A 56,656-nucleotide genomic window follows, 5' to 3' on the forward strand; every position below is an offset into this window, starting at 1 on the left:
GACGAGCTGTGCGAGCCCGACCGGCACAGGTGCACCGGCGTCCAGCGCCGCGAGCATGGCCTCGTAGTACGACGCGAGTGCGAACGCGCCTCGCTTGCGCAGCACGAGAGCCGGGGACATGCGGAGAGTGTCGGCGGAGGAGCCGACGGGTTTGTCATGATCGGCGATGACGGTCAGTGGCTGCTTCAGCGCCGAGCTGGCCCACTGCCCGAGCAGTCCCGGGATGTCCGCGGACAGCGACGACGTGACGAGCTCGGCAAGGCTGCGATGGAGGGCTTTCGACCCCGCGCGGTCGAAGCCTTCGAGGTCGAGAAGGACCTGCACGTCTTCGAGACGCGGGCTGCTGGCGGGCGCGACGGTGACGATCAGATCGCCGGTCGAGTCCTCTCGGCTGATACTCGCCTGCTGAGTGATGAGGTGCGTAGCGATCCGCTGGCCGCCGACCGTGGCGTCGAGGTAGCCGGATGCGATGACGAGTTCGAGGGACTCGGGTTGGGTGCCGAGGTCGTGGAGCATGAGGTCGACGGAGCGGAAGAGCTCTGCGAACGGACGGCGTTCACGGTCCTCCAGGGACCATTCGGTCCAGGTGGGTAGCCACGCCTCGAACTGGGTCCTGGCGCCCGCGGGGGCCTGCTGCCTCAGCGCGGGTGGGGTGACGGTCTCGTCGACCCAGATCTCGAGCACCGCCGGAAGACCAGGCGGCTGTTCGATGCTCGTGCGCGGGATACGAACCGCCACATCCCCGGGGGCGACGTCGGTGTTGACGTCGAGGGACCTGGCGTCGTCGAACAGCCACTCCACGCGGGCCTCGCCGCCGTACTGGCGAATCGGCTTGGACTGAGCGCCCACAGTCTCGCGAAGAAACTCGAGCAGACGACGTACGCGTCCACGCAACTCGCCGTCATCCACTGCCGCCACCGGATCCTCACATCTCGAACTCACCTGAACAGCCCTCAACCTATAGGGGTTGGGTGACACGGTCCGATGGCGATTCGGCAGCGCGAGATTGCACAGAGTCGGATTGTGGGACGAAACAGCCTCTATCTGCGAATTTCTCGGGTATCAACAGCTCAGATCACAGACTTGACACCCACAAGTCCGTCAAAGTTCATTCGTTCGAATGAACAGTGGCGCGAGCCAGCCGGGCCTTGCCGTTGAACTGCTCCTCTGCCTCACCCCTCCGGCCCCGATAACCCAGCCCATCGCCTTACATCACAGCGAGTATCTCGAACGACTGGAAATCCGCAGGTCATCTGCAGTTACACCGATCATGTGTGGACCATGCAATGCCTTGCCCCTGCCCCGGTTGTGACCTCGATCCTGGAAGGTCAATACAAGAGCTTGGACTGTTCGGGGTCAACGATCATCGAGACTTTCAGTCGATTTTCCAGTCCAGGAGCTGTCGGCCTCACGACTCAACTGCCGCGCTGACGACCCCTCCCACAAGTAGTCTGAGACGGTCAGTTTCGGCACATCAGGAAGAGCGCAATGAAGCCACCCCCTGGATCCAGCTCCGTGAACCCTGAAACTGGCAGATACGAAGCGAATGGCTGCTACTGGGATGGCGAAACGTGGAAAAGCATAGTAGTACCTCCTGAAACGACCAAGCAAAGTACAAGGCCGTCGGCGAAACAACTTCGCTCCATGCCGGGGATGAATGTGACACCGCCTCCAGGGTCGCATGAAATCAACCCCGAGACGGGTCGGTACGAGGCCTCCGATTGCTACTGGGACGGCCAGAATTGGAAGCAGATTGTCAATCTCGAAATAGCGACCGGCGTCACATCACTGGCGACCAAGCCCCGGCTGATCGCGGCCGCCGTCGCCGTCGCCGCATGTGTGCTCGCGATAGGCATCGTGATCGGTGTCGTATTCACTCCCAACACTCCAGAACCGGCACAATCCCTTCCGTCGACGACGCGCCACAGCACGCCGGTCACCACAGCTTCGTTGAGTCCAGCCGAGCTCGAGGCAGCAAGTGCATCCGCGGCGGCTGCAGCGGCTTCCCAGACGCAAGCTACTGCCGCGGCCCGGGCCAGGGCCGCTGAAGTGGCGTTGGACCAGAACCGACGAGCAATGGAGGCTCAGCAGGCGGCGGCCGATGCACAAGCCGCAAAGTTCGATCGCAGTACCTACGCGATCCTCAACGAGCGTGACTACGGATTGCTTGCCAGGAATCCATCAGCTTCAAAGGGGCAGAAGATTGTCGTGTATGGGTATGTCACACAATTCGATTCGATTACCGGCTCATCCACCTTTCGCGCAGATACAGCAGCGACGCCAGGTTCGAACTGGTACGACTTCGATCTCAACACAATCGTGAACTTCGATCCGAAAATCGGCGCAAACGTCATTGCGAAAGACATAGTCGCACTATATGTCGAGGTCAGCGGAACGACCACCTATAAAACAACACTCGGCGCCAACGAGACCGCACCAGTTTTAACTGCGAATGTGATCGACGTTGTTGGATAGTTCGTCTCCACCCGAAGATACTGGCAGTCCACTGGATTCGAATCGCTGCAACCTGATCCCCGGGAGGTTCAACTCCGGTCGTTGTACATTGACCGCCTGAAGCGTCATCAGCTTCTGTCCTGGTGAACCCGGACCGAGAGTCGGGCCTTCGACCTCGTCCACCATCGTAGGCCGGATACGACCCGGCCAGGGCAAGGGGGATCATGTCGATGGAACTTCGTGCAATCCAGACGTGATGCGGGACGGAAACAAGGGGCCTTCGGACCCAGCCCGATATTTCATTCGCATGAATGAATTCCGGAGTTCAACAAGGACTTCACCTAGGAAGATGAGACAGCCAGCTGTACTGAGCACTGGACCGTAGAAAAGTCTCGGGCATAGTGAACACCGAGGCGTTCCGCGCCGAATCCATCGCCGCAGAGGAGCGCCGAACGAATGAGGGTTGTCTTTTTACATGGTCTCGGCGACGGGGATCCCGAACTCGGCTGGCTGGACGGCCTCAACAGTGGACTGACATCGGCCGGCTTTCCCTCGATCGATCGGGACAGCGTAATCGCCCCTCGATATCGCTCTCATTTCGAGACGGCTGGGATTTCGGCGAAGGTCCCTCCGGTCACATACAAGCCCAAAGACGATTCCGATGCGCGCCTCGCCTTCGAGCGTCGCCAAGCCGCAGTTCAGAGGTTTCTGGGATACGAGGCAGGGGTTGGAACGTTCGGCTATGCCCGGGTTCCCGACGCGCCCGTCACCTTCGTCCAGAATGCCGTCATCAATTCTGTACCCCTACTTGATCTCCCGCATGTCAAGCGGTACATGCTGGACGAGGGTCTGCGCGGCGCAATACTGAAATATGTCCTGGACCACCTTCCTGCCACCGGCGAGATCATCCTTATCGCGCACAGTCTCGGCAGTGTCGTGGCGATCGATCTTCTGGACAATCTCCACCCCGGCTTGCACGTCCGACGGTTCGTAACCATCGGCAGTCCGGCCAGTGCGAAAGCACTCCATGTCAATAGCGACCGCCTCTTGAAGCGCTTTCCGTACGGACGGGTAGACGATTGGTCGAACTTCCTCGACACGGGCGATCCGGTGACCGCAGGACGCGGACTCGCGTCCACCTTCCAGGGCGCTCAGGACTTCACCGTCGACATCGGACACAAGCACGACTCCAAGCTATACCTGGGCCACACCTCGATCGCGAAACTCATTGCTCAGACCCTGTATCCGACCAACTCCGTTGCGTTGCGTGGCGGAGACCTTACTGTGCGCTTGACCGACAACGAGGCCACGGTTCTGTTGTCCCTGCACTTCGCTCACGCAGTCCAGCGTCACATCAAGGACAAGGATGCAGCGGTACGCTACACGGGCGCATTGACCGCCCAGCAGGACGAGATAGTAGCCCAGGCCGAGAGGGACGCAGCCATTCGCGGCACCGGCGTCGCCCAGGAGATTGCACAACTCGCCGGTGACAATCTGCCGCGGCTTCCTCATCGGTGGAAGATGCACGATGCCGTAGGCGAACTCGTCGTTCTAGCACTCACCAATCTGGTCGAACCCTACGAGATCGAGGTCGAGCGCGCGCCCAGAGAGGCGTTGCCGGACATCGCCGTCGAACTCGGTTTCCAGCGATCTACCGGTACGAAGATCGGCAACTCGATCGAAGAGGTACAAACCCACATCGGCCGGAAGAGCGGCGTGCCGTGGGGTCGTGTGCTCACCGCTGCGGCAGGCGTCGCCATCATCGCAGCAGGACCTGTCGGACTTGCATTGGCAGCGCCAGTCGGAGTATTCGGCGCGGCAGCGTTGACTGGCGGACTCGCGGCGCTCGGGCCAGGCGGGATGGTGGGCGGGTTGGCGATGCTGGGCGGATTGGCAGGTACCGGTGCGGCAGTGACGACCTCCGCTGCCACCTTGAGTGGAGGGCCGGTCGAGCCTGTGGCCGACTCCAACGCGCTGGTACTCAGAGTGGCCGCGGAATACGCACGCAAGTCGCTCGATCTACCGTACGACAAAGGCCTCTGGTACAGCATCACCGAGTTGGAGTCGCAACTGTCGGCGCGCATCAACCGGCTTGCCGTGTACAGCGATCCCAAGTCATCCAAGCTGGAGACCCTGAGAGTCGGTCAGCGCACAGTGGCTCTACTGATGGACTTCATGCTCGAAAAGGAGCTCGGACCCACCGAATTCAGCTCGGCGGAAGGCGACACTGATCGTGCCATCGAGAAAGCGTTGAGAACGATGGACGAGAACGCTCGCATGGCGGCATGGAACAGGGACTAATGCGAGTCAGTCCGGAATAGCGGGCATCACGATGACTGATCCATCGTCATTTCGGACGATTTCGATTCGAAGACGAAGTCACGGTTTCTCAGGATCCAGCTGAGCATGCCCGATCGCCTGCTGCCACCGCCATGAACGAGAGGGGTGCGGCAACGGTCACGGCACCACTGGCTCACCTTCTTGTGTTTGGTATGCGATCGGCAAAGATCGACACGGACGGAACAGAACCGTCATCTACTGCGTCCAAGCAGTTGAGGCCTACTTCGACGTTGCAAAGGGATCGTATGGAAGACCTGGAAGTCGCGATTGACCGACTCACCGACACAAGCCAGGAACGACTGCGCCGCGCCTACTGACACGTCAGGTGCGACCTGCAACACCGGAGGAGATCCCATGACCGATGGGACTCTGGAATCCCTACTCACAGAAACGCGGTCAGCAGACTGGGCTACGCGAGAACAAGCCTGCACGGCGGTGGGTGATCTGCTGCCCAATGCCACAATCGAACTGCGTCTTGTGGAAATGCTGCGCGACGACAACCTCGCAGTTCAATCGGCGGCGGCAGAAGTGCTGGTCACTCGTGGGGGTGGACACGGACTGGAGGCGGTGCTACGCGATCTCGGCGAACGCGCGGAAGACCCCGATTCCGACTACATCGCGTACCTTCTGCAGGAATTCCAAGGCCTGCGGGACATGCCAATTCTTCCACAAGGCCGGGCGATAGTGGCCGAAGGTGCCGACAAGTCGGTGAGCGATGGCCTCGCCGGATTGGAGCAGCTATTCGGTCGCGACACATGAGCCCGCCCTGCGACGGTCACCAATCCGCGAGCAGACCGGCCAAATTCTCGCAGCGGTCGCACCGCCATCCATGGAAGCCGGCGTCATCGGGATCGACCACCTCGTAGGTTTGGATTCAAACCTTGAGAGATGTGCACCTGCGAGATTAAGCAGATCGCGTGCGACATGTCATCACGGTCTCGGCGCTTGTTGCGGCCACGAAACTGGCTTACCTCCCAACGGTTTCGGCCATCCGGGCCAGAGAGCACGGAAGCTGCGTGGCGTCGCCACATTCTCGGCGGCCGCGTACCACTCCTCAGCAGTCAGACTGAGCGCTCGGGTTGGGCGTTCGAGAGCTCGACGCGGACCCCTGAGTACATAGACTGCGCCGGCCGCGCAACCCAGCATCAGCGCTCCCCAATACGCGGATACACCCACGTCCCACGCCAACCCCACAAACCCGCATATGATTGTGGCGACGAGGATCGCCGCAACCATTCTGCTACGCAGTTGTATTCGTTGAAACCCACTGAGATGAAGCTGTGTTCGATGCAACTGAACACACCGGTTGTAGTCGGCCTGCAAACGAACGTGAGCTGCACTCATCACTTCGAATTCCTTCAACACCCGACGATGGATGTCACCGTCCACCACGTCACGTTTCTTCGCGTGCAGTGCCGGAGACTCCTTCGACGCTCGCTTGCTCTGTTCATGCTTCTTTCTGAGGGCCGCGGGTCGTGCGCACAGGACATTGCCGGCGCCGGTCGGAGTAACAAATGATGCGGCTGCAGCACGGTCTGCCAGAGTCATGTCTTTTGCATGCCCAATCGCGGTGAAGACCGGCACTGGAGACCGAAGAATCGCCGTTGCAAGCACCAGGTCGTGGAACGGTGACAATGCCGTCAACCTACCCCCACCTCGCGCGACCACTATGAGGTCAGCATCCGAATTCGCATGTCTCGCGATGGCCTTCACCAACGATTCAGCAGCGCCCCTTCCCTCGACACGCACATCGTTGTCCTCGACATAGCTGAAGTCACGGCAGGTATCGAGTTGACGAAGAAGGTCGTCTGCGCCGAACGATCCCCGCGAGGCGATGACGACGATCTTCGAAAGGGTGTCCGGCCACGGAATGTCGATGGCTGAATATCTCACGTGATGCTCGAGGTTGCTCGACATTCGATGTCGGCTTGCGCCCATGCGCGCAAGCTCCTCCCGCCGTGCCTCGTCGGCGCGCGAGAGATTGCCAACTTTCGCGAATTTCGGGCCCACTCGGTTGACGTCGAGAAATAGCTTTCCGGACAGCGGGTCCAGGCGAAGTGACCCTTCGACGGTCACTTCATGCCCTATCGAAATGTGGGTTTCCAAAGAACTGGCACACTGATTTTCGAGATAGTTGGAGATGCGCCTGGCCTGCTTGGGGTGTATTCGGGCCTCGACCGCGCCGGTGCCTGTGTGTTGGTCGGTGCAGAGCGTGAACCGGTACCCTCGACCAGCCTCGTACACATTCCTGCACTCTCCCCGGACGACTGTTCTCGAACTGAGAATGTTCGCGGCTGCAGACGATACCACTGTGGTCGGGTCGACGGCGGGACGCCCTAGAATGCCAGCATTCTCCTCGTGCAAGCGTGCAAGTGTTCGTACGTAGTCGTGTTTGATCCGACTTTCCATCAAGTGCTACCCCCCGGTTGCCGTCTTTCCGGAAAACTTAGCCGAAGCCTCTGACAGGTTGTTCGCTTGGGCGACGGGTGTGGCCGGACATGAGTTCTGCGGGCCAATCACCTGGCCACCCGCGACCGAAGTAGATGACATTGAAGAAACATTTTCAGCTTTGTTCGGTATCGAACAACACAGCCACCGCCTAGCTCACTCCCCTCGCGTCCGGCGGCGATCTGCCTCGGACAAGCCACGGGCCGGAGGCGCTCCGAAAATCTGCGCCCACGTACGACCCTGGTAGCTCGCCACCGAATCGAAGGCGGCCGTGACGCCGACCGTCGTCGACAGGTAGGTCATCGAGTTGTCCCTCGCGAACCCGAGGTCAGCACCGACCTCTACCGGATCCGAGGAACACGAAGTCCCACTCCCATCCGCTACAGTCAGTTGTATCGTGCCGAGCCACCAGGCCGCCCACTCCCCCTCGATCTTCAGGAGGACACCCATGACTATTTCCGACACGAGCACGATCATCGGCAACGGATTCCGGAACGCGGAACTACGCGACCTGGACGCCGCTAGCCTGGCACTCGCCGTGGAGCAGACGACCGGCGTCGACCAGAAGTTGCACGACGCACTGTCGCTTGCAGCACTGGCCCACCGACACCAGACCAGACCGGGCCGAAACGGCACCCTCGATCCATACATCACGCATCCGCTTCGAAACACGCTGCGGCTGGTCGGCTTCGGCTGCTCGGATACCACGGTACTGGCTGCGACTGCTCTGCATGACACGGTCGAAGACCAACCCGAACAACTCGTAGCGCTCCTCGGAGGAGACACATCGGCACCTGTCCGCGACGAGGCGCTACGGCAATTCGCGAGTCATTTCGGAGGGGCCGTCGCGTAGATCGTCGACGCAGTGAGCAACCCACCGAAGCCCGCGAACCTCAGCCCGGCGGAGAAGAACAAGCGCTACGCCGCGCACGGGACCGCAACGATCACCGATCCAGGGGTGTTTCTGGCGAAGGTGTCGGACTTCCTCGACAACGCCGGCAGCCTCGGTGATCTGCGCGACGCCGACAAGCGTAACCGGCTGCGAGGCAAATACGTGCCCCTCGTGCCCGCCTTCGCCGCCGCAGCCGATCGACACTAAACACCCGCCGCCTGACCGCGGACGGACATCACCGCCTGGTGGCGGAGTTACGCACCCTCGCAGACGATCTCGGATCCACTGATTGGGCGCAACGCTCACCGAGGGACAAGAAGGCCTACGTCCATCAACCCACAAGTTGATGTGCACTCAGGTTTTCCACGGAGGGTAATTGCCACTTCCCTGTTTCAATGGGTCCGACTCCCATGGATTCCCGTACAAGTCATAGGGATTGCCCAACAATGCGAGATGGGCAAGTCCCGCCGCGGTGATATCTGCACGAAAGACCTCCGTGAGCGAAAGCTCTCTGTCCGTCGCGTTCAGGACGCCGGGTTCGCCAAGGTACCCGTGAGCAATCCTCTCCATGGCTACGTCGTCGCCGACGTCCCACGGCTCCCAAGTCTTGGTTGTCATCGACCATCCACCGAATCGGAGGTACCCGTGCTCGGCCAGACCCGAGATGACATCGAGAACCGTGTCTCGCAGAAATTCGGTAGGCGAGATGCTGCGAATAAAGTACGCGAACTCCCCCACCGACATCCAGTCGTCGGCCATCGCGGAGAGCAGAAAGTGGTCCAGTCGCTTGTCGCTCATGCTGTGTGCACCTTTTCCTTGTCTCCGCTTGGGTAGTTTATGTCCATCGTCGGTCCGCCCGACCTGCTGCTCTCGCGCAATCTGACCTGAGTGCCGTCGGGAAGCTCAACCACCTGACCGGGGTATCTGGCGTCCTCCACAACCCGCCCCTCTGCCGTCAAGGTATCCCACAGGTCTCTGAGCTGTTGCTCGTTCTCGACCTGCCGAATCGGGGGATTTCGACCAGGTGACGTCGAATCCCCGATGCAGTCCTTGACACTGTTTTCGTCGACCGGTCCAGCGTCTTCGAAGAACGAACGCGGGATAGCACTGTCGATCGTGTCCCACGCGTCGACGCCGAACTCGTCGACGAGCGCAAACAGAATCGCACCTATCGACACGACGCCTGCAGCGATAAGCGCTGAGACTGCGGCATCGACGACGAGAGCCAACCCGATCGCTAGCGGGAGGAATGCCCGCGTGTCCTGCCCTGACTCGAAGCCTTCCAAAGCCCGCGCTACCGAGCGGGCAGCCTCGACATCGCACCGGTTCAACTCGACCACGCGGTGCTCGACTTCGCGACGATGGCGGTCTAGTAGTACTGGAGTTACAGCATCTCCTGAGATCGACCAGCTCTCGTCGACCACACATCCATCCGCCTCTGCAAGCATGACAGCTTGCGCCAGTTCGTCGCGCTTGGCCGTCAACCTCTGGATCTCGCGGAGTACGACCGACTGCAACGATCGCGTTGCACCCGCGGTCTGCTCAATTCGCTTGGATTCGGCATCGGCGCAGCTCAGGGCAGAAGATTGTGCATCACCCCTCCACCCGCCGGACTCATGGAGCGACTCGAGCGCCGTCCGCGGACCGGTTCCGCGTTTGTCCAGAACATCAGCCTGCTCGCGAAGTTCGCCGGCCTCGACTGCGACCGCTTCCGGTGCCCAACCGAGGATCACACTCTTGCCGAGGGTGCTCCTCACTCGTAGGGCTCCCGGAAGTCTCTGCCGAGATGTACGTATTCGTCTGCAGCCCACTCCGCGAGTTCAGCACCGTTGATGCCGCCGGGTCGGTGGTGACCAGGTCCCAGATTCCGTCTCGAACTGCGCGGCTGGCTCCGTGGCACCAACGCCCGAGGCAACCACACCAGCGTCTGCACCGCCGAAGACCCAGTCCCCGAAACTCCGACGGTGTCTTGACCGACTCACCCCTGGGTGTAACGAGCAACATTGCGACAGCGATCGATCGACCATCACCGGCCGAAGGAAGGACCTCAATGTCCACGCTCGCATCTTCTCCGCTAAAGAATGCATGTCGCGCCGCCGTAGTGGGACTCGCGGCCGTCGGAACAATGCTGGCGTCGACGACCGTCGCTGACGCCAGTACTGCTAATCTCACGCCCATCGTCACGCTGGGCCACGGCCTGTCCTCCGATCAGATCGCGCCGTGCATCGGATACATCGACGTTCAAGCCGCGTCCGACTACCCCGCCCCCTATCCGCCCAACTACGTCCGATTCACAACGCATTTCATCGGCATCGCTCAGGCCTGCTCCGTCAGCGGAACGATCGAGTGGCGCAACCTCGACACCGGCGAGTCGGGAAGCAGACAATGGGCGGTCAGCGGCTGGGACGGTCCGAGCGCTCCGACGTTCGCGTCAATCGAACCCGGCGCTGGCCGAGTGAGCCTGAACATCACCACAACCATGCCGCACATCCCAGGGCGCGGGCAGTTCACCGCAGCGTGAATTGTTTCCTGCCCACCAACAAGGTCAGAGCCGGGAATCGATTCGTCGTGAAGGACGACTCCCGACGCGATGCAAACGTCTCGACGGGCAGCAGCTTCCAATCTGTGCGCATCAAGCACTCTCTGTTGACACTGCAGCGGAAATGAGAGACGAAGAGGCTGTTGCAGATGAGTTCAGAACCTACCGGTCCCAGAAATTTAGGTGCGGCCAAGCAATGTACATGCCATTGTCTCAAACGATCACGCCTACCGAGGAACTCGACCGAAAGTGAACCCAAGTGACTGTCGACTACCAACGTTCGCGCGACGACGTGGTCACCTGGCCGACCGATCCGCGTGCCAGGCGAGCCTTGGAGGAATGGTTCAACAAGCTCGACGCTTCCCCGGCTGTACACCCGACTCTCGCGGCCGGTGAACTGGACTTCTCGGGAGCCGATCTTTCCGGGCTCGATATCGGTGATGCCGACTGGGTTTCGGCCACTCTACGAGACAACAGACTGCGTTGGAGACGATGTTCAATAGGTTGGGGAACCCCGCCGACGGCAACTCGCACAGAATCGCAGACGCATACGGACGGGTGATCCTGAAAGATGGCTAGAGCAACACGGTCAGCGGCGCTCGCAGCGGTAGCTGTGGTGCTGGTCGGCTGCGGCGGGCACGACCCCCACCAGACGCGGCCCCGGCGACACCGAATCTCGATCCACCGGTGCAGTACACGACGGAGTGGACCGCGCCCACCGGCATCGATCTGTTCGACCGGTCGGGTGAGCTCGTGCGAGCAGCCGTCGAGGCGGGCGACTACGCGATAGGTTTCGGCGTCGGCAAGTTCGCGGATTACCCGCCTTCCCGGGTACCTGGAGGCAATCGGGGCGCCATACGACGGCGACAGTCACTACACGCCGTACTACTACGCGCGCAGCCCGAAGGAGCCGGAATCCACCACGTGGGCCCAGTACTACCATCTGGCGCAGCTCGGTTCGGATGGCAAGACGGTAGATGCGACGGTATGCGGCTACGGGCTCGGCATCGATTCGACCGAGAATTACAACCTTTCGCCCATCAAGGATGCAATCCACGTGCAACTGTCGACTACCGCGGACAACGCCGAACTTCCTGGGATTCCCGACACCGACGCAATGTCACACGACCGTCGCGCACATTTTCTCCCGAGTTGGAACGTGTTCGGTGATTGGAAGATCGATGAGATGGTGCATGCGGCCTACACCGACGACGAGTCGATCGCGGCGCCGTGTCACGACTGGTGGGCGGCGCAGTTCCCCACCTTCGTTCACAAGGATGCGTCACCGTACCTGTACCCACCCGACGGGTATGTCTTTCCGACGGTCCCCGACAACCACCTGCAGTATCCCGAGTGGATCGGGCCGTCGAATCCGTCCTAGAGCGCGCCGGCCGCGTCGCTCGCTGCTGCCCACCCCCTGCCCTGCACGAGAATTTCGCCGACCGATTCGCCGGATAACTCCAAGATCGAAGCACTGACTCTCACCGATCCCAATAAGCAGGAACGTATTCCGTTGTTGGTGACCGGCGGAGTCCACGCTCGCGAGCGGCCACCACCGAACGCACTGATGGAGCTCGCCGAGAAATTGCTGATCGCACGCACCTCCGGCGTGGACATCGTCTGTCCCGCCTTCACCAGCGCAGGAGTGACCTACAGTGACCCGAACTAACGAATTTCGGCAGCCGAGGTCGCCGGGATTTTCGACAAGTTCGAACTGATTCTGCTGCCGTTGGTCAACCCGGACGGCCGTGACTTCAGCATCCTGGGGACAACACCCGACGATGCGCTGTGGCGCAAGAACCGCCGCGACGTCCGAGTTCCGGGCGACAATCTGCCACCCGACTGCGACGGCACCGATCTCAACCGCAGTTTTCCGATTGCCCTGCATCACAACAAGTTCTACCGGCCGGACGCCGCAGACCGGATGCGTGCCGAGATTCTCGCGTCGGCGGCAGCTGTGAGAGTCTACTGAGATCGAACTCAGGCACCGCGTGATCTGGACGAATCAAGCCTCCCGGATCAACCGCGGTCGTCGAACATGTCCATTTCTCTGGCTCTTCATCGGATGTTTCACTACGTAGGCTCGACACGAAAACTCACGAACCGGTCAGGGGTTCCAACGTGGAAATTTACCCTCTGCCCGGAGAGAGGGGTCCGTCTCCCAGGGATCGCCGTAGACTTCAAAAGGGTTGCCCAGTTCGGCAATTCGTCTCCTGCCAGCGGCAGTAATGCCAGCCTGAAAGACTTCGGTGTCGACGAGTTGCCTGTCAGTTCCGGCCAGTAGGCCAGGCTCACCGTCGAAACCGTTCGCGATCCGGTCCAACGCAACCTCGTTGCTTACCTTCCAAGGCTCCCAAGTTCCAGTGTCCCTCGACCAGCCGCCGTACTCGAGATAGCCCTTCGTTGCGAGTTCGGCGATTACGTCGAGTACCGCCGTGGAGGAGTATCCACTCGGAGTGATCTGCCGCATGAAGAACACGAACGCACCAACCGGCATCCAGTCATCTGAAAGGTCATACAGCAAGAAGTGTTCGAGTCTTTTGTCGATCATGCAGTATGCACCTTCACCCTTCCGCCACCTGGATATCTGATGTCCAGCGTGGCCCCACCCGACTGTCTAGTCCCGCGCATCCGAATCTTCGTCCCGTCAGGGAGTCCGACGACCCTACCTGGATAGTTGGGTTGCTCCACCACCCGCCCTTCCTCTGTCAGCGAGTCCCAGAGGTCACGAATCTGCTGGTCCGTGTCGACCTGCCGAACGTTGGAATTTCGACTCGGAACTGTTGCCGCTCGTATCACCTCTCGCACCCCAGGCTCATCCGCGGGACGCCGAAGGTCTGCGTCGATGCGATCGACGGCTAGGCAGAGGTGTACTCACCCGGCCTCGATGCTGGTGGACAACCGATCCAACTCCCCCTCGCCGAGCACCGCGAGACTCGGTCCAGCTTGGCGAGTCCACTGACCGCGGAACGACGCCGAGCAGCTGCCAGACGCCTGCAAGGACGATGACCGTCGCTGCGGGGGGATCTGTCCTCGGCTCGCCGTCTTCGATCGACGCAACGTCGCTCTGGATCTATTCCTCCTCGGGAACCAACCAGTCATCCGGTGCGTCAAACTCCTTGACAGGAACAAACGGACACTTTGGGGGGGATGACAATGTGGCCGAAAACAATCTGGGAGGCGCTGCAGCTTCCGGCAATTCGGTTACGACGGCATAGTCCGGGGCTGTCGAGGACAAGTAGCGCGAACTCCGCACGCTCACAGAGTGCGGTGTTCATCCCGTTGGTCCAAGACTTCGTCGAGAAGCGGGTCTCCGCGCAGGACTTCGAAACGCGATACTTCCGACTTGTAAGGGAATATCCCGGCAAGCTGGATGCGCGGGTGTCCAAGGCGGTCAACTACTTGTTCTGCGAGGTCGACGCACTCGTCCTCGACGAACGATTGAGCGACCCAGACGACCCAGACCAGATCGACGAGGCGACATTGTGGATGTGCGCGAAGCACGCATTGAGGTCGCTGATACGCGTCGGAGAGGCGGCCGATATCGACGACTCCGTCGAATCATTGTTCACAGCATCGCATTCGGAGGATTGGGACACCCGAGACCGAGCAGCGTTCTTGCTAGCCGCTTGGCTGCCACACCCCGACATCGAACAGCGACTGATCGAGATGCTGCACGACGTTAACATCGCCGTGCAAGTATCTGCGACTGAATCGCTGGTCACCCAAGGTGAACGGTCTGCGATACTGGCGGTGCTGAGAGATTTCGGTGAGCGAATCGACGACCCCGACACCTACAGCATGGCCACCAAGCTCCACGAACTACAAGGATGCGGGAGTGCACCGATCTTGCAACAGGCCAGGGCCATCCTGGCCGAAGGCACAACGCCGTCCGTGGAAGCCGGGATTCGTGAAGTCGAGCGACTCTTCGGCCATCTCCGCTAGTCGTTGGGCTCATCGATGCCGACCCAGCAGACGACAACACTCAAATGCTTCGGGGATCACAGCAGCTGAACAACAACACAAGTGACTAGGACTTCATGTTCGCAGGGCTCAACGGCAGCTTGCCTTGGTGTCGACCTCAGCTGAACACACAACCCACGACTGCGACAACAATGCAGACGAAGAAGATTTGTCCCTCGCGAACCCGAGGTCAGCACCGACCTCTACGGCATCGATGTTGGATCCGAGGAACACGAAGTCCCACTGATAGTTGTGCTCCTGCTTCGCGATCAGCTCGCGCACCGCGGTATTGGTCCACTCCTTGCTTGCGTTCTCGTGTCTGTCGGTCATCTTGAGCACGGTGACGGAACCGGGGCGATCCTCCTCGGCCAAGGCTGCCAGCTCGGCGCCGACCTCGGTGACAAGCCGACCGACGGCGTCGTACAGTCCCGTTCCCGCGAGGCTCCAGAACGAGCGCCGAAACGTCGACGATCGGCTTGGAACTGTAGACGAACTCGTATCGGTCGGCGAAGTGGGCGAGCGTGACGTTCGTTTCGCCGTCCGACTCACGCTCCTTGGCGATGAAGGAATCGAACCCGCCGCGGGTGCCTCGCGCCCGCCTTCGCCGCCGCAGCCGACCGACACGAGAACACCCACGGTCTGAATCCAGACGGGCGTCGCCGCCCGGTGGAGGAGTTGCACGCTCTGGCAGTCGATCTCGGATCCACTGCTTAGACGCAACGCTCACCAAAGGACAAGGAGACCTACATGCAACAGCCCGACAACGTTGCTTCACGTTGGCATTTCGCATCGACAATCATATCGACCTTCTTGGTGGAACCACCACCAGCCCTCTCTGCGTCCAACCGGTAGAAGGCTTGACATGGACAGCGACGCAGGAGGAGATCCGATGTTCATACGGACGGAGTTGATGCGCAGTGCGCTGCCCATATCCCGCTGATGCGAGACTTCGTCGATCACCGAATCTCCGCCTCCGACTTCGATACCCGCTACCTTCGGTTGGTCGAAAACTACCCGGGACTACTGGACCCGCGGGTATTCCGCTCGGTCGACCTCCTCTTTTATGAGGTCGACGCTCTGGTGCTGGATGAACGTCTTCGCGACCGGAATGACCGAAATGAAATCGATGAGTATCGGCTGCCGATTTCCGCGCGCGACACTCTCGCGAAACTGCAGGAAGTTCGACGACAGGCGACGAGATTCCGACCGATCAGCAGTTGTTGGGCTCGTCGAGCTTGACGACGGACAACACCGCGTCACCTTCCCCGATGGGAACTCCGACTCCGGGAGTCTGATCCACGACAATCCAATTCGAGTCATTGATCTGCGAACGCCCGGCACCCGTCGCGTCTTCGCTACGGGAGAAGAAGACTCCGGCATCTTGGATCAAATTCTGTGCTGCCTGAAGGTTCATACACACGACCGGTGGCATGAGCACGGGAGCCGCCACAGCTTCAGGAGTCACAACCGCCGGCGGAACGACAGCAGGCGCGGGAATTGCCGCCGGAGCAGCGGGCGCAGGCGTCACCGATGCGGTCGTTGTCGTCGCAGGTGCGACTACCGTCGTGGTCGACGACGTGGTGGAGGACTCGGCGACCGCCGTCGACTCCTCGCTCGAACTGCATGCTGCAGCCGTTCCCACGAGTGCCATCCCCGCAGCCGCCACGATGACGGACCGCATCACTCTGCCTCCCCTGCGGGATGTTGCAACGCTCGCGAGCTGGCTGTTCTTGGTCATTTCGGCACCCTTCTGATGTCCGCGCGTGATCGCAGCGGCATTAACGCGTTGTAGATCGAGGAAGGATGTCAATTGTTACAACAACGAACTACCACCGCGGCGCCCTCCGAAGGGTCGCCGCTCGCCGACATTTATCCCCAGAAGGTGCTTCGAACTGCGCCTTCTTGCTTCGTGCAGTTACTCAGAATCATGGCCGCACATCGTCGCGGCCCCCGAAGTTCATTCAGCCGAATGAACTCGACTCGGGTCCCATGCCTCAACTCTCGCAACAAGGGGGTGCGAACGCAGCAGCTTTCCGGACGCGCCTGGATCTGAGGTTATTACGTACGACGCGGTGGAGCCCTTCGGATCCTGGAGGACGCAGACTTCCACCTCATGTCAGTTCCAATGCGCACGCCTGGGAGCCAGCGCATTGATGCACAACGACTGTTGCTCGCTCAGACGACCTGAATGCCACGAATGAACAGCCGCACGATTGTCTGATTCCACGTCGGCGTCATCCCCAGTTCACGACCGATGGTTCATCGGCCAGCTAGCAGACGCCGCCGCGTGTAACCGCCTTCGCCGCCGAGGCCTCCGAAGCGTCGAGAACCCTTCAGTTCTGCACCGGTCGCCCCTTCACTGGTTCTTAGACGCATCTCGACTCCATTCGGTTCCCTCCGGCGGCGTAGTTCTCACAATTGGTAACTTCCGAGTTCTACTGTGGCGGAGTCTGATTCCTAATGTGCTCATCTGTCTGGCTCATGGTGTAACTTCGCTGCATGGGCGACGGGGGGACCCCTGGCGGGGTGTTGTCAGCAATTCCAGATCGGATTGTCGCGGTGGGGGCCGCGGCTGGACAACTCGAACAGACACTGCGCGGAGCACTCGACTCAGTCGACCAAGATGTGGACGCCGTCGCGTGGAGCGGTACGTCGGCGAACGCTTACCGCGAAGCGTGGCAGTTGTGCCGCGACGACGGTTCGCGACCTCCGATTCGAAGACTTCCCCGTGCTCGTAACGGTGCCAGATCTGGACAACGACCCGTACGCCGAACAGCACTGTCCTCTCACCATTGCGGCAGGTCTCGAAGTGCTCGGCTGCTACCAGTTGATGGTCGTTTTCGACCTGCAACGGGCCGTCTGGCGAAGCGCCTGAACCTTGTCTCACCGATTGGGATGTGTTCGGCCGACTCGTCGCTCAGGGTGCCGGTCTCGTTTCCGCGACCTTCACCCCCAAATGGGCTGGAAAGTAAGGAGGTCTTCATGATGGGGTTCAGCAAGTCTCGATCAGACGTGACGCAATGGCCGAACAATCGGGACGCACAAGCCTCACTGAACCAGTTCTTCGACGAAATCGATCCCAACGGCCATTACATCCCGACTCTGAACGGTGGCGGGCTCGATTTCACAGGCGCCGACCTTTCCTGCTTGGAGCTGGCCGGTGCCGAGTTGAGTTCCGCCCGACTCGTCGGTGTTCGCATGCGTGGAACCAGCTTGTACAGCGCATGGATTCTGCAAGCTGACCTCCAACGAGTTGATCTCTCTGGTGCAGACCTTCGGAAGGCCTTGATCACCCACTGCAACGCACAACACTCGGTCTTGACCGGCGCGACACTGTCGGACACAGATTTCACCGCATCAGATCTCCGCGGCGCTGATGTGCACGGGACGAAGCTGGACGACGCCTTCCTGCACGGTACCGATTTGCGCGGAGCAGACCTTCGAGAGTCGAGCTGGGGCAGCATTCCGCGTAACGCTGTTCTGACCAACGCCAGACTTGGCGGCGCGAAGGTTGCGGCGATGACCGGTGACGTCAGCGACATCGTGGACGTCGGCATCGACTCACCGATGCCGCTCGGTGGCAGTGAACTGCAACAATGGTTCGCAGACAACGGCGCACCGGATGTACGGGTAGCTGTACAGCCGGATAACGGCGCGTGACAGCTCAGACGGCCGGCCGTCGTCAGATTCGCCTCGATGGCTTGGAACACTCACGCGGTTTCGATCTACAGTCCGACACGAAAGTATGAGAACTGCATCGTGATCGAATACCGAACGAGCCGTACAGATGTCACCGTGTGGCCGATTGACGTTCACGCCGTCCGCGCCCTGGAGACGTTTTTCGACGAGGTGACACCTGGCAATATTCCTATCCTCGCGGGCGGAGGACTGGACTTCTCCGATGCAGACCTCTCCGGTTTGGATTTCGCCGGCGCAGAGTGGATATCCGCGATACTCGACCGCACGCGGTTGCGGGGAACGTACCTCACCCGAGCGTGGCTGATCGATGCGAGCCTGCGGGGTTCAGACTTCAGTGCGGCCAATCTGAGGAAAGCTGAGATGCGTGGGTGCGACGCTCGCGAATCCATCTTCGTTGGAGCGCAACTGAACCGGACCGATCTGTCCGACGCCAACCTCCGCGGCGCGGATCTTCACGATACGAACTTGAATCAAGCCTTCTTTCACTCAACCGATCTGCGCGGAGCAGATCTGCACGGATCGTCGTTGGGTGCGTATCCAGGGAACGCCAACCTAGCTGGCGCCAAAATAGGTGGCGCAGATGTGGAAAATGTGACGGGAGATGTGACCCATGCAGTCGACGTCGGAATCAGCGAACCTCGAATCCTTGTTGGAAGTGAATTGCAGCGGTGGTTCATCGACGCCGGCGCACCGGAAGTCGTTGTCCTCGATCGCACGTTGTGAACACGCCAAGAACGGCCGTCGACCTCAGGTGGCGGCAAATCAACAGGGAAGTAGGAATTGCGCGAATGAAGCACACGTGCCGCCAACAGCGCGTTGCCTTCACCCGGCAGAACTTATCGGTCGATTCCCGGAGTGAGTCGAGACAAAGTGATCGTAAATGAATACAGCAAGTCCGAGAGCGACGTTCGAAGCTGGCCCACGGATGCTGCTGCTCGACACGCTTTGCGATCGTTCTTCGTCGAGTTGGCAGCTCACGACAACTTTGTGCCCGAACTCGTCGGACGCGGACTCGACTTCAGGGGCGCAGACCTCTCAGGTCTCCAGCTTGCAGGCGTCGACTGGACGTCGGCGGATCTGAGCGGCGTCGAGATGAAGTCCAGTTCACTTGTCGATGCGTGGTTTCTGGGCGCCAGACTGATCGGCACTGACTTCACCGGATCGAACCTACGCAAAGCACAGTTCAGAGGTTGCAGCGCGCGTGACTCCATTCTGGTTGGTGCACAACTGAACAAGACGGATATGTCGGACTCCGATTTTCGCGGCGCAGATCTCCACAACACTGCATTGGATCAAGCCTTCATGTTTCACATCGACCTCCGCGGCGCCAACCTGGCCGGGTGTTCATTGGCGACCCAACCGTGGAACGCAGACTTGAGCCATGCCCGTCTCAACGGCGCGACTGTCAAGGGTATGCGGGGTGACGTCACGTATCCAATCGACATCGGCGCCGAAGAACCAAACATTCTCGAAGGACGGGCGCTTCAGCAATGGTTCGCAGACAACGGCGCACCGGAAGTCGTTGTCCTCGATCGCACGTCGTAAGCATCCCAAACGTCAAGCGACTCCGGCAGTAAGGTGGTCCTCGTCATCGAGTACAGCACAGCGCGCAGCGACGTCCGGCGATGGCCGCTTGACGATGAGGCCAAACGCGCTCTCGAGCATTTTTTCGACAGTGTCGATGCCGGTTCCGATACGCTGCCGATCCTTGCCGGCGACGGCCTCGATTTCACCGGCGCCGATCTGTCGGGACTCGACTTGGCCGCAGCAGCGCTGAATTCGGCGCTTTTGTCCGACACGACACTCCACGGCACCTGTCTGGTCAATGCGTGGATCCTGGATGCCAAGCTCGAGCGAGCCGATCTCTCGGGAGCCAATTTGAGGCGTGCGCGCCTGCGAAGGTGCGACTGTCGGGGTGCCACTCTAGTTGGTGCTCAGCTCAACAAGACTGACATATCCGACGGAGACTTTCGCGAAGTCGACCTGCACAGCACAGCACTCGACCAAGCCTTCATGCCGGGCATCGACTTGCGCGGCGCTGACCTGCGCTCCAGCAGTTGGGGCCTCGCGCCATCGAATGCCATCATCGACGAGGCTAAGTTAGTCGGTGCCAACCTATCTGGCATGACTGGTGACGTAACCGACGCAGTCGACGTCGGACTCCACGAACCCGAAATTCTCCGGGGCGCGAGACTTCAGCAATGGTTCGACAATCACGGCGCTCCACACGTGCGGGTGTCGACACACCATGAATAAGGAGGCGAGTTGAGCGCGCACCACCAATTGTTCGCGAGGACCACCAAGGGGCCCTCCGAGATCATCACGGACTTGTCCCGTGCCGCCGGAATCCGCGCCCTGGACAGGGTGGCGCCGCTCGATGCCTTCGACTCCTACCGTGGTGTCACCGCGAGCACGGTAATCGAGCTGGAGATAGGTCATTCCTACGAGGTAGATCGGGATCTTCGATTCGAGGACTATCCCGTCCTCGTAACGGTGCGCGATCTCGGCCGCGACTCGACATCCGAAGCCCGCACCGCACTGGGCATCTCCGTCGCTCTCGACAGTTTCGGCGGCTACGATCTGCTCCTAGTCTTCGACCTGCAGCGGCTGGTCTGGCGAAACAGAGGTGGAGATGGCCGAGTCACCACGTGACGACTCTGCACTGAATCAAAGGCGTCACCAGAAAAGTTTCGGCGGCAGTCGGAGCCGAAAATCAGGTGCGGTGAACCGGTGTTCATGCCAAGGTCGCAAACGATCACGAGCACCGTAGACCTAGACCGAAAGTTAACCCAAGTGACTGTCGACTACAAACGTTCGCGCGAGGACGTGGTCACGTGGCCGACCGATCCGCGTGCCAGGCGAGCGTTGGAGGAATGGTTCATCAAGCTCGACGCTTCCCCGGCTGTACACCCGACTCTCGCGGCCGGTGAACTGGACTTCTCGGGAGCCGATCTTTCCGGGCTCGATATCGGTGATGCCGACTGGGTTTCGGCCACTCTGTCCGGTGTCAAGCTGAGGTCTTGCTACCTGGGTTACGCATGGATACTCGATGCCAATCTGACCGAAACAGACTTCACCGGATCAGTCCTGCGGAAGGCGCTACTGCGCGGTTGCAACGCCCGAGGCGCGATACTCGTCGGAACACAGCTGCACAGGGCAGACCTGTCCGGCTCGGATTTCCGCGACGCAGACCTACACGACACCGATTTGTCGCAGGCGTTCATGCCCGGGATCGACCTGCGCGGAGCGAACCTCGCCGACAGCTTCTGGGGCGATACGCGATACAACGCGTGCATTCATGAAGCGCGACTGGGACACGCGAATGTGTCGGGCATGCGCGGCGTCGTCGACGAATCCGTCGACGTCGGACTCGACGAACCACACGTCATCGACGGTGAGGAACTGCAGCAGTGGTTTCGCGACCACGGTGCTCCAGAAGTCACCGTTGTTACACGGCCAGAACGACCCTCGACAAGCACTACGGACTGATACTGGGACCATGTCGATCCAGCAGATCCTGGCAGAATCACGGACCTCGGACGGCGTCCTCGAACTCGCACCCGCGCCGGGGAGCATCCCGAGATCTCGTGGGGCGATCATTCTTCTACTACGCGCCCGACGGCCGGGTTCCCGCGCACAGCCTCATCGGATCCCGTCACCGGCACTCCCCTGTCACGTCGAACGGTTTGCCTTCCGGACTCCACAGTTCCATACGGCACCCCGCTGGACTCCGGAGTGCGGCGCGCCTGTTTAGACTGACCTTTCATTGCAGATGGATGAGGGCTGGGGGGCCATCATGGGGGAACTGAAGGCAGATCTCGATCGGCTCGAGCAGCTGGGCGCGAGGCTCGGTTCTTTGGCACGTGAGGCCGCCGCCCTGCGAACGGGTCCGGCCGCAGGCCCTTACTCGTCGGTCCTCGGCGGAATGCCGACGTCGGTGCTCGAGGCGTCGAGCATCTCCGGTGACCTCATCGACTCGGCTCTGATCGACGCCATCGTCGAACGGCTGAGCGAGACCGGCGAGATCATGGTCGACGTGGCCCGCCAGTACCGCACCACCGACGACGCATCCGCGGCGGCAGTCGGGGCCGCATTCACCGACGCCACCGGCGACTGGACTCCGCAGTGAGCCTCACCCGCACTCAGATCCAGGCCTGGAACCCCTCGACCCTCACCGACATCGCGAACGCCTGGACCACACTCGGCAGCTCGGTCGAGTCGCTGTTCGACCGTTACGTCGACGCCGTCACCAAGTCCGGCGCCGACTACTGGGAAGGCGGCACCGCCGAAGCCGCACAAACACGTGCGTCGTCGGACCGCAAAGCCGCAGTCGAGGTGGTCGATCATGTGCAGGCCATCGCCGACCGTGCACGCCGAGGCTTCTACGAGATCGACGGCCCACTCCAACGCGTCCGCGCTGCCATCCTCGGCGCCGAAACGGAATGCCTGACGGTCAGCGATGCCCTCACCGTCGGCGGTGGATTCATCCTGGCCGACGAAGAACGAACCGCGCGAATCACATTGTGGCAGAGTGAAATCGATGACGCCGCGAGCGCGACCGAATCCGCCGACAAGACCGTGCGCGACGCACTGGCCTCCGCGAGGGAGGGCCTACGACTCTTCTTCACCTCGGCCGCGACTCTCGGCGGTGAGCAAGGAAAGTCCGACGCCTCCGCCCTGGTGAGCGACCCATCGGCGCTCACACCCGAGCAACAGCACCGACTCGTCGAGGCCGGCCGGCTGACCCCGGAGCAGCTCGACGCGCTGCGTACGGGCGAGACGGCCACGATCCCGGCGTCGCAGATGGAGTACTTGGAGCAACTCGCTCGCGCGATGGACGGCAAGAGCCCCCAGGAGATCGCGGACATCGTCGGACGGCTGCCCGAGGACGCCCGGGGTGGCGTCGCCGACGCACTTCAGATCCTGTCCAATGACAAGGTCACGGCCACCGTCGTCGGAGACTCGGATGTGCCGACGCACGGCGGGTTCGACCGACTGCCCGAGTCGATACGGGCGTCGTTGACCCGCGACGATCTGGTGGTCGAGGGGTACGAGCGAGTGGGATACACGGTCTTGCCGAGCATTGCCTTGAACGGGGTGGCCGACAACCAGGCCATCGCGTCCATCGTCGACGCCGGCAGCGATGAGTACAAGAACGGCAGCAGCCTCGACTCGCACCTGCTCGATGTGGGTCGGCAGTACCTCGACGCGCAGGTCCGGCACGAGCAGAACCCGGACCACACAACCGAGTTCTTCACCCTCGACGGATACGGAACCAAGGACACGCGGATCACCGAGGACATCTTCGCGGCGGTGGGATCGGACAAGATCGCGGTGCACGACGCGGTCACCGACGCCGATCGCGGCCAGGATTTCATTCGTGACACGCTGACGCACCACTGGTCCGACGACGGTCACGCGGTCTCGTCTCTGTTCGACTTCGACCCTGCAGATTCCGTGGTCGCGGATCCAAACAATGCAGAAGACGTCGCCACGGCCGAACGCACCGGCGGCATCATGTCGGCGGTGGGCAAAGCCATCGCCACCGACGAGTGGAGCCATCTGAGCGACGTGGCCGAAACGGACCGGCAGTCGGTCGGACAACTCAATCCCAAGCTGCTGAACACGTTGTCACACAGCATGAGTCCGTACATCGCCGATCTGGCCGGGTTGCCATCGGACGATCGGCCTGGTTTCGACAACAGCTGGGTCGATCCCTCGCACACAGGTAAGTACGCCGGCGCAACCCAGGTATTCGCGCTGATGAACACCGACCACGACGCCGGCACCTACTTCACCGAACATGCTCAGGCCGAAATCCTTGCCTCAGAGGGAAGGTACGCAGAAGATCCCCGTGATGCGTATGCCGGTCGACAACTGATGACGGTCGGGATTTTGCACGGATTGGTCGACGAGGGCATCACCACCGGATTGCAAGACGAATATTCGGACAAGGCAGAATTGGCCCAAGCTGCCTACGACCGAAAGTCTGCTGCCTTCGACGCGCTGTCCACACTCGGGACGGCCGGAATCGGCGAACTCCCCGGCGGTGGTTACGTCAACACGATGATCGATCTGGTGGGAGATCCGTTGAAGGACAGTCTCGTCGGTGTCGAGCCGGACGGGCCGCACGAAGCAACGCTGGCCGGATACGATCCGTTCCACGACTTCTACAACATCCTCTCCGCACGACCGGATCTTCCGCCGGACGTCACCAGAAAGTTCGAGGACATGTTCGACGAAGACGGCACGCTGCTTCCGTACGATCCGGCAGATTCGCGCGGACTGGACACTCGGCAGCAGACGGCACTGGAAACGATGTTCAATCGGTTGGGCAATGCTTCCGACGGTAATTCGCACAGAATAGCGGACGCATACGGACGGGTGATCTTGAAAGATGGCTAGAGCAACACGGTCAGCGGTGCTCGCATCGATAGCGGTGATGCTGGTCGGCTGCGGCGGACAGGGCTCCCCACCCGATGCGGCCCGTGCGACATCGAATCTCGATCCACCGGTGCAGTACACGACAGAGTGGACCGCGCCCGCCGGCACCGACTTGTTCGACAGGTCGGGTGAGCTCGTGCGAGCTGCCGTCGAGGCGGGCGACTATGCAATTGGTTTCGGCATCGGCAAGTTCGCGCACTACCCGCCTTTTCCCGGGTATCTGGAGGCAATCGGGGCGCCATACGACGGTGATGGCCGATACTCGCCGTACTACTATGCGCGCAGCACGAAGAAGCCCGATGCCGCTGTATGGGCGCAGTACTACAATCTGACGCAAGTCGATTCGGATGGCAAGACGGTAGATGCGACGGTATGCGGCTACGGGCTCGGCATCGATTCGACCGAGAATTTCAACCTCTCGCCCATCAAGGATGCGATCCACGTGCAGCTCTCGACTACCGCGGACAGCGCCGGACTTCCGGGGACTCGCGACGCCGACGCGTCGTCGCACGACCCTCGCGCTCACTTTCTCCCGAGCTGGAACGTATTCGGCGACTGGACGATCGACGGGATGGTGCATGCGGCCTACACCGACGACGAGTCGATCGCGGCGCCGTGCCACGACTGGTGGGCGGCGCAGTTCCCCACCTTCATTCACAAGGATGCGTCACCGTACCTGTACCCACCCGACGGGTATGTCTTCCCGACGGTCCCCGACAACCACCTGCAGTATCCCGAGTGGATCGGGCCGTCGGATCCGTCGTAGAGCGCGTCAGCCGCGCGCGTCACGGTATCGACCCACCGCATTCTCGACGTCCGCGGCTACCAGCTCGTCGAAGGAACGTGCCATGTCGCACCTCCCGCAGCTACCGCGCTCACGGATCGCGCACGTCCACAGATGTACCAACCGTGGCGGGAAAAACAAATGGTCAGCAGCATCCTCGCGCGATCGGACTTCGTCGAAGTCAAGGCACCCACGGAGGAAAATCTCCCTCAGCCGCCATCAGTCGATCCCCTTCCCACGGATCCCCGTAGACCTCGTACGGATTACCAAGTTCGGCCACGCGCGCGAGGCCGGCGTCGGTGATGTCCGCACGGAAAACTTCGCTATCGGCCAACTCGTCGTCGGTTGCGTTCAGTACGCCAAGACTGCCTTCGAACCCGTTGGCTATTCGACTGATTGCGATGTCGTCGGAAACCTCCCACGGTGCCCAAGTTCGGGTGGATTCCATTGCCCATCCGCCGAACCGCAGATATCCTCTGGCTGCGATCTCTGCGATCACCTCGAGGATTCTCGCCCTCGTGTACGAAGCGGGTGTTATCCGACGTATGAGGGACGCGAAGGAGCCTACCGGCATCCAGTCGTCCGACATCTCGAACAACAGAAAATGCTCGAGTCGTTCGTCGATCATGCGATGTGCACCCTGGCCTTTCCGTCGATCTGTATACAAATCTATGCCCGACTGCAAAGGAAGGTGCCTGTCACTGCTGTGGAGTCACCGTCGGCCTTGCGGATGAGGGCGCACAGTCAAGGATTCCAAGGAGGGTAGTTGCCACTCCCCTGCTTCGAAGGGTCTGACCACCAGGGATTTCCATAAATCTCGTACGGGTCTCCCAGCTCCGCAACACGCACAATTCCTGCTGCGGTTATATCGGCACGAAAGACCTCGGTAAGCGACAGCTCACCGTCCGTTGAACTCAGTGCGCCGGGTTCGCCGAGGTATCCGTGAGCAATCCTCTCCATGGCGACGTCGTTGCTGACATCCCACGGCTTCCAAGTCCCGGATTCCACCGACCAACCACCGAACCGAAGGTAGCCAACCGCTGCAAGTCGGGAGATCACCTCGAGGATCATGCCGCGGCTGTACTCGTCCGGAGAGATGCTACGGATGTAGTAGTCGAACTCCCCCAGCGACATCCAGTCATCTTCCATCTCGAAAAGCAGGAAATGTTCCAGCCGCTCGTCATTCATGCGATGCGCACCCTCTCCATCTTGGACTCTCGGCGGGTGCGCGATCCCGTCCGGACGTTCCAGACAATCGCAACAGCCATCGCAACCAGCGGAACGACGATGTAGCAGGTGCTTATGAACACCACCGTTCCCCAGGCAAGAGGAGCGAGGAGTGCTGCAGAGACGAATTCGGAAGCGGCGTGCTCGAAATCGTCGGTTGCCAAGCCGACAGTGAGGGCAAGACCGACGCCGACTACCCAGAGCACGAACGAGACCGGAATCGACCACAACGCCGACATCCGCCAGAGCCGCCCAAAGCTGCCGCGCGTCCGAGCGTTCCTCGGTCTACTCGCCCCAGATGCAAACACGTCGTCTCCTGTCTCGAACTATCGCACGGGTTGATTCCTGGCCCTCTCGATTGGACGTCGGAGCCGACCGATCGGTTCCACTGCAGCCTCGTCGGCGCTGCACACCGAGGAAGAACGACCCGTTGTCCTTGCCGTAGACCGATTACAGTCGGGGCCCGAGGTCCAGCAACGTTCACCTGGCACCAGGACAGACGTCATGGCTGCAGACGAGAATCGAAGCACCGTCGAACATCTGATCGACAAGCTCCGCATGGCACTCGCGACCGGCACCAGGGAGTCGTTTACTGCCCTGCACACCTGGGACGATGGAAATGTTAACTGAAACATCAGGGCCGCTGTCGCGTGTCCCCGGTGAACGAGGCCAGGGCGTTTTAGAGTCTTGTTGCCCGTGAACAGGGCAGATAGGACACTGAGGAACATGGCTGGACGGAAGCGGAATTCCGCAGAGGACATCGTCCGCAAGCTGCAGCGTGCAGACGAGCTCACTGCGATGGGCAAGACTCAGGACGAGGTCGCCGCTGAGCTCGAGGTGTCGTCGGCGACGCTGTACAACTGGCGCCGCCAATACAGCGGGATGGACACCGACGCGGCGAAAGAGCTCAAGGAACTGCGCGAGCAGAACAGCAAACTCAAGCGGTTGCTCGCCGAAGCCGAGCTGGAGAAGGATGCGTTGCGGGAGGTGGCGAAGGGAAAATTTTAGGCCCAGCCGCCAAACGCGCTGCTGTGGACATGCTCGTCACGACGATGAACATGTCGAAACGGCTCGCGTGCACAGCAGTTGGGCTTGCCCGCTCAACCTACTCCCGCATCCCTATCGCGCAGACCCCTGCCGACCCGGACGCGGCCCTGAGAACGCTTCTGCGTGAGTACGCACGTATGAACCCGCTGCACGGCTTCCGGCGGGCCTGGGCGCACATGAGGCATGACAAAGGCATGCAGGTGAACAAGAAGAAAATCCACCGCCTCTGGAAAGAGGAAGGCCTACAGGTGCGGATCTACCACCCACGCAAACGCGCGGGAATCAGTTCCTGCCCGCAGATCGAAGCCGATGCTCCGAAGGTGGTGTGGGCTATGGATTTTCAGTTCGACTCCACGATCGACGGGAAGGCGATCAAGATCGCGTCGGTGATCGACGAGCACACTCGTGAGTCGCTGTTGAACATCGTCGAGAGGTCGATCACTGCGCAGAGGTTGACCGACGAGCTGGATAAGGTGTTCGCGCCCAAGGGGTGGACCGCCGTTGGTGTTGCGGATGGACAACGGTCCGGAGTTCATTTCGCATGTGCTGCAACAGTTCTGCCGTGACCGAGTTGGTATTTCGTACATCCCGCCGGGGACGCCGTGGAACAACGGGCACATCGAGTCTGGGGGCACCTCCCTCTGGGGGATCAACAACCGTCTTCGGAAGGAGTGCCTGAACCGCAACTATTGGACGAGCTTGCTCGAAGCTCGGGTTGTGATCGAGGACTTCAAGGACGACCACAACAACCGGCATCGCCACTCTTCGCTCGGCTACCTCACGCCGGCCGAGTACGCTGCCCAGTGCACCCACAACCATCGACCGGTCGAGGGTTGCGAGATCGACTGAAACCAATCACACCGTGGCTCTAGAACGCGGTGGTCCGACTATCGGGGACCTGCCACTGCCTTTTCTGAGATCACCTCGAGAAGGCGATGTCTCGAGTAGGACGAAGGTGTGATCCGTCGTATCAACGAAGCGAACGCACCCACCGGCATCCAATCGCCCGACATGTCGTACAACAGGAAGTGCTCGAGCCTCTTGTCGATCACGTTCACCAGCTTCTCCGCTCCCTACATCGCATGTCTACTGCGAAGGTTCCGCACGACAGCTCATCAACTGCTCAAGGCTGCCAAGGAGGAAACTCACCCTCAGCCCGCACCAAGGGATTCGCTTCCCAAGGATCCCCGTAGAGCTCGAAAGGATTACCGAGTTCTTGGACCAACCGCTCTCCTGCAGGAGTGATGCCGGCCCGGAACACCTCGGTAAGTGCCAATTGGCGGTCGGTCCCATCCAGAACGCCAGGCTCACCGTCGAAGCCGTTCGCGATCCGTTCCAATGCAACATCACCGGCAACTTTCCACGGCTTCCACGTTCCGGTGTCCCTCGACCACCCGCCGTACTCGAGGTAGCCCTTCGTTGCGAGTTCGGCGATCACCTCGAGTACCGCAGCTCGTGAATAGTCCCCCGGGGTGATTTGACGTATGTACGAGGCGAACTCGCCCGCCGGCATCCAGTCGTCGGACATATCGTAAAGCAGGAAATGTTCAAGCGTCTTGTCGATCATGCGATGTGCACCTTCACTCGTACGCCGCCTGAATAGTTGATGTCCAGCGTGGCACCTCCCGGATGGCTGCTCTCGCGCATCCGGATCTCTGTGCCGTCAGGTAGTTCTACGACCCTTCCAGGGTAGCTTCCCTGATCGACAGCTCGTCCTTCCGCGGTCAACGAATCCCACAGTTCGCGGATCTCAGCCTCTGAATCGACCTGTCGGACCCTTGAATTCCTGCCCGGTACCGTTGCTTCCTGGATCTGATCCTTCACGCCAGCCTCGTCGACCGGCCCCGTGTTTTCGAAGAACGAACTCGGAACAGCATTTTCGATAATGCCCCAGGCGTCGATTCCGAACTCATCGACCAACGCGAACAGGATCGCCCCTGCCGACACGACTCCGGTCGCAATCAGAGCCGATACTGCCGCATCGATCAGAAATGCGAGTCCAATTACAACGGGAACGAAGCCCCGCATGCCACCTTCTGCCTTGAACTCCTTCAGGCATCGTTCTAAAGCCAGCGCTGCAGTTACATCTGCCCGGATCAACTCGGTCAAGCAGCGCCCGACCTCACGTTTGTGCTGTTGAAGCGCATCGTCATTGTCGCCACCGCCTAGCACCGACCACTGCTCGTCGACTGTCAAACCCTCTTCCTCGGCCGTCGCAATGGCTCGGAGGAGTGCGATTCTGCAATCGCCACTGCCTGAAGCTCGGACGTGAGCACAGACGCCATTGACTTTGTCGCCTGTGACAGGTCCTCTGTTCGACGAAATTCTGCAGACGACCAATCGGATGCAGCAGACTGCGCCGGTCCGGTCCACGCGCAGGAATCGCGAAGCCTCATCAGAGCCCGTGGAGCTCGCGAACCTCTTTCCGACACAAACTCCGACAGTTCGTTCAGCTTGTCGGCATCCGCAAGTCCCCGTTCGGGTGCCCAGCCGGCAACGACGCTTTTCGTAAAGGCGACTTTCAACTCGCCTGCCCACGAGGGTCTCCGTACGCAGCTGCTTGCTTCAGCGCCTGAGCGAATTCGGCGTCGACTTGCTGGTATCCCTGCGCGCTCTGCTCGACGTTGTCGGCGAACTCCAGAAGCCGCGTCGAGGCCGATTCGATACTTGCCGAAATGATGGGACGAATCTGGGCCAGCACTGCTGCAATAGCGGAACCTGACACACACTCCACGTCGAACTGCACGTTCGAGGCTGCGACTGAAAATGCATCAGCATCGATCCGCAGGTCTTCTGCCACTGAGCGAAGACTTGCCGGATCTGCCTCCAACGGGACGAACTCACTCCCAACCTCGTCCGCCATCGAGTCCCCCTCAGCGTCCACGTAGACCACCCCATGTCTTTAGACGCGCGCCACCGACGATCGGTTCCACGCGGGAGGGCTCAATGATTAATAACGAGGGCAGTCAAGTACCTGTTCGGGAAGTCTTCGGGTATCTCTCGTGGGAACGCACGTCAGCAGTTGTTGGCTCGCCGATCTTGACGACAGAGAGCACGGCATCACCCTCTTCGATCGGGGCACCGACGCCTGGAGTCTGATCGACGACGGTGCAGTTCGAATCGTTGAGCTGGCTGCGACGAGCACCGGTGGCGTCTTCGCTACGCGAGAAGAACACTCCCGCATCCTGAATCAAGTTCTGGGCGACCTGGAGGTTCATACACACCACTGGCGGCACAAGACAGCCGCAGCTACAGCTTCTGGAGTGACGGCAACTGGCGGTACCACGGCCGGTTCCGGTGCGGGCGCGACCGGAGGCACCGTTGCTGTCGGCATCGTCGTGGATGCATCCGCAATTGTCGAGGTGATTGTCGACGCTTCACCCGTCACCGACGGTTCGTCAGTGGATCCGCACGCCGCGACGACGCCCGCTAGCGCCACCCCGCAGCTACCGCGTTCACGGATCGCGCAGCACGTCCACAGATGTACCACCGTGGTGGAAAAAACAAATGGTCAGCAGCATCCTCGCGCGATCAGACTTCGTCGAAGTCAAGGCACCCACGGAGGGAAATTTCCCTCAGCCGCCATCAGTCGATTCCCTTCCCACGGATCCCCGTAGACCTCGTACGGATTACCGAGTTCGGCCAAGCGCGCGAGGCCGGCGTCAGTAATATCCGCACGGAAAACTTCGCTATCGGCCAGCTCGTTGTCGGTTGCGTTCAATACGCCAAGACTGCCTTCGAACCCGTTGGCTATTCGACTGATTGCGATGTCGTTGGAAACCTCCCACGGTTCCCAAGTTCGGGTGGATTCCATCGCCCATCCACCGAAGCGCAGATATCCTCTGGCTGCGATCTCTGCGATCACCTCGAGGATTCTCGCCCTCGTGTACGAAGCGGGTGTTATCCGACGTATGAGGGACGCGAACGAGCCAACCGGCATCCAATCGTCGGACATTTCAAGTAACAGAAAGTGCTCGAGCCGTTTGTTGATCATGTTCGGTGCACCATTCTGTGTCGACGTTAGGCGGACTCTCGGTGGATGCGGGATCCCGTCCGGAAGTATTTGACAATCGCAACAGCCGTCGCAACCAGCGGAACGACGATGTAGCAGCTGCCGATGAACACCATCGCTCCCCAGACAAGAGGTGCAAGGAATGCTGCATTCACGAATCCGGAAGCAGAGTGCTCGAAATCGTCGGTTGCCAAGCCGACAGTGAGGGCAAGACCTACCCCGACTACACACAGCATGAACGAGACCGGAATCGCCCACAATGCCGACATCAACCAAAGTTGCCGCGCAAGCGAGCGTTCGTCGACCCACTCGCACCGGATGCACTCACGTCGTCTCCTGTCGAGAAAAGTCGCAAGTTCATTCCTTTCGCTCTTGATTGGACATCGGAATTGGACGTCCGAGGCGACTGAACGGTTCCACAGCAATCTTGTGAAGGCTGACCTTGGATTACAGTCAGCAGCCGAGGACCAGTAAACTTCGCTCCCGCACGAGGACAGACATCATGGCTGCAGACGAGAATCGAAGCACGGTCGACCGTCTGATCGACAAGCTCCGCATAGCACTCGCGACCGGCACCAAGGAGTCGTTCACTGCGCTACTCACCGAAGACGTCCGCTGGGGATCGGCTCACGAATGCACCACGCGTGAGCAGGCCGGCAATCATTACGCAACGTTGCTCGCCGACGGCATCAGGCTCCGCATCACCGACGTCGAGGAGACCGCCACACCCGAGCCGGAGCGCCGGATCATGTTGCGTATCGACGTCAACACCTCGGAACCGAACGACTCTCCTCCGGCCATGCGGGTTCGGCTCACTATCCGCGAGAATCTGATCTCCGACATCTGCATCCTGGACGAACCAACAACTGCCGAAGTCCATCAAGCCGCAGCCAGCGCAGTCCACGACGGTGACCCCGAAACCCTGCAGCAGCTACTCGCCGGACACCCCGACCTCGCGGCCATGCGGCTACCCGGCCGCGGCAGTCGAACGTTGCTGCACATAGCCACCGACTGGCCCGGCCACTTCCCCCGCGTCGCGGAATCGATTGCGTTGTTGATTGCCTCGGGCGCGGATCCCGACAGTCCATTCCTCGGCGCACACAGCGAAACGCCGCTGCACTGGGCCGCGAGCTGCGATGACGTCGCTGCCATCGACGCACTCCTCGACGCCGGAGCCGACATCGAGGCGCGCGGCGGCGTCATCGGCGGCGGAACCCCGATATCCGACGCCACCGCATTCGGCCAGTGGAACGCCGCACGTCGCCTCCTCGAACGCGGAGCAACCACAACCCTGTTCGACGCGTCCTGCCTCGGGCAGGTGGATGCCGTCGAACATGCACTCGCGTCGGAACATCCGACGCCCGAGGACATCACCAGTAGCTTCTGGGGTGCGTGCCACGGTGGCCAGATCGGCACCGCATCGGTATTGCTCGATCACGGCGCAGGCATCAACTGGATCGGCTACGACGGACTCAGTCCCCTCGACGCTGCACGCCGCTCCGAGGCCGACGACGTCGTCCGTTGGCTCGAACGCATCGCAGCCTCAACCGACCCAGTCGATCCCGACAGCTGAATCAGACCAACATCGCCAGATGCGCGACCCTAGATGCGGTCGAGCCGACGCATGGCTGTCGGACCCCTCCGCTACAGTGAAGTTATCGGGCCGAGCCACCAGGCCGCCCACATTCCCAGCACCAATTCTCGAAGGACACCTATGACTAAATCTAACCCCCTCGACGTCCTCGGCGACGGATTCCGCAACCTGCGACTACACGACATGGACGGCGCGATGCTCACACTGTCGATCGACTACGAGCTCGGCGACCAACCGCTGGTGCGGACTGCAGTGGGCCTCGCATCGCTCGCGCACCGAGACCAAACCCGACCGGGGAGCAGCGGCACTCCCGAGCCATACATCAACCATCCACTTCGAAACACGCTGCGTCTCATACGGCTCAGCAGCCGCGACCCGGAAGCCCTCGCCGCAACGGCGTTGCACGACACGGTGGAAGATCAGCCCGAACGGCTTGTCGAACTGCTGCAGGGCGACCGGACTGCAGCTCCGCGAGACGAGGCACGGCGACTGCTCTCCGCCTATTTCGAAGGCACCGTATCGGATACCGTGTGGGCTGTCACCAACCCGCCGCGGCCATCGGGTCTCACGATCGAGCTGAAGAACGCGGCCTACGTCGAGCATGTGACTGCCGTGATCGACAATCCTCGGGTCTATTTGGTGAAAGTCTCGGACTTCATCGACAACGCCGGCAGCCTGAGTGCCCTCGCAGATCCAGTGAAGCGAAATCGACTACGCGAGAAGTACGGACCGTTGGTGCCCATCTTCCAGGACGCAGCACTGCGCCACGGTGATGCGCTCGGGCTTGATTCGGAAGGATTCACTCGACTCACCAAACGGCTCGACGATCTGGCCGCGGCACTCCGAGAAGGCACCGAATTCGACGAAGGAGCTCACTTTGGCTGATTCTCAGAGCAATTCCCTCACTCAGACCGATGAATCTGTGTCTGGCCCGGGTTTGCGATTCACCTCGAATGTCGGCGGCAATCGGTACCCGGCGGTGGTCGCAGACGTCGGTCAGGTGTCGGTGAAGACGGTCTGACGTGTGGGCAACAGCGACGTGGAATGTGTCATTTGGCGGGCCGTATCCAGCGGAGTACCGAATAACGCGCTGCGGCGACAACTGTAGCCAATGCCGGTATCACAAACCAGCTCGTGGCTACGAAAAACAATGCGCCCCATAAGAAGAAACCCACGAGCACGGCCTGAATGTAGTCGCCGATCGTGTGTTGCTCACTGTCGGTCACCAGGCCAAGAATCAACGCCGAACCGAAACCGATCGAACAGATCGCAAACGCAATCGGAATCGCCCACAGCGCGGACGACAACCACAATGACCCAAATCGTCTCGGGTTCCTATCCATCATCTCGACCGCTCGACGATATCGATTCGGGGCGGGTTCGCCACACTCCATCCCATCGGTCGATGTCGGCGATCCCCACCGTCAAAATGCACCTACAAGTTCAGTTGGGGCGCGAAAACGGATCGCAGTTGCCGATCCAGATTCGAGCATGCTCCTCCTCGGTAGGTCTCGACGTCGCTCTCGCCCGTGTGGAAGAGAACCAAGGGCACTGCACTTCTATCAAGTTGGACGCAGCTCAGAACCAATTGGTTCCCCACCATTGTCTAGGACTACTAGGCAGCCTCGCTCATACAACGGCCCCGTCAGCTGAACATCCGACATACAACCGCGACAACAATGCGGAGGAAGAAGATCACCTCGACCTACGTGGTCATTCCGCAGGCTCCACTCCTGGCAACCCCTTCCACTGCACCGTTGTCGCTTCTTTTGCTCACTCGCCGCGGGCACGGCGGCGGTCAGCGTCGGAGAACCCCGGAGCCGGCGGGGAACCAAGAACCTGAGCACGCTTGCGATCCTGGTAGTTCGCCACAGAGGCGAAGGCCGCGGTGACGCCGACCGTCGTCGAGACGTAGGTCATCGATTTGTCCCGCGCGAAGCCGAGGTTGGTACCGACCTCGACTGCATCGATATTGGACCCGAGAAACACGAAATCCCACTGATAGTCCCGCTCCTGCTGCGCAATCAGCTCGCGCACAGCGGTATTGGTCCACTCCTTGCTCGAGTTCTCATGACCGTCCGTCATGACCAGAACGGTGACCGATCCTGGACGCTCGTCCTCGGGCAGGGCAGCGAGCTCGGAACCGACGTCGGTGATGAGCCGGCCGATGGCGTCGTACAGCGCAGTCGAGCCGCGGGGCTGCAGAACGAGCGGCGGCACCGTTCGGATCGGCTGCGAGCTGTAGACCAGCTCGTACCGCTCGTCGAACTGCGCCAGGGTCACGACAGACTCCCCGTCCTGCTCGCGCTCCTTGGCGATGAACGAATCGAACCCGCCGCGGGTGTCGTCGGCAATGGAATGCATCGACCCCGAGCGGTCGAGCAGAGCAGCAACGAGAGACAGCTGTGGATTGGTCAAAAGAACCTCCTGAAGAAATGCGTCGAATAGGCGCGGTGAAGATGATGGCCGAACCATACCGAGAGGTACCGACAAGAAACGGAGGTCGTAACGTTCGGCCGGGCCGAAACGAACCTCCGGGTATGCCCAATACGACCCTCCTGGCCCTGCGGGGACTGCTTGCGACCGTCTCCGCAGCGTGCCTTCTGGCAGTGAGCGCGACTCCGGCTCAGGCGGCCCCTGCGCCGGTGGATGCCCTCGTCGCAGTGGAAGCCGCATTGCGGCCCGCAGCAATGCCCATCGGTGCGAAGACTGCCGAGTCGGCGGCCATCGCGATCGGCAAGATCGTCGAAGGAGCGCCGCGGTACAACTACTTCCCTCGTTCCATTCTTCTGACCGAAGGCGTGACGCAGCCGTTCCTGTACGACACCGCCGCAGCCGACTGCTTGCCGAGCGGATTCGGATCCGACGACTATTCCGTCGGCATCGCCCAGGCCATCGCCGGCCCCGCCGTCGACCAGAGCCTGCCGGTGCCGGTGATCCCACCGGGCACGGTCAATGTGTTCTTCAGTGCCATGAACACCGCGATGTCCTCGCCGAACCAAGCGGACAACCTGGAGGTGGCGTGGCTGAACCTGAACACCCTGCAGTCCGGGCGAGCACCGATGTTCCAGGAGCGGCCGGCCGACTACATCGTGACACTGTCCAACACCATCGCAACCGGCCACGGCACAATCGTTTTCGTCGTGTTCGGTAGCGTTCTCGACGATACGAGCAGAGCATTACCACCATGCGAATACGCTCCGGTGGTCGGCGTCGTGCAGGCCTGAATCAGGCGCGGTCGAGTAGATAGGCCGTCACCTCGTCCCAAGTTTCGTAGGGCTGCTCGCCGTATCGAAGCCACTCACCCTCGAACTCGCTGGCGCCGTTCTTGTCTCGGTCGTCGACCAGAAAATCCCCGCGGTTCAGGTTCTTGTGATGCGAGAGAATGAGACGCTTGTAGGCGACCGACCCATCCTCCAGCCCCAGATGCTTCTGAACCCACAACACCTTGTCGTGCCACGCACTCGGATTCTTCCACGGCGCCGTGGACAGAATGTAGGTGTCGAAAACCGCTGCGAGCGTGCGGTATGCGTCGAGTGCACCCTCGATGGGATCCATCCTGGAGAAGATGTGCGGCACCTCGTCGAGGTCGCCCTGATATGTGACGAGGTCTGCTGGATCGGCCCGGTCGATACCGGACTGGAAGTTCACCAGCGTGTTGTCGAGATCGATGTACAGGATTCTCTTGGCCATGTCAGGCACCTTTCGTCGACGCGCCGATCGGGGCTCGTCGGGAGGGAGGGTGGCGGGAACTACACCGCCGGGAACGGCAGAACTTGACTTCGTTCTGCAGTTCGATCATGACACACGGCTCCGACAACTTCTGTAGGTGGGCGCACGGATCACACCGCGAGGTCGACGCACGCGGTGCACTCGAACTCCACGATTCTCTCGTCAGCTGGAGCAGCCCGACCATTGTCGGCGCCGGTGATGCCGCAGTGATCAGCCGATCCCCCGTCCGGATGAGCTGCCAAGCCGCAATCCCGGTCGGCGTCCACGCAGCTGAAACAGTCCTGCACCTGTCAGCAGGTTCGTCGCCGAAACCACTGCGCCGCAAATTCGTCGGCCAATGCATCAGTCTCGGACGCAGAGCAACTGTGCACCTTTACGATGTGGTTCGGCCATCGTGGGCCGTTCAGCTACAGCTGGTCCTAGAACATATTTCCAGTTACCGACCGAGATCTAGACCGAGAACGGTTTCGAGACATTCTCCTCTGTCGAAGCTCCGGGATCCCAGTGCGAGATCCAGGGTCCGGTGCCCTCGCTCTGGTCGAGGACGCCGTCCTCCATCCAGGTGTATCGACCGTCGAGCAAGTCGGCAGCAACACGGCCGTCGGTGTCGTCCGTGTTCTCCCACAGAGCGCCGAACAGTCTTTCCACGCGCAGTGTTGCCTGCTCACAGAATGCGTCGGCCAACTGGTAGGACGCGCCGCCGTGCACGGCGTCCTCGGTTCGCTGGCTTTCCGCGCGAACGATGGTTGCCGACATGGCGAACAGCTCGGCTCCGATGTCCACGATCCGGCCGAGGAAACCCTGCCGATACTCCAGCTTGGCCTGCCAACGCGCCATCCCGTACAGCATCGAGCGGGCAAGTTTGCGAGAACTGCGCTCGATGAAGCGCAGATGTGTTGCCAGCGCACCGAACTCACTGTAGGACGTCGGCAGCTGTCCCTTGCCCGCGACGAGTTGCGGCATCCACCTGGCGTAGAAGTTCCCTGCCTTGACCGCTGATTTCGCCTTTGCACTCAGGTCCGCCTTCGGGTTCACCAGATCGCCCGCCGCAACGAGGTGCGCATCGGACGCCTCACGCGCGACCAGTAGCCGCATGATCTCGCTCGAACCTTCGAAAATGCGGTTGATCCGTATGTCCCGCAGCAACTGCTCGGCGGGGACTGCGCGCTCGCCGCGCGCTTTGAGCGAGTCGGCAGTCTCGTACCCACGTCCGCCGCGGATCTGAACCAACTCGTCGACGACGAGCCACGACATCTCACTGGCCCACAGCTTCGCCAGCGCCGCCTCGATCCGGATGTCGTTACGACCTTCGTCGGACATCTGACCGGACAGGTCGAGGACAGCCTCGAGCGCATAGTTGGTGGCCGCGATGAACGACAGTTTGCTGGCGACCGCCGCATGCTCGCCCACCGGACGACCCCACTGCACACGCTCCGCGGACCATTCCCGTGCGATCTTCTGGCTCAATTTGCCTGCGGCAGAACACATGGCAGGTATCGCGAGCCGTCCGGCGTTCAACGTGGTCAGGGCGATCTTGAGACCATCACCTTCACGCCCGATCAAGTTCTCCTTCGGCACGCGAACCTTGTGCATTCGAGTGAGTCCGTTTTCGATACCCCGCAATCCCATGAACCTGTTGCGCCGCTCGACGGTGATCCCGGGCGAATCGGCCTCGACGACGAACGCAGAAATCCCACCGCGATGTCCCTCGCTCCTGGGCACTCGTGCCATCACCACCAACAATTCCGCAACGACGCCGTTGGTCGTCCACAACTTCACACCGTCGAGTTCGTAGGCTGCGCCGTCGGCCGTCGGGACCGCAGAACTCGCCATTCGAGCGGGATCGGATCCGACGTCCGGTTCGGTGAGCAGGAATGCCGAAATCGCACCTTTCGCGCATCGCGGCAAGAATTTCGCCTTCTGCGCCGGCGTACCGGCCAGCTTGAGCGGCTCGGGCACACCGATCGATTGGTGGGCGGACATGAGTGCTCCGAGGGATGCGTGCACCGAACTGATCAGCATCATCGCCTTGTTGTACGCAACTTGAGAGAGTCCGCGTCCGCCGTACTCCTCGGGGATCTTCAGACCGAAGCACCCCAGCTCTGCGAACCCCTTGACGTAATCATCGGGAATGCGTTCCTCCCGCTCGATCACCGAGCCATCGACCGTGGCGCAGTACGCGGCCAACTCCTCCAGAAAGCGATCGGCTTTCTCGGAGCTCTCGGCTGTCGGTTTCGGATAGGGATGTACCAGATCGAGCTGGAACCTCCCGAGAAACAACTCCTTGCAGAACGACGGCTTGTCCCACCCCTCCGCTCTCGACTCCTCTACGAGTGCTCGCGACTGTTCCTCCGTTACATCCAACTTCTGAGTGGACATCATCTTCGGCTCCTCCCGGACGATTGACGATGCACTCGAGTGTTCTCCTGCGCAGCGGGCTACGGACCGAAACGAGCATCGAGTGTTACCGATCGGTACAAACCGTCGGAGGCGACGACGGGTGCAGATCGGAACGTGATCAACACCCTCCGTTGCATCACGCTTCGGTGTCGGTACCTCATGTCAGGATTGCGGCATGTCACGACTCGACGAGGGATTCGCCCCACCGGCGGCATGTGTGCAGTGGTGCCAGCTTCGTTCCTATGACCTGCACGTCCTCGACGACGGTGTCGAAGTGGATCTCGGCTGGTGGAACGACCACCTCGATCGCGCCGGACACGACATTCGACTGCGTGGGCGCAATCTCGACGGCCAGGTCGTCTCCGACGGCTTGGCAACGATCCAGCGCAACGACCTCCGTATCGGCACCGAGCTGGCCGACGCCGAACATGCCTCCCTGGGCCTGCTCTTTCTCTGCGCAGCCTGGCAGGGCAGCCACCGATACCGAAAAGCGGTCCGGCGTTTCCCCGACATCAACAACCCGCACCTGATGCGCCCCAACGAGAGCCCGGTCGCCAAGACCCTCGCCGTGCTCGACAGCTGTGTCCGTGACCGCAGACTCCCGGACCTGCAGAACGGGTCCTGGTCCGGCTGGCCCGACGCCCCCGGCGTCGGCGTGTCGTTGATGGCGTCGTTCCTGTGGGCGACGAAGGGATCCGTGCGAGGGGGCCGGGGCCAGCTGATCGACCAGTTCGGTGTGTCCACCCTCATCCACGAGGGCTGGCTGGAGGATCCTGCGGTCACCGGCTTCACCCGTCGCCGATACGACCGGTACGTCGAACTGCTCACCGGTTGGGCAACCGATATCGGCACCAGCCCCGAGCTCGTCGAAATGTGGCTCGTGCAGCGCTGGAGCGCCAGGGTCCGCGAAGCACGAGAGGGCCTGCACGCCGAACCGACCCTGTTCTGAACAGTGCACACATGCCGAACGGCCGGCCAGCTCACCTCGAGTGATTCGGCGTCCATTCTCGTCGGCTCCGCACTGCATCGTCGTCGACCCCGAGATCGTCGGCCGGCGCACGTTCCTAAGTCCGTGACTCAACGGGCAGCTGGTTCAAAATCAGCCTGCGTCAAACTATCTGCGTTCGCCGATCCCCTGCCTACAGTTACCTCGCACATCAAGACTTAGGACGAGGGCAGCAGCGGCCCGCGACATGTGGAACGGGATGTCAAGTGCGGATGCTCGGCGCTCGGTCTGCTCGCACCCTGCCGTGGATCGCGCTGTCGATCTTCATCGTCGCAGCGTTCGTAGTGCCGCTGATCATGTTGATAGCGATGGCTTTTCGCACGGACCTGCCTGGACTTCCAGGGCAGTGGTCCACCGCCGGGTTCACCGCGGCGATATCGAACTCCGAGTTGTTGACACCGCTACGTGCATCCTTGATCTTCGCCGTATCCAGTTCGGTGATCGGGACGGCCATCGCATTGTTCTTCGTCTTCGTGGTCACCCGGACATCGGTTCGCTTCCGCAGAGCTGTGACACCGATGATGACGTTGATCTTCGCGACACCGGTGCTGTTCTTCGCCCTCAGCTGGGGAATGCTGGGTGCGGATCGGGTGGGACTGATCAACAAGACGTTCGGGTGGATCACGGGCGAGGTCGGAACCTCGATATTTTCGATCAATTCATGGCCCGGACTGATTTTCGTGATGGCCATCAAACTGAGCTCGCTCGCGTATTTCCTGCTGCTCGGGCCGTCGCTCAAGTTGGATCGCTCACTCGAAGAGGCCGCGGAGTTGTCCGGGTCAGGCCGGGTAGGCGCCTATTTCAGGATCTACTTCGCACTGCTGAGCCCCTCCATCACGGGGTCGTTGGTCATCGGTTTCATCGCGGGCATGCAGGCGTTCGACACTCCCCAGATCATCGGAACGCAGGCGGGCATCCATGTGCTGTCCACCGAGATCTACCGTCTGGTGTCCACGTACCCGGCGGACTACGCCGGCGCAGCCACTGTGTCCTTGGCCTTCATCGCCTTGCTCGGCGTCCTGGTCGCGGTGCAGTTCCGCCTCCTGCGAAGTCGAAAATTCACCACCGTCGGGGGCAAGTCCCGACCCGGTATGCCATGGAACTTTCCACGAGGCAACTACTTCTTCGATGCCGCCGTCGTGCTCTTCGGGCTGGTGTCGTTCATCCTGCCGACGTTGCAGCTGGTACTCAGCTCGTTCAACAAGGTATTCGGCCGCTACGACAGCCTGTCGCTGCGCAACTACCAGAAGCTGTTCGACGCCCCCGGAGCGTCGAGCGCGGTGTTGAACACGCTGCTGTTCATGACGATCGGCGGATTCGTCACCGTGTTCCTCGGGACGGTGGTGACCTATGCGCTCCGTGCGCGTCCCACGAAATGGAAGAGAGCTCTGGAGCTGCCGACGTGGATTCCCTGGGCAACTCCAGGCCTGGTCGGCGCCCTCGCGATCCTGGGCACGGTATTGGTAATTCCCGCTCTGCACCCGTTGTACGGCTCGACATGGCTGATGTTCGCCGCCTTGGTCATCGCGTCGATACCAGTTGCCATCCGATTCACCGAGAACTCGATTCTTCAGCTCGACCGCCAACTGATCGAGGCGGCGAAGATCGGCGGGGCGAGCACTTCGGTGAGCTTCGTGACGATTGTTCTCCCGTTGATCGGACCGAGCTTCATCTCCGGTTGGTTCGTCACCGGTTTGGCCATCGCAGGCAATCTGGAGATCCCGTTGCTGTTGGGTTCGACCAACGTCACGACCCTCTCGGGCCTGGCGTACAAGTACTACAGCGACAGCGCCAGTCCTGTTGCTGCCGCAGCCTTCTGTGTCTTGTTGGTCTCGATCGTGGTTCTGTTCGCGGCCACGTGGGCAGTCCGTGCGTTGATCGCTGCGGGCCTGCGAGCGCGTCGCCCGAAAGCTGCCGAACCCGCCGTGTTGTCGAAAGGCCTCTGACATGTCGAGCATCACCATCGAGGGACTGACCAAGCGGTATGGCCGCAACACCGTCGTCGACGAGTTGTATCTATCGATCGGCGAGGGCGAGTTCGTGACGTTGCTCGGCCCGAGCGGATGCGGCAAGACCACGACACTGCGTGCCATCGCAGGTCTCGAGATGCCCGATTCCGGCCGAATCGACATCGGTGCAACAACAGTCACCGCCACCGAGTCGGGCACGATGGTTCCGCCGCATCGCCGGAATCTCGGCATGGTCTTTCAGAGTTATGCGATCTGGCCACACCTGTCGGTGTTCGACAACGTTGCCTACCCGCTCCGGCGTAAGCGGCTGGCATCGGCGGTGGTGCTCGCACGAGTCACGGAGGTTCTGCACCTGGTCGGCCTCGCGCACACGGCCAGACGGTCGGCCACGGAGCTCTCGGGCGGTCAACAGCAGCGCGTTGCCCTGGCCCGTGCCATCGTCGCAGAACCGAATGTCCTCCTGTTCGACGAACCCCTCTCCAATCTGGATGCGCAGCTCCGCATTTCACTCCGAGAGGAGATTCATCGGGTACGGTCCAGCCAGAACACCACGTCGGTGTACGTGACGCACGATCAGTCCGAGGCATTCGCATTGTCCGATCGCGTCGCCATCATGCTGAACGGCAGAATTGTGCAACTCGATCGACCGGACCGAGTGGTCTCGCATCCCGCGAGTCTCGACGTCGCACGATTCTTGGGTTTCGAGAACATCGCCCGAGCCACTGTAGTCGATAGCGTCTCGGACACAGTGGTACTCGACGTCCCCCACCTCGGCATTCGCCTGCAGGCGGACCGCGGCAACGCGGCCCACCGTGCCGGCGACTCGGTGACGGCGGTGTTTCGAGCAGCCTCGGTGACGATCGCCGGCAACGACGACCTGGACCGATCGAACACACTGAGCGGCAGAGTCGTTCGCAGTACGTTCCTCGGAGAAGACATTCAGTACCGCATCCGCGTCGGAGATTCGGACGTGCTCGCCCGAGTCGGCTTCGACGGAACCCCTCCACTGGCACCCACGACGGACGTATCGCTGCACATCTCCCCCGCAGCACTTCTCACCTTCACGGACATCGGCACCATATCGGACGACGAGGTGGCCTCGAGCACACCGATCGTCGAATCAGAACATCCGCTACAGAAGAAAGCACTCATTCGATGACAACCCGATCGATCACACGGCGCCGCATCCTCGCCGCCGCACTCACCGTTGCCGCACTTGCACTCTCCGCGTGCGGGAGTGATTCGGCCGACGCCGAGACGGATAACTCGACGCCTGCCGCGGCTGCGGACACCGCCGAACTTCTCGGCGGGGCCGACAACGCAGCGCATCTCGACGACCTGTACTCCCAGGCCGTGGCGGCAGGCCAGAAGACCATCACCGTGTACGGCGTCACCGCTACGTCATCGGCGTCGCTGTACGAGGCGTTCAGCAAACGCTACCCCGACATTGCGGTCAACCACGTCTCGATCTTCGGCGCCGAGTTGCAATCCCGCATCGCGGGCGAACAAGCCACCAAGCAGTACGTCGCGGATCAGGTGAGCGTCAGCGGCAGTGACGCGGTGTTCGTAGCCGACAAGGGATTCGTCGCCGACCAGCAGATCCCGCTGGCCTCGCAATTGGACGAGCAGTTCAAACCCGCAGGCGACAGGTTGTTCGGTGGCAACGAGTACCTGTACACGGTCGGCTACAACAGTGAACTGGTCGACGAGCCGGATGCGCCCAAATCATTCGATGACCTGCTCGATCCCCAGTGGGCCGGAAAGATCGGAATCTCCGATCCAACGCTGGGAAACACCGGTTTCGTCTCCGCCGCAATCAAAGCCGGGAAGATCGACGAGAAGTGGCTCGAGAAGTTCAAGGAGACATCTCCCGTCGTCTTCCCCTCCGAACGCGACCTTTTCACAGCGGTGTCCACCGGTCAGATCGAACTCGGCCTCGGCAACTACATCCGAGGGGACGCCTTCCTCGCGAAGGATGATCTACCGGTCAAGTTCGTCGCCGACTTCGAGGATGGAGTCAGCACCGGGGTGTTCTACCGCGGAACCCTCACGAACGCACCGAATGCCCTCGCGTCGAACCTACTGGTCGACTGGTGGCTGACACCCGAGGCACAGAAGCTGATCGCAGATCAAGGCCAACCCGGTCTCATGCCGGGAGCTCCGGCCGTTCCCGGGCAACCCGCACTCGCCGACATCACCATCAATCCTCCGCCGACGTTCGACGAGTACGGTGACTACACGTCCTGGGCGAACGCACTGTTCAAGAGCACGTTCTCATGACACGGTTTCATCTCGGATGGTTCAACGGCGCCGGCTTCGGTCTTCAGGGCTGGGGATCACCGGAGTACGTGCATCGGCCCGACCCCTGGCGGCCCGACTTGTTCCAGACCTCCATTCGCGAACTCGAACGAGGTGGTTTCGACTTCCTGGTCCTCGAAGATTCTTCGATGGTTCCCGACGCCTATGGCGGAAGCCCGGACTACTACCTCGAACGTGGCGTCATGGCACCCAAGTTGGACCCTGTTCCGCTGGTTCCCTATCTTGCGAGCGTCACCGAGCACATCGGGATCGTGCCGACCCTGACCACCGGCTTCTACCACCCGTGGTTGCTGGCGCGTCTGATGACGACGCTCGATCATCTGACGCAGGGCCGCATCGGGTGGAACATCGTGACCGCGACGACAAAGCTGGCGTGGGCGAACTACGGTCTGGAGCAACCCGAGCACGACCGGCGTTACGACCTCGCCGACGAGTTCGTCGAGGTCGCGACACAGCTGTGGCGCTCGTTCCCGGCGAGCGCGCAAGTCCTCGATGTGGAACGCGGTGTTGCGTTCAGCGCCGAGAACGTCAAGCCGATTCATTTCGAAGGCGAGTTCTTCAGCTCCCGCGGACCGCTGAATGCACCGGCAGGTCCGCAAGGTTCCCCGGTGCTCTTCCAGGCAGGTGGGTCGCCACGCGGCCGTGCATTCGCAGGCAAGAACGCCGAGGCGGTGATCGCGAGCTGCACCTCCGTCGAGGACATGAAGAGCTACTACGTCGACGTGAAGAAGCATGCGGTGAACAACGGACGGGATCCGAGTTCGGTCAAGGTCTTGTTCGCAACCGGTGTGATCCTCGGCGACACCCACCAGGATGCAGTGGACAAGGCCGAGGCCATTCGCGCTGCGGGGCAATCTAATACCGCGTCCAAGCTAGCCGGGTTGTCCAACATCACCGGTATCGACTTCTCCACGGTCGATCTGGACGAACCGCTCACCGAACTGCGGACGAACGGATCGCAGAGCTCGCTCGCGGAGTTCCTCAGCACGGCTGCGCCGGGTGCCACCCTTCGAGAAGTGCTGGCGACCAAGACCTCTCCGGGCGTCATGGGCTACCCGTTCATCGGCACCGTCGACGAAGTAGCAAGTCGAATGAAGGACGTCATGGACGAAGTCGGCGGCGACGGTTACCTGTTCGGCGGCTTTCTCCGGCCGGGTTACATCGCCAGGCTCGTCGACGAACTGGTACCTGCGCTCCGCAAGCTGGACGTGATCAGAACCGAGTACGGGAACTCGACATTTCGGGAGAATCTGCTCGAGTTCTGATGGTCGGCGCGGACCGCACCTCGAGACGCGCACGAGGGTGCGATCCGGCCGCCAGAACCTTCTGTGCCAGATGCCAATTCGAGCTGCCGAGACCGAGTGCATGACGGAGATACGCCCAGGTGACCTGCTGCAGGAGACCGACCGTGGCCGGGTTGTCGTCGGTGGTCTCCTTCGCGTCGTAGCCAGGGATGCCGCCGAGAGAGTGCTCGGCATCGACCAGGGTGAGCAGGCTCTTGTCCCCCGGGCTCAGCTCGTATGGATCGGCCATCCACTCCGGGCCACGCACACTCAACGGTGAATCGTCGCGGTCACCGACCACGACCAGGGCTGGAGTTGCCATGTGCTCGAAGTGCGCATCGAGGAACGGAAGCTGTTCGGCAGCAGCGGGAGTCAAGTCGGATCCGCCCTTTCCTGCTGTCGCCAACAGAATTCCTGCGGCCACGCGGGGATCCGAGAGATCCTGCTCGACGCCGGTCGACGGATCACGCACCCGCAGCCCCAGCAGGTTCCCTGCGGTCTGACCACCGAACGAGTGGCCCGCGACGGCGATACGGTCACGATCCACGCGTCCGGCAAGACCCGGAACAGCGTCTCCGACGACGTCGAGGCCGTCGAGAATCTGTATCATGTCTGCGACTCTCTGTCGCCAGATGGTGGTCCTACGAGGATCATTCGGGTCCATCTCGACGGTCCTCGAATCGAGGAACGTCGGCTGAACGACGACGAACCCGTGAGCCGCCCAGTAGTCGGTGAGCGGACCGTACCCTTCGAGCGACGAGCCGAAACCGTGCGCGAACACGATGACCGGCAGATCCCGACCCGTCATGGGTGCCGATACCCGGACCTGTAGTCCGCGATCCGGCCCACCAACGCCGACGGGCTTGACCGAGACGACCGCGGTGGCGTCGGGCACGGGGATGATCGGATGCACGGCCTGCCGAGTGGACATGATTCGCTCCTTGCGCGTCAGTGGCTTGCTCTACCTACGTCACGCTACAATCTGACATCAATGTGAGATTCAAGCCCGAGTGACCGGGATCACCGAGGAGGAGTGCGTGCGCATCGGAGAGCTTTCCGCTCGGACAGGCGCGAGCGTCAGATCGCTGCGGTACTACGAGGAACAGGGCCTGCTGGCATCCGACCGCGCGCCGTCCGGCCACCGGAGCTACCCGGACGCTGCCGTCGACCAGGTCGATCTGATCCAAGAGCTCTACGCTGCCGGATTGTCCAGCAAGACCATCGTCGACCTCGTCCCGTGCGTGGTGCACGGCAACGCAACTCCGGAGCTGCTCGGTCGCCTCGCCGACGAGCGCAACCGCATCGACCGGCACATCGCCGACCTCATCGGCACCCGAAATCGGCTCGACTCCGTCATCGACGGCGCGACCCACAACATGACTACCGGCCGGTCCTGCCGAGCCGACTCCGCCAGGTAACAATCCCCTAGGCGTGAAGGCCACGCCGAACCGCTACGGAGTCAGGACAATTCGCCCGAACACCTGTCCGTCGTCCATTCGCTGATGCGCTTCCGCGGCACGGCTCAACGGGAGGACATCCTCGACCACTGGATGAATCTCGCCGCGAACGGCGGCATCGAAGTACTCGGCACGCGTGCGATCGCGATCAGCTGTCGGAACGGTGTCGAGGCTGAAAGTACTCAGCGACAACGATTTTCTGAATGCACCCATCAGAACCATTCCGAAGTCGGCGGGCGGCGGTCCGCCGACAACGCCGACCAGAACGATCCTGCCGTTCGGCGTCAAGCGCTCGACGAACGACGGCAGCGACGCTCCGGCTATGACGTCGATGATCACATCGAATTCCGTCGGCCCGTCTCCGTTCCCACCGCGGTCGAGCACATGAGTTGCGCCGAACCCCCGAAGCCTCGCACCGCGCGCAGGCGATGACGTGGTGACAGTGATCGATCCGGCTCCAGCGGTCGCTGCGAGTTCCACGACGGCGATGCCGATGCTGCCCGCCGCGCCGCGCACCAGCACGGACTCCCCCGCGGAGAATCGGGCGTGCTCGAGTGCAAAGTGCGCCACGGGAGCTGCACTTCCGAGAGTGACGGAATCGATGCTCGACAGGTCGTCGGGAAGTGCGACGACGTCGCCTACCTTCGCGATCGCCTGCTCGACGTACCCGCCGCCGACACCGGTGAATGCCCACACCCGACGACCCACCCACGCCTGCTCGACGCCGTCGCCGACCTGTGTCACCACACCCGCCACCTCGCTGCCGGGCACGAACCCCTCGGTGAACCCGTAGCTGCCCAACGTGCCGCGGCGGACGACGGCGTCGACTCCGCCCACTCCGATGGCCTCGGTGCGGACGAGGACCTCGCCGGGCTGCGGACTCGGCACTGGAATATCCGTCACACGCATTCCCTCGGGACTGCCGAACGTCTGAATCGACACCGATTTCACCGCATACCTCCGAAGACGTCTCGGGCCCGACCGTCTGGTCAGGCCACTGCGGACGACGGTAGTGGACGCCACCGTCCGTTTACGTAAAGTGAGATGCATGCCCGAAGGTTTGACTCAGATCCTGCGCACCGACGCCAAGCAGAATCGCGACCGCATCCTGGAGGTGGCGCGGGAAGTGTTCGCCTCGGACGGTCTCGGCGTCTCCATGCGCGAAGTGGCGCGCCGCGCCGATGTCGGACCAGCGACGCTGTACCGCCGCTTTCCGACGAAGAAAGACCTCGTTCTCGAGGCATTCCTGGACGAGTTCCACACGTGCCGCAGCATCGTCCGCGACGGGTTCCACGATCCCGACGCATGGCGCGGCTTCTGCTCGGTGATCGAACAGCTCAGCGAACTGAACGCACAGAACCAGGGTTTCACCGAAGCCTTCATCGCCGAGTATCCGGAAACGGTCGATCTCGTGGCGCACCGAACCGAGACCCTCCGTGCGTTCACCGACCTCGCGCGGCGGGCACGAGCGCAGGGTGAACTGCGAGCGGACTTCGTCGTCGACGACTTGATTCTCTTCCTGACCGCGAACCGCGGACTCGCGTCCACACCGGCGCACGACCGGATCAAGGCTGCCCGTCGACTGGCGGCCCTGATGATCGACGCGTTTCGGGCTTCCCCTGCCAACCGGGAGCTTCCACCGTCTCCGCAACTCACTCGGTCGGCGGGCTCGTCGTAGAGCCGTGGTTACACACGTCACACCGCGCGGGTTCACTGTGTGAAGTAGGCGCTGGCTTCACAGTTTCCCGATTTCGTATCGTCTCCAGGGTGACTTCTCCGCACCCACATCCTCACACCGAAGGCACTATCGACAGACCCCGCTGTGTGCATCCAGGACGGTTCGCAGCGTGTCGGCCAACTCCTTCAGCGCTACGATGATCTCGCGTTGTCGCTGCGGCGGGATGCACCACTCGTAGCCCTGCACGCACACCGCCGCGACGACGTTGCACTCCGAGAAGACCGGGACGGCAATCCCGCGAATCCGACGTCCCAACGTTCCAGCCGTGACTTCGTATCCAGGCTTTCGCGTGGACCCACCCGGCCCGAACAGTGCTGCCGCAGGCGATGATTCGCGATGTACACGCATTTCGGGTAGTTGATCCTCGCAGAACCTCTCGATGGGTCGCGCGACAATGACCGCTTCGATCGTCTGATTCCGCGGTACAACGCAACTCACAGTGATTCCCAGAACCGACGCGGCTGCATACAGATGCGGCGCAAGCACATCGATCGGCAAAGGTGGCGTATCACTCTTGCTTCCAATGCTTTCCGTCACTGTCCGGTATCGCAACGTGTCCGTGTCACGACCGAGCAGTCCCCCACGAACCAACGCCTGTGCAATGCGATACGTTGTGGTCTCGTTCAATTCGACCGCCTCTGCCAACTGCTTGACCCCGATTCCATCGGGCGAGTCGCTCACCGCATGCCACACCGCCATCGCACGATCGATGGACCGCGTCGGACTTGTCACGTTCTCGCTCATAACCTTTGGAGTACTCGCGCGGCCGGTGCGATGTCAAACCGCGACTGCAAGTTCCGCGCACGATGATTTGAACTATGGCCCGCACTCACATGTCGAACTACTGTCAAGTTTCAAGGGTGGGTGCGTTACGCCTCCGTCGTTCGGCCACCCACCATCGGTATCAACACGTAGGCGCTCATCGCCATCTCGGTTCGAGTTCGAAAGGTACTTCCATGTCATCGGTCATTCACCAGGTGCATTCAACCGACTACCCCACAGTCGCCACTACCTCTGTGGCCGCCCTTCGAGGCCTTCTCGAGGGACCGAGCGAAGTAGCGGTGGTGGATGCCAGCGAGGGCACTGTCTTCGAGGACGGACACATCTCTGTTGCGTCGCCGATTCGCGCAAGCGAGACCGAGGTGTTGCTCCCCCGTGTTCTCCCGCGACTCTCGGCGACCGTTGTCTTCACCTCGTCCGACGACGGTCACGATGCGATCTTCGCTGCGCGCGCTGCGCAGCGACTGGGCTACACGGCCGTGTCTGTGCTCGACGGCGGCACCGCGGCGTGGGCCGATGCGGGATACGAGCTCCTGACCGGTCCGAATGCACTGAGCAAAGCGCTCGGCGAGTTCGTCGAGCGCCGCTACGAAACCCCGCGTATCACTGTCGACCAGCTCAAGAGTCGTATCGATTCCGGCGAGGACATCGTGGTGCTCGATACCCGACCGGAGCCGGAGTACCGCCACATCTCGATCCCGTCGGGCATCGGGGCACCAGGAGCCGAGTTGCTGTATCGCGCATTCGATTCGGTGTCGAGCCCCAACACGACAGTAGTGGTCAACTGCGCGGGTCGAACCCGCGCGATCATCGGCGCACAAGCCCTCATCAACGGCGGATTCCCCAACCCGGTCGTGTCGCTGGAGAACGGCACGTGGGCTTGGGAACTGGCGGGATACGAGCCCGCGCGGGGTGCAACTGCACGAGCGCCCGAACCGACCGATTCGGGCCGAGCACAGGCAGCGGAATCCCGCGAACGCCTCACTGCGCGATTCGGCATCACACATATCGACACCGACACGCTCGCGAAGTTTCGAGCCACCGCTGACGAGCACACCCTCTATCTGTACGACGTTCGCACTGCCGAGGAGTACGCGGCCGGACACCTCGAAGGCAGCCTCTGGGGAGCAGGTGGGCAGCTGGTACAGGCAACCGACGAGTTCGTCGGAAGCCGAAAGGGACGCATAGTTCTCGTCGACGGCCCTGATGCCGTTCGCGCCACCGTGACTGCATCGTGGCTTCTCCAGCAGGGCCTGGCGAATGTGTTCGTGTACGGGGTACCGGAGTCGACCACACTCGTCGCCGAGAGGTCCGATTCGGATGCTCTCGGTGATGTCGCCACGATCGAACCGGCGGAAGCCAAGAACGCTGCCGACGCGGGTGATGTGGTGATCATCGACCTGGAGCCGCATCGTCCGGCTTTCCAGAATCGTCGCTACATTCCCGAATCGCGTGTCGCACGACGGTCGACCCTGTCCGCCACGATCGCGAACGTCCATGCGTCGAAGCGAATCGTCCTGACATCCGGGGACGGCCGAATCGCCGCAATCGCAGCGGCGGAGATCGCCCGCGACTCCGTTGTGCTGGCCGGGGGCACGGCAGCATGGCAAGCCGCCGGCTTCGAGACTCGCGACGACACCGATCAGCAACCGCTGCAGGTCGGTGAAGAACTACCACGTCCTCGCACCCCGGAAGAGCGTGCAACCGACCTCGCCGCGTACGTCGCATGGGGCGACCAGATCGTCGACCAACTCGACCGCGACGGGCTCGTGCGGTTCCAGGCGTTCGACGAGGTCGTCTCCCAGTGACACAGCGACACCCGCGAACAGACGGTCTCGACAAGATACTTGCTGCGATCGCCTCCGACGCGGTACACCACGACCGGGACCTCGTCCGACCGGACACAGCAGTCGCGGCGCTGAAGAACGCTGGGTTCGGCGCACTGCGTGTACCGGCGCGCTTCGGCGGCGCCGGCCTGTCACTGCCCGAAGTCTTCCGCAAGGTCATCGCCCTGGGAGCAGCCGACCCGAGCGTCGCACATATCTATCGCAATCACTTCGCCGTCGTCGAAAAGCTCGTTGCAGCGGACACAGCGGGGGCCAATGTCAGGCGATGGCTCGAACTCGCTGCTGGGGGTGCACTCTTCAGCACCGGCATGACCGACAAGGATGACGGCTCCGGCGCACCGGTCGGCGGTGGCCGCGTCACTACCGACCTCGATACCTCGGTGGTGCCGCACCGAATCACCGGAACCAAGTACTACTCGACGGGCAGCACGTTCGCGGACTGGATACTCGTACGAGCACGTCGAACCGACGATGACAAGACCATCTTCGCCTTCGTCGATGTACTGCGTAACGGCGTCACGGTCACCGATGACTGGGAAGGCTTCGGTCAAAGACAGAGCGGCAGCGGCACAGTCACGTTCGATGACGTCACCGTGCATCCCGACGAGGTCGTTTTCACCGGATCGGGCCACGGCGAAGAATTCAACAACGCCGCGTTGCCCCAGCTCTACCTGACCGCGATTCTTGCTGGAATCACCTCCGCCGTCGCCGACGATGCCGTGACACTGGCCAAGAACCGAACACGAACGTTCTACCATGCACCGACCGAGAATCTGCTTCAGGATCCCCTGCTGCAGAACACGATCGGCGAACTTGTCAGCCAGGCGTACGCGGCATCGGCAATCGTCGTCGACGTCGCTCGCACTATCGATGACATCTACGCTGCCGAATCCGACGTCGAGCGCAGGCAGCGTGCTGTTGCCGCATCGTTGAATGCGTCGAAGGCCAAGGTGGTCATCGACGACATCGCCACACGGGTGTCCACCGCGTTGTTCGACGTCGGTGGCGCCTCGGCCACGTCGCGCACGAAAGACCTGGACCGACACTGGCGCAACGCCCGAACCCTCGCCTCACACAATCCGACCGCATACAAGGCCCGAATCATCGGCGATCATGCATTGAACGGCACCGATCTCCCCACCGGCGGATTCTTTTGACCACCCTCATCTCAGAAAGAGCACCACTCATGACCAGTCGGTACACACCGGCACACCTGGCGAGCCGCATGCTCGTCGGCGGAGCTACGCTACTTCTTCTCGCGGCATGCAGCAGCGGCCCTGCAGACATCTCCGACAGCGGTGGCGGTACGCCGAAATCGGGAGGCACACTTCGTGTCCTCGATTACCTCGAGTCGACATGCCTCTCCCCCGCAGGCAGCAATGCCTACAAGGACAGCGTCATCTCCAACCAACTCTACGACCGCCTCACATACCAGGACCCCGAGACGGCCGAGATCTCCCCGTGGCTCGCCGAATCGTGGGAAAGCAACAGTGCAGCAACCGAATACACGTTCAAGCTCCGACCCGGGGTCACGTTCAGCGACGGCTCGCCCTTGACCGCCCGTGTGGTAGCAGGCAATTACGACCAGCTCGGCAAAGGCCAGCCGGATCTGGGCATCACCAAGAGCACCTGGATCCCCAACTACGACCGAAGCGAAGTCGTCGACGACAGCACCGTCAAGTTCTACTTCACCGCACCGAGCGTCGGATTCCTCCAAGCGACTTCGGCGTTCAATCAAGGAATCATCTCCGAAGCATCACTTACTCTGAAGAACGAAGATCGCTGCCAGGGCTCGCAGGTCGTAGGAAGTGGCCCCTTCGTGTTCGAGTCCGAGGAGAAGGGCAAGAAGACAGTACTCGAGCGCCGCGAGGACTACGACTGGAACCCGGCGGGTCTCGGCCACGAAGGCCCGGCGTATCTCGACTCCATCGAATACTCCATCGTGAAAGAAGGAAGCGTCCGGCTCGGATCACTGCTCGCCGGACAGGCAGACTCGGCCCGCGGAATCCTCCCGACCGACGAAGCACTCGTCACACAGAATCCTGGGTTCTCCATCCAGGCACTCGACGTCGGGCAGCCGAACATCCTGACGATCAATCCCGACACACCGAACCTGGAGGACGTGCGAGTCCGCCAGGCGCTCATCTCCGCCACCGACACCGACGAGATCAAGTCGTCAGTTCTGAGCAGCAGTTACACGATCGCCTCCTCGGTTCTCGGCCCCAACAACCCGGGCTACGAAGACCTGTCGGCCGAGCTTGCCTACGATCCGGACCGCGCAAAGCAGCTGCTCGACGATGCCGGTTGGGTCCCCGGCCCCGACGGCATCCGCACCAAGGACGGGGTTCGACTGACGATTCCCGCAGCAATCTCTCCCCACCACATCACCGCAAAATCGGCCATGGAGGTACTGGCAGAGCAATTCAAGCGGGTCGGCGTCGACCTTCGACTGACCGAAGGCAACCTGGCCACCTGGGCCAAGGTGATCACCGATCCCTCTGTGAACGCGTTCAACCAGACCACGCCGACACGGCTCGACTCGGACCAACTGCGTACCACGTGGGACAGCAGCCAACAGAACGTCGTCAATCACGCTTTCCCGGAACTCGATTCACTCGTTCGCCAACAGAACACCGATGTCGATCCTGCTGCACGCAAGGAAAGCGCCGCGGGCGCACAGAAATTCATCATCGACAACGGGTTGGCAATCCCGCTGTACGACGACGTACTCGTGTACGGCAACGCCGACTACGTCAAGGGTGTGACTCGCGAGGCTCAAGGACGACCGACCTACGTCGACACCTGGCTCGACAAGTAAGGGATGGAACCGATGGCACGGTATACAGCAGCGCGAATCGGACGCGCGGTCGTCGTCCTGTTTCTCACCTACACGGGCTCGTTCCTGCTCCTGAACATCGTGCCGTCGGATCCCATCGCATTACGTCTGGCAGATCCGAACAGCGCGATCTCCCCGGAAGACGCGGAGGCGCTCTACTCGTACTACGGACTCGACAAGCCTCTTCCCGAACAATATTTCGATCGGCTCGTCAATCTGTTCCACGGCGATCTGGGATTCTCGATCACCAGCGGCGACCAGGTGACCGATCGCATTCTCTCGGTTCTGCCGTCGACATTGCAGTTGACCGCACTCGGTCTGCTTCTGGCGATCGTGCTGGCACTCGCGATAGTGGGCGCAGCAAACCTCACCCGCCGCCGCTGGTTCGCCGAATCTCTGGACAATCTCCCGAACCTCTTCGTCGCCGTTCCGATGTTCTGGCTGGGATTGCTGATCATTCAGTTCTTCTCGTTCAAGCTGAATCTTTTCTCCGCTGTGGATGCACAGCCGGTGTCCTCGCTGATATTCGCATCGCTCGCGCTGGCAGTACCGATCTCGGCACCGATAGCGCAAGTACTGAACTCGAATGTGCGTTCGATGAGCAGGGAGGCCTTCGTAGCAGTCCTGGCGGCAAAAGGACTCTCGCGCTATGCCATCTTCTACCGCCACCTCCTGCGCAACGCAGCACTGCCCGCGGTGACCATTGCCGGCATCACGCTGGGTGAGCTCATTGCCGGAGCGGTGGTCACCGAGACCATATTCGCGCGAAACGGGCTCGGCCAGTTGACCGAGAACGCAGTCACTACCCAGGACCTACCCGTCGTTCAAGGCATCGTCCTGTTCGCCGCGCTCGTATTCGTGGTGGTCAATCTGGTCGTCGACCTCGTATACCCGAAACTCGACCCTCGCCTGCGACAGCGCCGACTCACGGCGTCCACACGAAAGGTATCGGCATGACCGCATCGGCAACCGTCGGCAATGCGTCACCGCCGCCCGATGGCACTCGTGTCAGGGCCGCCCGGCGTCCGCTCGGACTGCGCGGAGCAATCGGCCCGGCAGTCTCCGCCGTTGTCCTACTCATCGGTGTGCTGTGGGCGGTGGCGCCGGGGGTATTCACCGACCGGGACCCGATAGCTAGCGACCCCGCGCAACGGCTCCTGCCGCCGAGCAGCGAACATTGGTTCGGCACGGACCTCCTGGGTCGCGATCAATACAGCCGCGTCGTGTACGGTTCGGTCCACTCCTTGACCGGCGCCGCACTGGCCGTTGCAGTGGGCCTGATCGTGGGAGTGCTCCTGGGGTTGTGGGCGGGATATGCCGGAGCGTGGACCGAATCGATCGTCATGCGCGTCGTCGACACCCTGCTGGCAACGCCGGCGCTGCTGTTGTCGATGGCCATCGTCGTCGCATTCGGCTTCGGCACTACCAATGCAGCCATTGCCGTCGGTGTCACCTCGATCGCGACGTTTACCCGGTTGATGCGCGGAGAGGTTCTGGCGATTCGAGGCCGTGACTACGTCGAGGCCGCCCGCGCAGTGGGGACGCGTCCGCTCGCGGTTGCCGTCAAACATGTCCTTCCCAACTGCCTCGTGCCGGTTCTCGCTTTGGCCGCACTGCAATTCGGTGCCGCGATCCTCGCCATCGCCACACTCGGCTTCCTCGGGTTCGGTACCCCACCGCCGACCCCGGAATGGGGACTGCTCGTCTCCGACGGCCGGGACTACATGGCCTTCGCATGGTGGTTGACAGTCCTTCCCGGCCTCGTCATCGTCGCGATGGTTCTCGCAGCCGGTCGACTCAGCGCCTACGCACGGAGACAATTGTGACAACAACACTGTCCAACGG

General features: G+C 61.6%; 62 protein-coding genes and 2 pseudogenes (2 of these 64 cut by a window edge). 40 read left to right on the forward strand and 24 right to left on the reverse strand.

Annotated elements, in window-relative coordinates; all coding sequences use genetic code 11:
- A protein-coding gene (locus tag RY1_RS13665; RefSeq protein ID WP_072804119.1) for a PDDEXK-like endonuclease domain-containing protein crosses the window boundary here: on the reverse strand, positions 1-918 show its start. Its footprint begins 4,020 nt before the window's first position; the window shows 918 of its 4,938 coding nt (coding positions 1-918); the start codon lies at positions 916-918; its stop codon lies off the left edge, out of view.
- 597 nt (positions 919-1,515) lie between these two features.
- Here RY1_RS13665 and RY1_RS13670 point away from each other — a divergent pair.
- From RY1_RS13670 to RY1_RS13680, 3 genes are all read left to right on the forward strand, one after another.
- Entirely contained in the window at positions 1,516-2,475 is a 960-nt protein-coding gene (locus RY1_RS13670) for a hypothetical protein (RefSeq protein ID WP_139279841.1), read from the forward strand.
- A gap of 435 nt (positions 2,476-2,910) precedes the next feature.
- Positions 2,911-4,755, forward strand: coding sequence for an alpha/beta hydrolase family protein (locus RY1_RS13675; protein ID WP_072804121.1), 1,845 nt, complete (start codon positions 2,911-2,913; stop codon positions 4,753-4,755).
- Positions 4,756-5,148: 393 nt separating this feature from the next.
- Positions 5,149-5,553: a HEAT repeat domain-containing protein gene (locus RY1_RS13680; protein WP_072804122.1), complete on the forward strand. Its 405-nt coding sequence runs from the start codon at positions 5,149-5,151 to the stop codon at positions 5,551-5,553.
- A gap of 171 nt (positions 5,554-5,724) precedes the next feature.
- On the opposite strand, the gene RY1_RS13685 is transcribed toward RY1_RS13680, so the two are convergent.
- Both RY1_RS13685 and RY1_RS13690 read right to left on the reverse strand, forming a co-directional pair.
- Positions 5,725-7,158: an exodeoxyribonuclease VII large subunit gene (locus RY1_RS13685; RefSeq protein WP_169914702.1), complete on the reverse strand. Its 1,434-nt coding sequence runs from the start codon at positions 7,156-7,158 to the stop codon at positions 5,725-5,727.
- A 240-nt stretch (positions 7,159-7,398) separates the two neighbouring features.
- A complete protein-coding gene (locus tag RY1_RS13690) occupies positions 7,399-7,545 on the reverse strand; it encodes a hypothetical protein (RefSeq protein ID WP_174565380.1) in 147 nt (48 codons plus the stop codon).
- Between the two features lie 145 nt (positions 7,546-7,690).
- Here RY1_RS13690 and RY1_RS13695 point away from each other — a divergent pair, with 145 nt between their 5' ends.
- Together RY1_RS13695 and RY1_RS13700 are read left to right on the forward strand one after the other, a co-directional pair.
- On the forward strand, positions 7,691-8,095 hold the full coding sequence (locus RY1_RS13695; RefSeq protein WP_072804125.1) for a bifunctional (p)ppGpp synthetase/guanosine-3',5'-bis(diphosphate) 3'-pyrophosphohydrolase: 405 nt from the start codon (positions 7,691-7,693) through the stop codon (positions 8,093-8,095).
- A 12-nt stretch (positions 8,096-8,107) separates the two neighbouring features.
- Positions 8,108-8,341: a hypothetical protein gene (locus RY1_RS13700; RefSeq protein ID WP_072804126.1), complete on the forward strand. Its 234-nt coding sequence runs from the start codon at positions 8,108-8,110 to the stop codon at positions 8,339-8,341.
- A gap of 147 nt (positions 8,342-8,488) precedes the next feature.
- On the opposite strand, the gene RY1_RS13705 is transcribed toward RY1_RS13700, so the two are convergent.
- Complete coding sequence (locus RY1_RS13705) at positions 8,489-8,932, reverse strand: hypothetical protein (RefSeq protein ID WP_072804127.1); 444 nt, start codon at positions 8,930-8,932, stop codon at positions 8,489-8,491.
- The gene (locus tag RY1_RS13710; protein WP_072804128.1) at positions 8,929-9,891 is read right to left on the reverse strand and encodes a hypothetical protein; all 963 of its coding nucleotides are present in this window, start codon (positions 9,889-9,891) and stop codon (positions 8,929-8,931) included. Before RY1_RS13710 ends, RY1_RS13705 begins: the two co-directional genes overlap by 4 nt.
- Before the next feature lie 293 nt (positions 9,892-10,184).
- Between RY1_RS13710 and RY1_RS13715 the strand changes: the two genes are divergently transcribed.
- The 4 genes and pseudogenes from RY1_RS13715 to RY1_RS30605 all read left to right on the forward strand — a co-directional run.
- The gene (locus RY1_RS13715) at positions 10,185-10,655 is read left to right on the forward strand and encodes a hypothetical protein (protein ID WP_072804129.1); all 471 of its coding nucleotides are present in this window, start codon (positions 10,185-10,187) and stop codon (positions 10,653-10,655) included.
- A 277-nt stretch (positions 10,656-10,932) separates the two neighbouring features.
- Complete coding sequence (locus RY1_RS13720) at positions 10,933-11,235, forward strand: hypothetical protein (RefSeq protein WP_072804130.1); 303 nt, start codon at positions 10,933-10,935, stop codon at positions 11,233-11,235.
- A gap of 495 nt (positions 11,236-11,730) precedes the next feature.
- Complete coding sequence (locus RY1_RS29390) at positions 11,731-12,054, forward strand: hypothetical protein (RefSeq protein WP_084727414.1); 324 nt, start codon at positions 11,731-11,733, stop codon at positions 12,052-12,054.
- A 27-nt stretch (positions 12,055-12,081) separates the two neighbouring features.
- A pseudogene (locus RY1_RS30605) lies at positions 12,082-12,645 on the forward strand (M14 family zinc carboxypeptidase); the annotation flags it as partial.
- 135 nt (positions 12,646-12,780) lie between these two features.
- Here the strand turns inward: RY1_RS30605 and RY1_RS13740 are convergent.
- Positions 12,781-13,224, reverse strand: coding sequence for a hypothetical protein (locus RY1_RS13740; protein ID WP_072804132.1), 444 nt, complete (start codon positions 13,222-13,224; stop codon positions 12,781-12,783).
- A 719-nt stretch (positions 13,225-13,943) separates the two neighbouring features.
- On the opposite strand from RY1_RS13740, the gene RY1_RS13745 reads away from it, so the two are divergent.
- Entirely contained in the window at positions 13,944-14,618 is a 675-nt protein-coding gene (locus tag RY1_RS13745) for a colicin immunity domain-containing protein (protein ID WP_072804133.1), read from the forward strand.
- 108 nt (positions 14,619-14,726) lie between these two features.
- Here RY1_RS13745 and RY1_RS29715 read toward each other — a convergent pair whose 3' ends face one another.
- Positions 14,727-14,966 (reverse strand): hypothetical protein, encoded by a 240-nt coding sequence (locus tag RY1_RS29715; protein WP_139279843.1) that lies wholly within the window; start codon positions 14,964-14,966, stop codon positions 14,727-14,729.
- A gap of 609 nt (positions 14,967-15,575) precedes the next feature.
- Between RY1_RS29715 and RY1_RS31015 the strand changes: the two genes are divergently transcribed.
- On the forward strand, positions 15,576-15,875 hold the full coding sequence (locus RY1_RS31015; RefSeq protein WP_072804135.1) for a colicin immunity domain-containing protein: 300 nt from the start codon (positions 15,576-15,578) through the stop codon (positions 15,873-15,875).
- Here RY1_RS31015 and RY1_RS30610 read toward each other — a convergent pair.
- Positions 15,847-16,050, reverse strand: a complete 204-nt coding sequence (locus RY1_RS30610; protein WP_245819654.1) for a calcium-binding protein — start codon at positions 16,048-16,050, stop codon at positions 15,847-15,849. The genes RY1_RS31015 and RY1_RS30610 overlap by 29 nt on opposite strands.
- Positions 16,051-16,066: 16 nt before the next feature.
- On the opposite strand from RY1_RS30610, the gene RY1_RS30615 reads away from it, so the two are divergent.
- From RY1_RS30615 to RY1_RS13810, 11 genes are all read left to right on the forward strand, one after another.
- A complete protein-coding gene (locus RY1_RS30615) occupies positions 16,067-16,390 on the forward strand; it encodes a hypothetical protein (protein ID WP_245819655.1) in 324 nt (107 codons plus the stop codon).
- A 974-nt stretch (positions 16,391-17,364) separates the two neighbouring features.
- Positions 17,365-17,511 (forward strand): hypothetical protein, encoded by a 147-nt coding sequence (locus RY1_RS30120; protein ID WP_169914704.1) that lies wholly within the window; start codon positions 17,365-17,367, stop codon positions 17,509-17,511.
- 107 nt (positions 17,512-17,618) lie between these two features.
- Complete coding sequence (locus RY1_RS30125; protein ID WP_169914705.1) at positions 17,619-18,296, forward strand: pentapeptide repeat-containing protein; 678 nt, start codon at positions 17,619-17,621, stop codon at positions 18,294-18,296.
- Positions 18,297-18,431: 135 nt separating this feature from the next.
- Complete coding sequence (locus tag RY1_RS13775) at positions 18,432-19,058, forward strand: pentapeptide repeat-containing protein (protein WP_169914707.1); 627 nt, start codon at positions 18,432-18,434, stop codon at positions 19,056-19,058.
- A 147-nt stretch (positions 19,059-19,205) separates the two neighbouring features.
- Positions 19,206-19,880 carry a pentapeptide repeat-containing protein gene (locus tag RY1_RS13780; protein ID WP_169914709.1) on the forward strand — a complete coding sequence of 225 codons (675 nt, stop codon included), beginning with the start codon at positions 19,206-19,208 and terminating at the stop codon, positions 19,878-19,880.
- Positions 19,881-19,913: 33 nt separating this feature from the next.
- Positions 19,914-20,591, forward strand: a complete 678-nt coding sequence (locus tag RY1_RS13785; protein WP_072804140.1) for a pentapeptide repeat-containing protein — start codon at positions 19,914-19,916, stop codon at positions 20,589-20,591.
- 9 nt (positions 20,592-20,600) lie between these two features.
- Complete coding sequence (locus RY1_RS13790; protein WP_072804141.1) at positions 20,601-20,987, forward strand: hypothetical protein; 387 nt, start codon at positions 20,601-20,603, stop codon at positions 20,985-20,987.
- A 141-nt stretch (positions 20,988-21,128) separates the two neighbouring features.
- A complete protein-coding gene (locus RY1_RS13795) occupies positions 21,129-21,824 on the forward strand; it encodes a pentapeptide repeat-containing protein (protein ID WP_072804142.1) in 696 nt (231 codons plus the stop codon).
- A gap of 307 nt (positions 21,825-22,131) precedes the next feature.
- Positions 22,132-22,464, forward strand: a complete 333-nt coding sequence (locus RY1_RS13800) for a hypothetical protein (RefSeq protein ID WP_072804143.1) — start codon at positions 22,132-22,134, stop codon at positions 22,462-22,464.
- Positions 22,461-24,740: a TPR repeat domain-containing protein gene (locus tag RY1_RS13805; RefSeq protein ID WP_072804144.1), complete on the forward strand. Its 2,280-nt coding sequence runs from the start codon at positions 22,461-22,463 to the stop codon at positions 24,738-24,740. Before RY1_RS13800 ends, RY1_RS13805 begins: the two co-directional genes overlap by 4 nt.
- Positions 24,733-25,545 (forward strand): hypothetical protein, encoded by an 813-nt coding sequence (locus RY1_RS13810; RefSeq protein ID WP_139279845.1) that lies wholly within the window; start codon positions 24,733-24,735, stop codon positions 25,543-25,545. The genes RY1_RS13805 and RY1_RS13810 overlap by 8 nt, the downstream gene beginning before the upstream one ends.
- Positions 25,546-25,744: 199 nt before the next feature.
- Here the strand turns inward: RY1_RS13810 and RY1_RS13815 are convergent, their stop codons facing one another.
- The 3 genes from RY1_RS13815 to RY1_RS13825 all read right to left on the reverse strand — a co-directional run bounded on the left by RY1_RS13815 (position 25,745) and on the right by RY1_RS13825 (position 27,029).
- On the reverse strand, positions 25,745-26,191 hold the full coding sequence (locus RY1_RS13815; RefSeq protein WP_072804146.1) for a hypothetical protein: 447 nt from the start codon (positions 26,189-26,191) through the stop codon (positions 25,745-25,747).
- Positions 26,192-26,307: 116 nt separating this feature from the next.
- Positions 26,308-26,751 (reverse strand): hypothetical protein, encoded by a 444-nt coding sequence (locus RY1_RS13820; RefSeq protein ID WP_072804147.1) that lies wholly within the window; start codon positions 26,749-26,751, stop codon positions 26,308-26,310.
- Complete coding sequence (locus RY1_RS13825) at positions 26,748-27,029, reverse strand: hypothetical protein (RefSeq protein WP_072804148.1); 282 nt, start codon at positions 27,027-27,029, stop codon at positions 26,748-26,750. Before RY1_RS13825 ends, RY1_RS13820 begins: the two co-directional genes overlap by 4 nt.
- A gap of 265 nt (positions 27,030-27,294) precedes the next feature.
- Here RY1_RS13825 and RY1_RS30850 point away from each other — a divergent pair, with 265 nt between their 5' ends.
- Entirely contained in the window at positions 27,295-27,420 is a 126-nt protein-coding gene (locus tag RY1_RS30850; RefSeq protein ID WP_281249975.1) for a hypothetical protein, read from the forward strand.
- Between the two features lie 96 nt (positions 27,421-27,516).
- Positions 27,517-28,686, forward strand: a pseudogene (locus tag RY1_RS13835) (IS3 family transposase).
- 274 nt (positions 28,687-28,960) lie between these two features.
- Here the strand turns inward: RY1_RS13835 and RY1_RS13840 are convergent.
- The 6 genes from RY1_RS13840 to RY1_RS13865 all read right to left on the reverse strand — a co-directional run bounded on the left by RY1_RS13840 (position 28,961) and on the right by RY1_RS13865 (position 32,118).
- A complete protein-coding gene (locus RY1_RS13840) occupies positions 28,961-29,404 on the reverse strand; it encodes a hypothetical protein (protein WP_072804150.1) in 444 nt (147 codons plus the stop codon).
- A complete protein-coding gene (locus tag RY1_RS13845; protein WP_139279846.1) occupies positions 29,401-30,033 on the reverse strand; it encodes a hypothetical protein in 633 nt (210 codons plus the stop codon). The genes RY1_RS13840 and RY1_RS13845 overlap by 4 nt, the downstream gene beginning before the upstream one ends.
- Before the next feature lie 325 nt (positions 30,034-30,358).
- The gene (locus RY1_RS13850) at positions 30,359-30,700 is read right to left on the reverse strand and encodes a hypothetical protein (protein WP_139279847.1); all 342 of its coding nucleotides are present in this window, start codon (positions 30,698-30,700) and stop codon (positions 30,359-30,361) included.
- A 103-nt stretch (positions 30,701-30,803) separates the two neighbouring features.
- Positions 30,804-31,055 carry a calcium-binding protein gene (locus RY1_RS29720; protein WP_072804153.1) on the reverse strand — a complete coding sequence of 84 codons (252 nt, stop codon included), beginning with the start codon at positions 31,053-31,055 and terminating at the stop codon, positions 30,804-30,806.
- A gap of 329 nt (positions 31,056-31,384) precedes the next feature.
- Complete coding sequence (locus RY1_RS13860) at positions 31,385-31,702, reverse strand: hypothetical protein (protein ID WP_245819656.1); 318 nt, start codon at positions 31,700-31,702, stop codon at positions 31,385-31,387.
- Between the two features lie 155 nt (positions 31,703-31,857).
- Positions 31,858-32,118 carry a hypothetical protein gene (locus RY1_RS13865; RefSeq protein WP_072804155.1) on the reverse strand — a complete coding sequence of 87 codons (261 nt, stop codon included), beginning with the start codon at positions 32,116-32,118 and terminating at the stop codon, positions 31,858-31,860.
- Between the two features lie 233 nt (positions 32,119-32,351).
- Between RY1_RS13865 and RY1_RS13870 the strand changes: the two genes are divergently transcribed.
- Together RY1_RS13870 and RY1_RS13875 are read left to right on the forward strand one after the other, a co-directional pair.
- Positions 32,352-33,422, forward strand: a complete 1,071-nt coding sequence (locus RY1_RS13870; RefSeq protein ID WP_218019801.1) for an ankyrin repeat domain-containing protein — start codon at positions 32,352-32,354, stop codon at positions 33,420-33,422.
- 141 nt (positions 33,423-33,563) lie between these two features.
- Positions 33,564-34,328, forward strand: a complete 765-nt coding sequence (locus RY1_RS13875) for an HD domain-containing protein (protein ID WP_072804156.1) — start codon at positions 33,564-33,566, stop codon at positions 34,326-34,328.
- Positions 34,329-34,492: 164 nt separating this feature from the next.
- Here the strand turns inward: RY1_RS13875 and RY1_RS13880 are convergent, their stop codons facing one another.
- Both RY1_RS13880 and RY1_RS13885 read right to left on the reverse strand, forming a co-directional pair.
- A complete protein-coding gene (locus RY1_RS13880; protein ID WP_139279849.1) occupies positions 34,493-34,750 on the reverse strand; it encodes a hypothetical protein in 258 nt (85 codons plus the stop codon).
- 466 nt (positions 34,751-35,216) lie between these two features.
- Entirely contained in the window at positions 35,217-35,861 is a 645-nt protein-coding gene (locus RY1_RS13885; RefSeq protein WP_245819657.1) for a vWA domain-containing protein, read from the reverse strand.
- 122 nt (positions 35,862-35,983) lie between these two features.
- Between RY1_RS13885 and RY1_RS13890 the strand changes: the two genes are divergently transcribed.
- Entirely contained in the window at positions 35,984-36,670 is a 687-nt protein-coding gene (locus RY1_RS13890) for an Rv1157c family protein (RefSeq protein WP_072804158.1), read from the forward strand.
- Between the two features lies 1 nt (position 36,671).
- Here RY1_RS13890 and RY1_RS13895 read toward each other — a convergent pair whose 3' ends face one another.
- Together RY1_RS13895 and RY1_RS13900 are read right to left on the reverse strand one after the other, a co-directional pair.
- Positions 36,672-37,136 carry a 5' nucleotidase, NT5C type gene (locus tag RY1_RS13895; protein ID WP_072804159.1) on the reverse strand — a complete coding sequence of 155 codons (465 nt, stop codon included), beginning with the start codon at positions 37,134-37,136 and terminating at the stop codon, positions 36,672-36,674.
- A 489-nt stretch (positions 37,137-37,625) separates the two neighbouring features.
- A complete protein-coding gene (locus RY1_RS13900) occupies positions 37,626-39,554 on the reverse strand; it encodes an acyl-CoA dehydrogenase family protein (protein ID WP_371829475.1) in 1,929 nt (642 codons plus the stop codon).
- A 196-nt stretch (positions 39,555-39,750) separates the two neighbouring features.
- Here RY1_RS13900 and RY1_RS13905 point away from each other — a divergent pair, with 196 nt between their 5' ends.
- From RY1_RS13905 to RY1_RS13925, 5 genes are all read left to right on the forward strand, one after another.
- A complete protein-coding gene (locus tag RY1_RS13905; protein WP_072804161.1) occupies positions 39,751-40,524 on the forward strand; it encodes an 8-oxoguanine DNA glycosylase OGG fold protein in 774 nt (257 codons plus the stop codon).
- 269 nt (positions 40,525-40,793) lie between these two features.
- On the forward strand, positions 40,794-42,527 hold the full coding sequence (locus RY1_RS13910) for an ABC transporter permease (protein WP_072804162.1): 1,734 nt from the start codon (positions 40,794-40,796) through the stop codon (positions 42,525-42,527).
- Position 42,528: 1 nt separating this feature from the next.
- Positions 42,529-43,710: an ABC transporter ATP-binding protein gene (locus RY1_RS13915; RefSeq protein ID WP_072804163.1), complete on the forward strand. Its 1,182-nt coding sequence runs from the start codon at positions 42,529-42,531 to the stop codon at positions 43,708-43,710.
- Positions 43,707-44,831 (forward strand): ABC transporter substrate-binding protein, encoded by a 1,125-nt coding sequence (locus tag RY1_RS13920; RefSeq protein ID WP_072804164.1) that lies wholly within the window; start codon positions 43,707-43,709, stop codon positions 44,829-44,831. The genes RY1_RS13915 and RY1_RS13920 overlap by 4 nt, the downstream gene beginning before the upstream one ends.
- Entirely contained in the window at positions 44,828-46,135 is a 1,308-nt protein-coding gene (locus RY1_RS13925; RefSeq protein ID WP_072804165.1) for an NtaA/DmoA family FMN-dependent monooxygenase, read from the forward strand. The genes RY1_RS13920 and RY1_RS13925 overlap by 4 nt, the downstream gene beginning before the upstream one ends.
- Here the strand turns inward: RY1_RS13925 and RY1_RS13930 are convergent.
- Positions 46,083-47,084: an alpha/beta hydrolase family protein gene (locus tag RY1_RS13930; RefSeq protein ID WP_084727422.1), complete on the reverse strand. Its 1,002-nt coding sequence runs from the start codon at positions 47,082-47,084 to the stop codon at positions 46,083-46,085. The genes RY1_RS13925 and RY1_RS13930 overlap by 53 nt on opposite strands.
- A gap of 106 nt (positions 47,085-47,190) precedes the next feature.
- Here RY1_RS13930 and RY1_RS13935 point away from each other — a divergent pair, with 106 nt between their 5' ends.
- Entirely contained in the window at positions 47,191-47,571 is a 381-nt protein-coding gene (locus tag RY1_RS13935; RefSeq protein WP_072804277.1) for a MerR family transcriptional regulator, read from the forward strand.
- A gap of 33 nt (positions 47,572-47,604) precedes the next feature.
- On the opposite strand, the gene RY1_RS13940 is transcribed toward RY1_RS13935, so the two are convergent.
- Positions 47,605-48,519, reverse strand: coding sequence for a zinc-binding dehydrogenase (locus tag RY1_RS13940; RefSeq protein ID WP_245819664.1), 915 nt, complete (start codon positions 48,517-48,519; stop codon positions 47,605-47,607).
- 139 nt (positions 48,520-48,658) lie between these two features.
- Here RY1_RS13940 and RY1_RS13945 point away from each other — a divergent pair, with 139 nt between their 5' ends.
- Positions 48,659-49,288 (forward strand): TetR/AcrR family transcriptional regulator, encoded by a 630-nt coding sequence (locus tag RY1_RS13945; protein WP_072804167.1) that lies wholly within the window; start codon positions 48,659-48,661, stop codon positions 49,286-49,288.
- 126 nt (positions 49,289-49,414) lie between these two features.
- Here RY1_RS13945 and RY1_RS13950 read toward each other — a convergent pair whose 3' ends face one another.
- Positions 49,415-50,092, reverse strand: coding sequence for a helix-turn-helix domain-containing protein (locus RY1_RS13950; RefSeq protein WP_072804168.1), 678 nt, complete (start codon positions 50,090-50,092; stop codon positions 49,415-49,417).
- A 212-nt stretch (positions 50,093-50,304) separates the two neighbouring features.
- On the opposite strand from RY1_RS13950, the gene RY1_RS13955 reads away from it, so the two are divergent.
- The 6 genes in view from RY1_RS13955 to RY1_RS13980 are tightly spaced (at most 29 nt apart) and all read left to right on the forward strand, a layout consistent with a single transcriptional unit that may run on beyond the window.
- On the forward strand, positions 50,305-51,936 hold the full coding sequence (locus RY1_RS13955; protein ID WP_169914710.1) for a rhodanese-like domain-containing protein: 1,632 nt from the start codon (positions 50,305-50,307) through the stop codon (positions 51,934-51,936).
- Positions 51,933-53,132, forward strand: a complete 1,200-nt coding sequence (locus RY1_RS13960; RefSeq protein ID WP_072804169.1) for an acyl-CoA dehydrogenase family protein — start codon at positions 51,933-51,935, stop codon at positions 53,130-53,132. The genes RY1_RS13955 and RY1_RS13960 overlap by 4 nt, the downstream gene beginning before the upstream one ends.
- A gap of 29 nt (positions 53,133-53,161) precedes the next feature.
- Positions 53,162-54,793 carry a TIGR04028 family ABC transporter substrate-binding protein gene (locus tag RY1_RS13965; RefSeq protein WP_084727425.1) on the forward strand — a complete coding sequence of 544 codons (1,632 nt, stop codon included), beginning with the start codon at positions 53,162-53,164 and terminating at the stop codon, positions 54,791-54,793.
- A gap of 12 nt (positions 54,794-54,805) precedes the next feature.
- Complete coding sequence (locus tag RY1_RS13970) at positions 54,806-55,768, forward strand: ABC transporter permease (protein ID WP_072804280.1); 963 nt, start codon at positions 54,806-54,808, stop codon at positions 55,766-55,768.
- Positions 55,765-56,637: an ABC transporter permease gene (locus RY1_RS13975; RefSeq protein ID WP_072804170.1), complete on the forward strand. Its 873-nt coding sequence runs from the start codon at positions 55,765-55,767 to the stop codon at positions 56,635-56,637. The genes RY1_RS13970 and RY1_RS13975 overlap by 4 nt, the downstream gene beginning before the upstream one ends.
- A protein-coding gene (locus RY1_RS13980) for a dipeptide ABC transporter ATP-binding protein (RefSeq protein WP_245819665.1) crosses the window boundary here: on the forward strand, positions 56,631-56,656 show its beginning. The gene runs 1,633 nt beyond the window's last position; only the first 26 of its 1,659 coding nucleotides appear in the window; it begins with the start codon at positions 56,631-56,633; the stop codon falls past the right edge of the window. Before RY1_RS13975 ends, RY1_RS13980 begins: the two co-directional genes overlap by 7 nt.

It is taken from the genome of Rhodococcus yunnanensis NBRC 103083, assembly GCF_001895005.1.
GTDB lineage: Bacteria > Actinomycetota > Actinomycetes > Mycobacteriales > Mycobacteriaceae > Rhodococcoides > Rhodococcoides yunnanense.

Bases quoted from the DNA above. Each gene is read 5' to 3' on its own strand.
- RY1_RS13675 (WP_072804121.1), top strand. From the start codon at position 2,911: ATGAGGGTTGTCTTTTTACATGGTCTCGGCGACGGGGATCCCGAACTC.
- RY1_RS13680 (WP_072804122.1), top strand. From the start codon at position 5,149: ATGACCGATGGGACTCTGGAATCCCTACTCACAGAAACGCGGTCAGCA.
- RY1_RS13690 (WP_174565380.1), bottom strand. From the start codon at position 7,545: ATGACCTACCTGTCGACGACGGTCGGCGTCACGGCCGCCTTCGATTCG.
- RY1_RS13695 (WP_072804125.1), top strand. From the start codon at position 7,691: ATGACTATTTCCGACACGAGCACGATCATCGGCAACGGATTCCGGAAC.
- RY1_RS13705 (WP_072804127.1), bottom strand. From the start codon at position 8,932: ATGAGCGACAAGCGACTGGACCACTTTCTGCTCTCCGCGATGGCCGAC.
- RY1_RS13715 (WP_072804129.1), top strand. From the start codon at position 10,185: ATGTCCACGCTCGCATCTTCTCCGCTAAAGAATGCATGTCGCGCCGCC.
- RY1_RS13740 (WP_072804132.1), bottom strand. From the start codon at position 13,224: ATGATCGACAAAAGACTCGAACACTTCTTGCTGTATGACCTTTCAGAT.
- RY1_RS29715 (WP_139279843.1), bottom strand. From the start codon at position 14,966: ATGACCGACAGACACGAGAACGCAAGCAAGGAGTGGACCAATACCGCG.
- RY1_RS31015 (WP_072804135.1), top strand. From the start codon at position 15,576: ATGCGAGACTTCGTCGATCACCGAATCTCCGCCTCCGACTTCGATACC.
- RY1_RS30610 (WP_245819654.1), bottom strand. From the start codon at position 16,050: ATGAACCTTCAGGCAGCACAGAATTTGATCCAAGATGCCGGAGTCTTC.
- RY1_RS30615 (WP_245819655.1), top strand. From the start codon at position 16,067: ATGAGCACGGGAGCCGCCACAGCTTCAGGAGTCACAACCGCCGGCGGA.
- RY1_RS30125 (WP_169914705.1), top strand. From the start codon at position 17,619: ATGATGGGGTTCAGCAAGTCTCGATCAGACGTGACGCAATGGCCGAAC.
- RY1_RS13800 (WP_072804143.1), top strand. From the start codon at position 22,132: ATGGGGGAACTGAAGGCAGATCTCGATCGGCTCGAGCAGCTGGGCGCG.
- RY1_RS13810 (WP_139279845.1), top strand. From the start codon at position 24,733: ATGGCTAGAGCAACACGGTCAGCGGTGCTCGCATCGATAGCGGTGATG.
- RY1_RS13815 (WP_072804146.1), bottom strand. From the start codon at position 26,191: ATGATCGACGAACGACTCGAGCATTTTCTGTTGTTCGAGATGTCGGAC.
- RY1_RS13820 (WP_072804147.1), bottom strand. From the start codon at position 26,751: ATGAATGACGAGCGGCTGGAACATTTCCTGCTTTTCGAGATGGAAGAT.
- RY1_RS13825 (WP_072804148.1), bottom strand. From the start codon at position 27,029: ATGTCGGCGTTGTGGTCGATTCCGGTCTCGTTCGTGCTCTGGGTAGTC.
- RY1_RS30850 (WP_281249975.1), top strand. From the start codon at position 27,295: ATGGCTGCAGACGAGAATCGAAGCACCGTCGAACATCTGATCGACAAG.
- RY1_RS13840 (WP_072804150.1), bottom strand. From the start codon at position 29,404: ATGATCGACAAGACGCTTGAACATTTCCTGCTTTACGATATGTCCGAC.
- RY1_RS13850 (WP_139279847.1), bottom strand. From the start codon at position 30,700: ATGGCGGACGAGGTTGGGAGTGAGTTCGTCCCGTTGGAGGCAGATCCG.
- RY1_RS29720 (WP_072804153.1), bottom strand. From the start codon at position 31,055: ATGAACCTCCAGGTCGCCCAGAACTTGATTCAGGATGCGGGAGTGTTC.
- RY1_RS13865 (WP_072804155.1), bottom strand. From the start codon at position 32,118: ATGTCGGCATTGTGGGCGATTCCGGTCTCGTTCATGCTGTGTGTAGTC.
- RY1_RS13870 (WP_218019801.1), top strand. From the start codon at position 32,352: ATGGCTGCAGACGAGAATCGAAGCACGGTCGACCGTCTGATCGACAAG.
- RY1_RS13875 (WP_072804156.1), top strand. From the start codon at position 33,564: ATGACTAAATCTAACCCCCTCGACGTCCTCGGCGACGGATTCCGCAAC.
- RY1_RS13890 (WP_072804158.1), top strand. From the start codon at position 35,984: ATGCCCAATACGACCCTCCTGGCCCTGCGGGGACTGCTTGCGACCGTC.
- RY1_RS13895 (WP_072804159.1), bottom strand. From the start codon at position 37,136: ATGGCCAAGAGAATCCTGTACATCGATCTCGACAACACGCTGGTGAAC.
- RY1_RS13900 (WP_371829475.1), bottom strand. From the start codon at position 39,554: ATGTCCACTCAGAAGTTGGATGTAACGGAGGAACAGTCGCGAGCACTC.
- RY1_RS13905 (WP_072804161.1), top strand. From the start codon at position 39,751: ATGTCACGACTCGACGAGGGATTCGCCCCACCGGCGGCATGTGTGCAG.
- RY1_RS13910 (WP_072804162.1), top strand. From the start codon at position 40,794: ATGCTCGGCGCTCGGTCTGCTCGCACCCTGCCGTGGATCGCGCTGTCG.
- RY1_RS13915 (WP_072804163.1), top strand. From the start codon at position 42,529: ATGTCGAGCATCACCATCGAGGGACTGACCAAGCGGTATGGCCGCAAC.
- RY1_RS13920 (WP_072804164.1), top strand. From the start codon at position 43,707: ATGACAACCCGATCGATCACACGGCGCCGCATCCTCGCCGCCGCACTC.
- RY1_RS13925 (WP_072804165.1), top strand. From the start codon at position 44,828: ATGACACGGTTTCATCTCGGATGGTTCAACGGCGCCGGCTTCGGTCTT.
- RY1_RS13930 (WP_084727422.1), bottom strand. From the start codon at position 47,084: ATGTCCACTCGGCAGGCCGTGCATCCGATCATCCCCGTGCCCGACGCC.
- RY1_RS13940 (WP_245819664.1), bottom strand. From the start codon at position 48,519: ATGCGTGTGACGGATATTCCAGTGCCGAGTCCGCAGCCCGGCGAGGTC.
- RY1_RS13945 (WP_072804167.1), top strand. From the start codon at position 48,659: ATGCCCGAAGGTTTGACTCAGATCCTGCGCACCGACGCCAAGCAGAAT.
- RY1_RS13950 (WP_072804168.1), bottom strand. From the start codon at position 50,092: ATGAGCGAGAACGTGACAAGTCCGACGCGGTCCATCGATCGTGCGATG.
- RY1_RS13955 (WP_169914710.1), top strand. From the start codon at position 50,305: ATGTCATCGGTCATTCACCAGGTGCATTCAACCGACTACCCCACAGTC.
- RY1_RS13965 (WP_084727425.1), top strand. From the start codon at position 53,162: ATGACCAGTCGGTACACACCGGCACACCTGGCGAGCCGCATGCTCGTC.
- RY1_RS13970 (WP_072804280.1), top strand. From the start codon at position 54,806: ATGGCACGGTATACAGCAGCGCGAATCGGACGCGCGGTCGTCGTCCTG.
- RY1_RS13975 (WP_072804170.1), top strand. From the start codon at position 55,765: ATGACCGCATCGGCAACCGTCGGCAATGCGTCACCGCCGCCCGATGGC.